60 protein-coding genes, 1 tRNA gene and 1 other RNA gene (1 of these 62 cut by a window edge) are annotated in these 55,357 nt (G+C 52.1%); 29 read left to right on the top strand and 33 right to left on the bottom strand.

Annotation, left to right across the window (positions count from 1 at the left end; all coding sequences use genetic code 11):
* The 10 genes from pdxJ to rpoE all read right to left on the bottom strand — a co-directional run.
* Positions 1-510, bottom strand: partial view of a pyridoxine 5'-phosphate synthase gene (gene pdxJ, locus R2X38_RS21095; protein ID WP_044622515.1) — the 5' portion only. The gene continues 222 nt to the left of window position 1, outside the view; the window shows 510 of its 732 coding nt (coding positions 1-510); it begins with the start codon at positions 508-510; the stop codon falls past the left edge of the window.
* Positions 507-1,217: a DNA repair protein RecO gene (gene recO, locus R2X38_RS21090; protein ID WP_317524323.1), complete on the bottom strand. Its 711-nt coding sequence runs from the start codon at positions 1,215-1,217 to the stop codon at positions 507-509. Before recO ends, pdxJ begins: the two co-directional genes overlap by 4 nt.
* Before the next feature lie 8 nt (positions 1,218-1,225).
* Complete coding sequence (gene era / locus R2X38_RS21085) at positions 1,226-2,131, bottom strand: GTPase Era (protein ID WP_317524321.1); 906 nt, start codon at positions 2,129-2,131, stop codon at positions 1,226-1,228.
* Positions 2,128-2,802: a ribonuclease III gene (gene rnc, locus R2X38_RS21080; RefSeq protein ID WP_107300919.1), complete on the bottom strand. Its 675-nt coding sequence runs from the start codon at positions 2,800-2,802 to the stop codon at positions 2,128-2,130. The genes era and rnc overlap by 4 nt, the downstream gene beginning before the upstream one ends.
* Before the next feature lie 10 nt (positions 2,803-2,812).
* A complete protein-coding gene (lepB, locus tag R2X38_RS21075; RefSeq protein WP_317524320.1) occupies positions 2,813-3,712 on the bottom strand; it encodes a signal peptidase I in 900 nt (299 codons plus the stop codon).
* 174 nt (positions 3,713-3,886) lie between these two features.
* On the bottom strand, positions 3,887-5,683 hold the full coding sequence (lepA, locus tag R2X38_RS21070; RefSeq protein WP_317524319.1) for a translation elongation factor 4: 1,797 nt from the start codon (positions 5,681-5,683) through the stop codon (positions 3,887-3,889).
* A gap of 79 nt (positions 5,684-5,762) precedes the next feature.
* Positions 5,763-6,260, bottom strand: a complete 498-nt coding sequence (locus R2X38_RS21065) for a SoxR reducing system RseC family protein (RefSeq protein ID WP_317524318.1) — start codon at positions 6,258-6,260, stop codon at positions 5,763-5,765.
* Positions 6,257-7,231, bottom strand: a complete 975-nt coding sequence (gene rseB / locus R2X38_RS21060; protein WP_317524317.1) for a sigma-E factor regulatory protein RseB — start codon at positions 7,229-7,231, stop codon at positions 6,257-6,259. Before rseB ends, R2X38_RS21065 begins: the two co-directional genes overlap by 4 nt.
* 14 nt (positions 7,232-7,245) lie before the next feature.
* Positions 7,246-7,905, bottom strand: a complete 660-nt coding sequence (locus tag R2X38_RS21055) for an RseA family anti-sigma factor (RefSeq protein WP_317524316.1) — start codon at positions 7,903-7,905, stop codon at positions 7,246-7,248.
* A 23-nt stretch (positions 7,906-7,928) separates the two neighbouring features.
* Positions 7,929-8,507: an RNA polymerase sigma factor RpoE gene (gene rpoE, locus R2X38_RS21050; RefSeq protein ID WP_281026416.1), complete on the bottom strand. Its 579-nt coding sequence runs from the start codon at positions 8,505-8,507 to the stop codon at positions 7,929-7,931.
* 401 nt (positions 8,508-8,908) lie between these two features.
* Between rpoE and nadB the strand changes: the two genes are divergently transcribed.
* Complete coding sequence (gene nadB / locus R2X38_RS21045) at positions 8,909-10,525, top strand: L-aspartate oxidase (RefSeq protein WP_317524315.1); 1,617 nt, start codon at positions 8,909-8,911, stop codon at positions 10,523-10,525.
* A gap of 96 nt (positions 10,526-10,621) precedes the next feature.
* Here the strand turns inward: nadB and R2X38_RS21040 are convergent, their stop codons facing one another.
* The 3 genes from R2X38_RS21040 to R2X38_RS21030 all read right to left on the bottom strand — a co-directional run bounded on the left by R2X38_RS21040 (position 10,622) and on the right by R2X38_RS21030 (position 13,296).
* On the bottom strand, positions 10,622-12,451 hold the full coding sequence (locus R2X38_RS21040) for a methyl-accepting chemotaxis protein (protein WP_317524314.1): 1,830 nt from the start codon (positions 12,449-12,451) through the stop codon (positions 10,622-10,624).
* Positions 12,452-12,638: 187 nt separating this feature from the next.
* Entirely contained in the window at positions 12,639-13,067 is a 429-nt protein-coding gene (locus R2X38_RS21035) for a protein YgfX (RefSeq protein ID WP_317524313.1), read from the bottom strand.
* Positions 13,036-13,296, bottom strand: a complete 261-nt coding sequence (locus tag R2X38_RS21030) for a succinate dehydrogenase assembly factor 2 (RefSeq protein ID WP_317524312.1) — start codon at positions 13,294-13,296, stop codon at positions 13,036-13,038. Before R2X38_RS21030 ends, R2X38_RS21035 begins: the two co-directional genes overlap by 32 nt.
* 303 nt (positions 13,297-13,599) lie before the next feature.
* Here R2X38_RS21030 and ygfZ point away from each other — a divergent pair, with 303 nt between their 5' ends.
* The 3 genes from ygfZ to R2X38_RS21015 are packed head-to-tail and all read left to right on the top strand — an operon-like array spanning position 13,600 to position 15,995.
* Positions 13,600-14,580 (top strand): tRNA-modifying protein YgfZ, encoded by a 981-nt coding sequence (gene ygfZ, locus R2X38_RS21025; RefSeq protein ID WP_317524311.1) that lies wholly within the window; start codon positions 13,600-13,602, stop codon positions 14,578-14,580.
* Between the two features lie 3 nt (positions 14,581-14,583).
* Positions 14,584-15,045 (top strand): YbaK/EbsC family protein, encoded by a 462-nt coding sequence (locus R2X38_RS21020; protein WP_317524310.1) that lies wholly within the window; start codon positions 14,584-14,586, stop codon positions 15,043-15,045.
* 11 nt (positions 15,046-15,056) lie between these two features.
* Complete coding sequence (locus R2X38_RS21015) at positions 15,057-15,995, top strand: LysR family transcriptional regulator (RefSeq protein ID WP_317524309.1); 939 nt, start codon at positions 15,057-15,059, stop codon at positions 15,993-15,995.
* 51 nt (positions 15,996-16,046) lie between these two features.
* Here R2X38_RS21015 and nqrM read toward each other — a convergent pair whose 3' ends face one another.
* Genes nqrM through R2X38_RS21000 form a run of 3 tightly spaced genes read right to left on the bottom strand, consistent with a single transcriptional unit; the run spans position 16,047 to position 17,022 of the window.
* Entirely contained in the window at positions 16,047-16,244 is a 198-nt protein-coding gene (nqrM, locus tag R2X38_RS21010; RefSeq protein ID WP_317524308.1) for a (Na+)-NQR maturation NqrM, read from the bottom strand.
* A complete protein-coding gene (locus R2X38_RS21005) occupies positions 16,241-16,717 on the bottom strand; it encodes a NifB/NifX family molybdenum-iron cluster-binding protein (RefSeq protein ID WP_317524307.1) in 477 nt (158 codons plus the stop codon). Before R2X38_RS21005 ends, nqrM begins: the two co-directional genes overlap by 4 nt.
* Positions 16,708-17,022 (bottom strand): DUF134 domain-containing protein, encoded by a 315-nt coding sequence (locus R2X38_RS21000; RefSeq protein WP_317524306.1) that lies wholly within the window; start codon positions 17,020-17,022, stop codon positions 16,708-16,710. The genes R2X38_RS21005 and R2X38_RS21000 overlap by 10 nt, the downstream gene beginning before the upstream one ends.
* Positions 17,023-17,483: 461 nt before the next feature.
* Between R2X38_RS21000 and R2X38_RS20995 the strand changes: the two genes are divergently transcribed.
* A complete protein-coding gene (locus tag R2X38_RS20995; protein WP_317524305.1) occupies positions 17,484-17,684 on the top strand; it encodes a DUF1107 domain-containing protein in 201 nt (66 codons plus the stop codon).
* 68 nt (positions 17,685-17,752) lie between these two features.
* On the opposite strand, the gene gcvH is transcribed toward R2X38_RS20995, so the two are convergent.
* The 4 genes from gcvH to R2X38_RS20975 all read right to left on the bottom strand — a co-directional run bounded on the left by gcvH (position 17,753) and on the right by R2X38_RS20975 (position 21,556).
* On the bottom strand, positions 17,753-18,139 hold the full coding sequence (gcvH, locus tag R2X38_RS20990; RefSeq protein ID WP_317524368.1) for a glycine cleavage system protein GcvH: 387 nt from the start codon (positions 18,137-18,139) through the stop codon (positions 17,753-17,755).
* 363 nt (positions 18,140-18,502) lie between these two features.
* Entirely contained in the window at positions 18,503-19,711 is a 1,209-nt protein-coding gene (locus R2X38_RS20985; protein WP_317524304.1) for an FAD-dependent 2-octaprenylphenol hydroxylase, read from the bottom strand.
* A gap of 2 nt (positions 19,712-19,713) precedes the next feature.
* Entirely contained in the window at positions 19,714-20,901 is a 1,188-nt protein-coding gene (gene ubiH / locus R2X38_RS20980; RefSeq protein ID WP_317524303.1) for a 2-octaprenyl-6-methoxyphenyl hydroxylase, read from the bottom strand.
* A gap of 28 nt (positions 20,902-20,929) precedes the next feature.
* Positions 20,930-21,556 carry a UPF0149 family protein gene (locus R2X38_RS20975; RefSeq protein WP_317524302.1) on the bottom strand — a complete coding sequence of 209 codons (627 nt, stop codon included), beginning with the start codon at positions 21,554-21,556 and terminating at the stop codon, positions 20,930-20,932.
* Positions 21,557-21,821: 265 nt separating this feature from the next.
* On the opposite strand from R2X38_RS20975, the gene zapA reads away from it, so the two are divergent.
* From zapA to serA, 5 genes are all read left to right on the top strand, one after another.
* On the top strand, positions 21,822-22,124 hold the full coding sequence (gene zapA, locus R2X38_RS20970) for a cell division protein ZapA (RefSeq protein WP_317524301.1): 303 nt from the start codon (positions 21,822-21,824) through the stop codon (positions 22,122-22,124).
* Positions 22,125-22,131: 7 nt separating this feature from the next.
* Positions 22,132-22,313, top strand: a non-coding RNA gene (gene ssrS / locus R2X38_RS20965) — 6S RNA.
* Between the two features lie 85 nt (positions 22,314-22,398).
* The gene (locus R2X38_RS20960; RefSeq protein ID WP_317524300.1) at positions 22,399-23,001 is read left to right on the top strand and encodes a 5-formyltetrahydrofolate cyclo-ligase; all 603 of its coding nucleotides are present in this window, start codon (positions 22,399-22,401) and stop codon (positions 22,999-23,001) included.
* 232 nt (positions 23,002-23,233) lie between these two features.
* The gene (rpiA, locus tag R2X38_RS20955) at positions 23,234-23,893 is read left to right on the top strand and encodes a ribose-5-phosphate isomerase RpiA (protein ID WP_317524299.1); all 660 of its coding nucleotides are present in this window, start codon (positions 23,234-23,236) and stop codon (positions 23,891-23,893) included.
* 275 nt (positions 23,894-24,168) lie between these two features.
* On the top strand, positions 24,169-25,398 hold the full coding sequence (serA, locus tag R2X38_RS20950) for a phosphoglycerate dehydrogenase (RefSeq protein ID WP_317524298.1): 1,230 nt from the start codon (positions 24,169-24,171) through the stop codon (positions 25,396-25,398).
* Between the two features lie 174 nt (positions 25,399-25,572).
* Here the strand turns inward: serA and R2X38_RS20945 are convergent, their stop codons facing one another.
* A complete protein-coding gene (locus R2X38_RS20945; RefSeq protein WP_317524297.1) occupies positions 25,573-26,271 on the bottom strand; it encodes an oxidative stress defense protein in 699 nt (232 codons plus the stop codon).
* Positions 26,272-26,375: 104 nt separating this feature from the next.
* Complete coding sequence (locus tag R2X38_RS20940) at positions 26,376-27,272, bottom strand: LysR family transcriptional regulator ArgP (protein WP_317524296.1); 897 nt, start codon at positions 27,270-27,272, stop codon at positions 26,376-26,378.
* Positions 27,273-27,448: 176 nt separating this feature from the next.
* Here R2X38_RS20940 and R2X38_RS20935 point away from each other — a divergent pair, with 176 nt between their 5' ends.
* Complete coding sequence (locus tag R2X38_RS20935) at positions 27,449-28,081, top strand: LysE/ArgO family amino acid transporter (protein ID WP_317524295.1); 633 nt, start codon at positions 27,449-27,451, stop codon at positions 28,079-28,081.
* A complete protein-coding gene (locus R2X38_RS20930; protein ID WP_317524293.1) occupies positions 28,071-28,577 on the top strand; it encodes a YbaK/EbsC family protein in 507 nt (168 codons plus the stop codon). Before R2X38_RS20935 ends, R2X38_RS20930 begins: the two co-directional genes overlap by 11 nt.
* Before the next feature lie 61 nt (positions 28,578-28,638).
* On the opposite strand, the gene mscS is transcribed toward R2X38_RS20930, so the two are convergent.
* From mscS to tkt, 5 genes are all read right to left on the bottom strand, one after another.
* Positions 28,639-29,562 (bottom strand): small-conductance mechanosensitive channel MscS, encoded by a 924-nt coding sequence (gene mscS, locus R2X38_RS20925; protein ID WP_317524292.1) that lies wholly within the window; start codon positions 29,560-29,562, stop codon positions 28,639-28,641.
* Positions 29,563-29,836: 274 nt separating this feature from the next.
* On the bottom strand, positions 29,837-30,913 hold the full coding sequence (fbaA, locus tag R2X38_RS20920; protein ID WP_317524291.1) for a class II fructose-bisphosphate aldolase: 1,077 nt from the start codon (positions 30,911-30,913) through the stop codon (positions 29,837-29,839).
* 150 nt (positions 30,914-31,063) lie between these two features.
* Entirely contained in the window at positions 31,064-32,227 is a 1,164-nt protein-coding gene (locus R2X38_RS20915) for a phosphoglycerate kinase (protein ID WP_317524290.1), read from the bottom strand.
* An 83-nt stretch (positions 32,228-32,310) separates the two neighbouring features.
* The gene (gene epd / locus R2X38_RS20910; RefSeq protein WP_317524289.1) at positions 32,311-33,354 is read right to left on the bottom strand and encodes an erythrose-4-phosphate dehydrogenase; all 1,044 of its coding nucleotides are present in this window, start codon (positions 33,352-33,354) and stop codon (positions 32,311-32,313) included.
* A 274-nt stretch (positions 33,355-33,628) separates the two neighbouring features.
* Positions 33,629-35,623 carry a transketolase gene (gene tkt, locus R2X38_RS20905; protein ID WP_317524288.1) on the bottom strand — a complete coding sequence of 665 codons (1,995 nt, stop codon included), beginning with the start codon at positions 35,621-35,623 and terminating at the stop codon, positions 33,629-33,631.
* A gap of 408 nt (positions 35,624-36,031) precedes the next feature.
* Here tkt and metK point away from each other — a divergent pair, with 408 nt between their 5' ends.
* Entirely contained in the window at positions 36,032-37,186 is a 1,155-nt protein-coding gene (gene metK, locus R2X38_RS20900; protein ID WP_107300889.1) for a methionine adenosyltransferase, read from the top strand.
* Between the two features lie 374 nt (positions 37,187-37,560).
* Entirely contained in the window at positions 37,561-38,055 is a 495-nt protein-coding gene (locus R2X38_RS20895; protein ID WP_317524287.1) for a SprT family zinc-dependent metalloprotease, read from the top strand.
* 6 nt (positions 38,056-38,061) lie between these two features.
* Here R2X38_RS20895 and R2X38_RS20890 read toward each other — a convergent pair whose 3' ends face one another.
* A complete protein-coding gene (locus tag R2X38_RS20890; RefSeq protein ID WP_317524286.1) occupies positions 38,062-39,366 on the bottom strand; it encodes a hypothetical protein in 1,305 nt (434 codons plus the stop codon).
* Positions 39,367-39,623: 257 nt separating this feature from the next.
* On the opposite strand from R2X38_RS20890, the gene rsmE reads away from it, so the two are divergent.
* From rsmE to ruvX, 4 genes are all read left to right on the top strand, one after another.
* Complete coding sequence (rsmE, locus tag R2X38_RS20885; protein ID WP_317524285.1) at positions 39,624-40,355, top strand: 16S rRNA (uracil(1498)-N(3))-methyltransferase; 732 nt, start codon at positions 39,624-39,626, stop codon at positions 40,353-40,355.
* A gap of 30 nt (positions 40,356-40,385) precedes the next feature.
* Positions 40,386-41,333, top strand: a complete 948-nt coding sequence (gshB, locus tag R2X38_RS20880) for a glutathione synthase (RefSeq protein WP_317524284.1) — start codon at positions 40,386-40,388, stop codon at positions 41,331-41,333.
* Positions 41,334-41,481: 148 nt separating this feature from the next.
* On the top strand, positions 41,482-42,045 hold the full coding sequence (locus R2X38_RS20875) for a YqgE/AlgH family protein (RefSeq protein ID WP_317524283.1): 564 nt from the start codon (positions 41,482-41,484) through the stop codon (positions 42,043-42,045).
* Complete coding sequence (gene ruvX, locus R2X38_RS20870) at positions 42,042-42,470, top strand: Holliday junction resolvase RuvX (protein ID WP_317524282.1); 429 nt, start codon at positions 42,042-42,044, stop codon at positions 42,468-42,470. The genes R2X38_RS20875 and ruvX overlap by 4 nt, the downstream gene beginning before the upstream one ends.
* A gap of 352 nt (positions 42,471-42,822) precedes the next feature.
* Here ruvX and R2X38_RS20865 read toward each other — a convergent pair whose 3' ends face one another.
* Complete coding sequence (locus R2X38_RS20865; protein WP_317524281.1) at positions 42,823-43,929, bottom strand: PilT/PilU family type 4a pilus ATPase; 1,107 nt, start codon at positions 43,927-43,929, stop codon at positions 42,823-42,825.
* Between the two features lie 15 nt (positions 43,930-43,944).
* Positions 43,945-44,982, bottom strand: a complete 1,038-nt coding sequence (locus tag R2X38_RS20860; RefSeq protein WP_317524280.1) for a type IV pilus twitching motility protein PilT — start codon at positions 44,980-44,982, stop codon at positions 43,945-43,947.
* A 23-nt stretch (positions 44,983-45,005) separates the two neighbouring features.
* On the opposite strand from R2X38_RS20860, the gene R2X38_RS20855 reads away from it, so the two are divergent.
* The 7 genes from R2X38_RS20855 to hemW all read left to right on the top strand — a co-directional run bounded on the left by R2X38_RS20855 (position 45,006) and on the right by hemW (position 49,949).
* Positions 45,006-45,716, top strand: coding sequence for a YggS family pyridoxal phosphate-dependent enzyme (locus R2X38_RS20855; RefSeq protein WP_317524279.1), 711 nt, complete (start codon positions 45,006-45,008; stop codon positions 45,714-45,716).
* Between the two features lie 90 nt (positions 45,717-45,806).
* Complete coding sequence (proC, locus tag R2X38_RS20850) at positions 45,807-46,625, top strand: pyrroline-5-carboxylate reductase (RefSeq protein ID WP_317524278.1); 819 nt, start codon at positions 45,807-45,809, stop codon at positions 46,623-46,625.
* A 9-nt stretch (positions 46,626-46,634) separates the two neighbouring features.
* Entirely contained in the window at positions 46,635-47,189 is a 555-nt protein-coding gene (locus tag R2X38_RS20845; RefSeq protein ID WP_317524277.1) for a YggT family protein, read from the top strand.
* Positions 47,186-47,479 carry a DUF167 family protein YggU gene (gene yggU / locus R2X38_RS20840; protein ID WP_317524276.1) on the top strand — a complete coding sequence of 98 codons (294 nt, stop codon included), beginning with the start codon at positions 47,186-47,188 and terminating at the stop codon, positions 47,477-47,479. The genes R2X38_RS20845 and yggU overlap by 4 nt, the downstream gene beginning before the upstream one ends.
* Before the next feature lie 159 nt (positions 47,480-47,638).
* Positions 47,639-48,076, top strand: coding sequence for a DUF4426 domain-containing protein (locus tag R2X38_RS20835; RefSeq protein ID WP_317524275.1), 438 nt, complete (start codon positions 47,639-47,641; stop codon positions 48,074-48,076).
* Positions 48,077-48,188: 112 nt separating this feature from the next.
* On the top strand, positions 48,189-48,782 hold the full coding sequence (locus tag R2X38_RS20830) for an XTP/dITP diphosphatase (protein WP_317524274.1): 594 nt from the start codon (positions 48,189-48,191) through the stop codon (positions 48,780-48,782).
* Between the two features lie 3 nt (positions 48,783-48,785).
* A complete protein-coding gene (gene hemW / locus R2X38_RS20825; RefSeq protein ID WP_317524273.1) occupies positions 48,786-49,949 on the top strand; it encodes a radical SAM family heme chaperone HemW in 1,164 nt (387 codons plus the stop codon).
* Between the two features lie 152 nt (positions 49,950-50,101).
* Here the strand turns inward: hemW and R2X38_RS20820 are convergent, their stop codons facing one another.
* From R2X38_RS20820 to trmB, 3 genes are all read right to left on the bottom strand, one after another.
* Entirely contained in the window at positions 50,102-50,503 is a 402-nt protein-coding gene (locus R2X38_RS20820; RefSeq protein WP_317524272.1) for a hypothetical protein, read from the bottom strand.
* A gap of 54 nt (positions 50,504-50,557) precedes the next feature.
* Complete coding sequence (gene glsB, locus R2X38_RS20815; protein ID WP_317524271.1) at positions 50,558-51,478, bottom strand: glutaminase B; 921 nt, start codon at positions 51,476-51,478, stop codon at positions 50,558-50,560.
* Between the two features lie 104 nt (positions 51,479-51,582).
* Entirely contained in the window at positions 51,583-52,320 is a 738-nt protein-coding gene (gene trmB / locus R2X38_RS20810) for a tRNA (guanosine(46)-N7)-methyltransferase TrmB (RefSeq protein WP_317524270.1), read from the bottom strand.
* A gap of 155 nt (positions 52,321-52,475) precedes the next feature.
* Here trmB and mutY point away from each other — a divergent pair, with 155 nt between their 5' ends.
* The 4 genes from mutY (at position 52,476) to R2X38_RS20790 (ending at position 55,355) form a co-directional block, all read left to right on the top strand.
* Positions 52,476-53,534 carry an A/G-specific adenine glycosylase gene (mutY, locus tag R2X38_RS20805; RefSeq protein ID WP_317524269.1) on the top strand — a complete coding sequence of 353 codons (1,059 nt, stop codon included), beginning with the start codon at positions 52,476-52,478 and terminating at the stop codon, positions 53,532-53,534.
* Positions 53,535-53,615: 81 nt separating this feature from the next.
* On the top strand, positions 53,616-53,888 hold the full coding sequence (locus tag R2X38_RS20800) for an oxidative damage protection protein (RefSeq protein WP_039459659.1): 273 nt from the start codon (positions 53,616-53,618) through the stop codon (positions 53,886-53,888).
* 127 nt (positions 53,889-54,015) lie between these two features.
* On the top strand, positions 54,016-55,161 hold the full coding sequence (gene mltC, locus R2X38_RS20795) for a membrane-bound lytic murein transglycosylase MltC (protein WP_317524268.1): 1,146 nt from the start codon (positions 54,016-54,018) through the stop codon (positions 55,159-55,161).
* A 121-nt stretch (positions 55,162-55,282) separates the two neighbouring features.
* A tRNA-Phe gene (locus R2X38_RS20790) sits at positions 55,283-55,355 on the top strand.
* Positions 55,356-55,357: the final 2 nt, after the last annotated feature.

Raw genomic sequence — 55,357 nt, 5'->3', positions numbered from 1 at the left:
GGCCTGCTGCTCTTCTTCCGTCTCGGCATCGGCGTAGTGACCGGTATGCAGTTCAATGTAAGGTGCACCACAGGCAACCGCGGCATCAATCTGGGCACGGTCGGCATCGATGAACAGGGAAACTTTAATTCCAGCTTCAGTCAGAGTGGCGGTTGCCGCTTTGATTTTCTCCAGCTGGCCTGCCACATCCAAGCCACCCTCGGTAGTCAGCTCTTCACGCTTCTCCGGAACCAGGCAAACAAACTCCGGCTTGGTGTCCAGTGCGATCTGAACCATCTCATCGGTTACCGCCATTTCCAGATTCATGCGGGTCTGGATAGTCTCGCGCAGAATGCGCACATCGCGATCGGTGATGTGGCGACGGTCTTCGCGCAGGTGGATGGTAATACCGTCGGCTCCGGCACGCTCAGCTACCTCGGCCGCGTGCACCGGATCAGGATAACGGGTACCACGGGCATTACGCAGAGTCGCAATATGGTCGATATTCACGCCGAGTAAGATGTTGTTCATTTTCCGGTACTCCTTCCTCTAGGGATAAACAATTCCCTGCTTTTTAATGGCTTGCCGCCCAGATAGGGCTTTAGGGCGATACGGGTGAAGCGCTTGGCTGCCCGGAGCTGATCTGGGCTCTCGAACCGCCTAGCGTCAATCGCCTTTAGTTGTTCACCGGTGAAGGTCAGCTGGCCGACCGTCAACGAGGCAATAAATCCCCGTTGTTCCCGATAGTTATAAGTCATGGTGTCATCCACCGGCAGGCCACTGCCCGCACAATGGAGGAAGTCCACACCATAGCCGAGATGATCCAGCAAAGCCAGTTCAAAACGGCGCAGTGCAGGCTCTGGATTCTCCGCCTGTGCCAGCTCGCGCAGCACATTCAGGTAATCCAGAAACAACACGGGGTAAGGGGTATCCGTTTCCAGCACTCGCGCCAACAACTCGTTGACATACATAGCCGAATACAAGATATAGCTACGCATCGGCAGGCCGATACTGATCGGCTCGGCATGGGTTAATACGGGCATGGTGCCCTTGCCGGACCATTTCATGAAGAGCGGGGTAAAAGGCTGAAGCGCCCCTTTGAGGTTGGAGCGCTTGCGTCGCGCCCCCTTCGAGAGAAGGGTAAGACGGCCCGAGTCCTCGCTGAAGACGTCGAGGATCAGGCTCGTCTCGCTATAAGGACGAGTATGAAGGACAAAACAACGCTGAAGCCCTTCCATTCGCACCCTTATAGATCGTCAATATAGCCCAGGCTTCGCAGGGCACGTTCGTCATCCGCCCAACCGGATTTCACTTTCACCCACAGCTCAAGGTAAACCTTGCGCTCGAACAGATCTTCCATGTCGATACGGGCTTCACGACCGATGGTCTTGATCTTGTCACCACCCTTGCCGATCACCATTTTCTTCTGGCCTTTACGCTCAACCAGGATCAGGCCATTAATATCAAAGCCATCGGTATCCGGGTTGTAGTCAAAGCGCTCGATTTCCACCGTGATCGAATATGGCAGCTCATCACCGGTAAAGCGCATCAGCTTTTCACGGATGATTTCAGACGCCATGAAGCGCTGAGAGCGGTCGGTCACATACTCTTCAGGGAAGTAGTATTCGCCTTCCGGCAGGTGCTCACGCACTATTTTCTCAACCGCATCAATGTTAGTGCCGTGCTTGGCCGAAACCGGCACCACGTCAACAAATTCCATCTTGCTCGATAGTTCCTGCAAGTGCGGGAACAGCTCGTGCTTGTCTTTGACGTTGTCGACCTTGTTGACCAACAACACGGTACGCAAGCCAGACTTGGCCAGCTTGTTCAGAACCATCTCATCGTCTTTGGTCCACATGGTACCGTCGACCAGGAACAATACCAGCTCAACATCGGTCAGCGAGCTGCTTGCCGCACGGTTCATCAATCGGTTGATGGTGCGCTTTTCTTCGATGTGAAGGCCCGGGGTATCGACGTAAACCGCCTGGTAACCGTCACGGGTATCGACACCCATAATACGGTGACGCGTGGTCTGGGGTTTACGCGAAGTGATAGAGAGCTTCTGGCCTACCAAACGGTTCAGGAGCGTCGATTTACCAACGTTCGGGCGACCGACGATGGCAATAAAACCACAATGTTGCTTATCTGTCATGATTCCAACTGCTTAAGTGCAATTTCTGCCGCTGCCTGCTCTGCCTTGCGCCGACTGCCGCCTTTACCGATAACAGGTTTCTCCAAACCTGCCACTTCACACTGCACCGTAAACTCTTGGTTGTGTGCCTCACCATGTACCTTAGTCACAGTATACACTGGCAATGGCTGGCGACGCCCCTGCAGGCATTCCTGCAGACGGGTTTTCGGATCTTTCTGGTTGATGCCCGGCTTGATCGTTTCAAGGCGAGACTGGTACCAACGCAGCACGATGCCACGGACATTTTCGATATCGCTATCAAGGTAGATAGCACCGATGATTGCCTCGACACAGTCGGCCAGGATCGAATCACGGCGGAAGCCACCGCTCTTAAGCTCACCAGGGCCTAGCAGCAAGTGATCACCCAGGTCGAACTCACGGCCCAACTCTGCCAATGTCTTACCACGAACCAAGGTGGCACGCATGCGGCTCATATCACCTTCATCCACTGCCGGGAAGCGGTGGTAAAGGTCGTCAGCGATCACGAAGCTGAGGATCGAGTCACCCAAGAACTCAAGGCGTTCGTTGTGTGTCCCGTTGGCACTGCGGTGTGTCAGTGCCAAAGTCAGCAAGTCTAGATTGTTAAATTGGTAACCCAGCTTACGCTGAAGTCTATTTGCAGGAGTGGTCATTTTTTCCCGATCAGTTTATGCCACCGATGCGACTGAATCGCACACCGGTAGGAATCCAAGATGGAAGTGCACTGTCAGCACCTCGTTCAAACTCAAAGCTGATCCAGATCCCGACCGCTTTGCCTACTAGGTTAGCTTCAGGTACGAAGCCCCAGTAACGGCTGTCTGCACTGTTGTCGCGGTTGTCACCCATTACGAAGTACTGGCCTTGCGGTACGACCCACTCGCTGACACCCGGACGTGGCTGATACGCCAATGTACGGTCACGCTTAAGTGGATGAACCAGGATTTGGTGCTCATGTTCGCCCAACTGCTCGTTGAACTGCACCAAACGGGTCATGCCCTGGCTAAATTCGCTATCGGTCATCTCTGTCAACGGTACTGGCTTACACTCGTTCGACCCTTTCGCCGCCACACAAATCTGCTTGTGGGCACTGTAACGAACGGTATCGCCCGGCAAGCCAACGACACGTTTGATGTAATCGATGTTTGGTTGAGGCGGGTATTTGAATACCACGATATCGCCTCGTTCTGGCTCACCGGTTTCTACCATCTGATGGCGGAAAACCGGGTCTTTCAGACCATAGGCAAACTTCTCAACCAGAATAAAATCGCCAACCAGCAAGGTCGGCATCATCGAACCGGATGGGATCTGGAACGGCTCATAAATAAATGAGCGAAATACCATAATGAGCGCGATCACCGGAAACATCGAACTGGCAGATTCTACCCAGCTCGGTTGCGGTGCCACGGCCTGTAGGGTTTTGGCATCCACCTGATCGCCGGCATTGGCTGCCGCCGCTTCAATTTTCAATTGACGTTTTGGCGCCCAGATAAACTTATCCAAAGCCCAAATGATCCCGGTGATCAATGTTGCCAACACCAGGATAAACGAAAAAGTATTTGCCATTATCTTCCCTACTTATATCAACTACCGAGCAAACCATTACGGCCTACGCCATTACAGCCCACTCGATATAACAATGCAGCAAGACGGGCTTGCTGCATTGCCTTTGTTATCAATGTCTTTGCTAATGGTAGCAAGGTGAACACAAAAGCGTCCAGTGATAACAATGAGTTATAGTTACTTATCTTTGCCTACATGCAAGATAGCAAGGAAAGCTTCCTGTGGCAGTTCGACGTTACCGATCTGCTTCATTCGCTTCTTACCTTCCTTCTGCTTCTGCAGGAGTTTCTTCTTACGGCTCACGTCACCGCCGTAACACTTGGCGATAACGTTCTTACGCAACTGCTTCACCGTCGAACGGGCGATGATGTGGTTACCGATAGCCGCCTGGATCGCGATATCAAACATCTGGCGAGGGATGAATTCCTTCATCTTCTCAACCAAGTCACGACCACGGTACTGGGCGTTATCCTTGTGGGTAATAATCGCCAGTGCATCAACGCGATCGCCGTTGAGCAGGATATCAACACGAACCATGTCAGATTCTTCGTAACGCTGGAAGTTGTAATCCAGTGACGCGTAGCCACGAGACGTCGACTTCAGACGATCGAAGAAATCCAGCACCACTTCCGACATCGGGATGTCGTAGGTCAGGGCAACCTGGTTGCCGTGGTAAACCATGTCAACCTGGACGCCCCGCTTCTCAACACACAGGGTGATTACGTTGCCCAGGTATTCACTCGGCACCAGGATATTACAGCGAGCGATAGGCTCACCGACAACTTCAATGTCGTTTACAGCCGGAAGCTTAGACGGGCTATCAACGTAGATCATTGTGCCGTCAGTCTTCTTCACCTCGTACACTACCGTCGGTGCGGTGGTGATAAGATCCAGGTCGTATTCGCGCTCTAGGCGCTCCTGGATGATTTCCATGTGCAGCATACCCAAGAAGCCACAACGGAAACCAAAGCCCAATGCTGCAGAGCTTTCTGGCTCGTAGAACAGAGAAGCATCGTTCAAGCTCAGCTTGCCCAGTGCATCACGGAAGTTCTCGTAATCATCAGACGATACTGGGAACAGACCGGCATAAACCTGTGGTTTTACTTTCTGGAAACCAGGCAATGGCGTCTCGCTACCGTGCTTAGCATGGGTCAGGGTATCACCCACCGGAGCACCAAGGATGTCCTTGATACCACAAACAACCCAGCCTACCTCACCGGTACGCAGGATGTCGGTATCAACCTGCTTCGGCGTAAAGATACCAATACGGTCAACACCCCAAACCTGGCCAGTACTCATTACCTTGATCTTGTCATTCTTCTTCAGCTCGCCATTTTTGATACGAACCAAAGACACAACACCTAGGTAATTATCGAACCAAGAGTCGATGATCAGTGCCTGTAGCGGCGCTTCAGGATCGCCTTCCGGCGCAGGGATCGCGGTAACGATGTTCTCAAGAACATCGTCCACACCCAGGCCAGTCTTCGCTGAACAGCGGGTCGCTTCCAGGGCATCGATACCAACGATTTCTTCAATCTCTTCTGCTACGCGCTCGGGATCGGCGGCAGGCAGGTCAATCTTGTTCAAGATTGGCACGACTTCCAGATCCATTTCGATGGCGGTGTAACAGTTAGCCAATGTCTGGGCTTCTACCCCTTGGCCGGCATCAACCACCAGCAGCGCACCTTCACAGGCCGCCAGAGAGCGAGATACTTCGTAAGAGAAGTCCACGTGTCCCGGGGTGTCGATAAAGTTAAGCTGATAGGTTTCACCATCTTTGGCTTTATAGTCGAGCGTCACGCTCTGAGCCTTGATGGTAATACCGCGTTCGCGTTCAAGATCCATGGAATCAAGAACCTGTGCAGCCATTTCACGATCGGAAAGGCCGCCACAGACTTGAATCAGACGGTCGGATAGGGTCGACTTACCATGGTCGATATGTGCAATAATCGAAAAGTTACGAATGTGCTTCATGAATTGGCGTGACTAACTCGTGATTAATAAATGAATGGGATCTACAGATCAAGTTGACGGATTCTACCGAATTTCGCCGCTAGTCGCTATCTTTCGATGCGCCATTTATCGCCAACTCAGCAGAAACCGGACTTCCCAGTACCCGAATAAGGTGGGGTTGGTAGGCTAAATCCCCTTCAACCCGCACTGCCAGGCGCCTCGCCAGCCACAGACCAAAGGCTGCGCAGCCAAGCGCGGTCAGGATCACTCCCAGCTCACCACCTCCTGCCAGCACCACAAACCACCATTGGCCCAACGCCGCACCTAGCACTAAGCATAGCAAAGGCAGCACATAAACCAGCACAGCGGAATGCAGCATACTGCGCTCGGACAAGCCGATTTCAACCACATCACTGACCTTGACCGGTTTATCGGTCGCTATTTTGAGTTGGTGCTGGCGTCCCGGCAGCGCCTTGCTGACAATGCCGGTGCCGCAACTATTGCGGGAAGCACAGCTGCCACAACTGGTTTGCTGCTGACAGCTGACGGTGATCTCGCCGGGTTTGACGGCAATCACTTCAGCGAGGGAACGCATCATGGGGTTTGTCTCCCCGCCGCCCCAAACACCACAGACTCCGCCACTCGGCGGGCTGTTGCCGGCGGAATATCGCCCACCACCGTCACTTCTTTATCGTTCATCAGATAGCTATGCAGGGTACGGCGGCCTTGGCGTACCAATTGCTCCCTGACCGTGAAGTTATCCGCCGAAGAGATGTAGATTGAGAAACTGAACAGGCCATCGCTGTACATTTTGCTCTCGACAGGGCGCTCGGTCATCATCAGGCGATGGCGGTTGCGGGAAATGGATTCAAAACCTTGCGGCAACCAGTTAACCTGCCAATCAAGATCGGCCTGAGGCTGAGGCGGCAACTGCACCACGGCCGGCAGCTCGACGCTCTTGAGGCTTTTCAGTACATCGGCCACTTTCGGATTGATGACATAGGAAACCGCCCGGTACTGTTCCAGCGGCTCGCCGTCGCGGTCGAGTAAGTCAGCACGCATCACCAATTTGCTACGGGTATCAATCCACAGCAGGTAGGAATAACGGGCACCATCTTTCGGGGCAATGCGCACCACATCACAGGCCACACCCGTTTCACGGGCACGCCCCATCGAAATGAAGTCGTAGTAGCCAGCCAGTTCATTAATATCGGTTTTCATGATCGGCGGCAAAGGGGCCACCATCTTGTTGCTGTCGATGGTGAACGGATCCAACCCCGGCTCGAAGTAACTGACTTCACCACCACGCTGGATCACCTCGCGTGGCGGGCCACTGAGGTAAACAAGATGAGCATAAGTCTCGCCATCTTCCAGAGCATGGCGATAACGCAGGGGTTCGATACTGTTTTTCTTGATTAAGATATACGACAGCTCATAGCTGAGCTTTCGGCTAGCCTCGTCCATTTGATGCAACAAAGCCTCGGCAGAAGAAACCGGTTCTTCAGCAGAGGCTTGGCACGGCATCGCGAGGCTGACCAGTGTCAATACACCGACCAGGAGTCTCTTCATTTATCCGCCATCGATTAATTCACTTCGAGCATAGTACGGTCGATAGAACCGTCTTCCGCATTGAGACGAAGCTGTAATTCATAATCCTGTAGCATGGCATTGATGCGGCGACGTTGTTCCATCACCTGCTCTTCACTCGGCCCTGCATGGCGATTCGAGCGAACAGAATCACGTGTCAAACTTACAGGTTCAGCAGTTCCCGCAAACGGAATAGTTTCTAAAACGGGTAGTTGTGCTTCCCCTGTCGACGTAGTCAATGACTCTTCACCGCCGTTGTATTGCTGGACACCAACAATCACTGCCAGAGAAACACTCGCGGCAACCGCGACCTGTCCGAATTGGGTTAACCAAGCCGGCATCTTACGTTTGGCTTGCTGAGGTGTCGGCTGAGATTCCTCAATCCGCGCCTCGCGCGCCGTAGCAATCGAAACCACAGAGGCAGGCTCTGCCTGTATCTGACCTGTATGAGCAGGTTCATCTTCCAGCGCCAGTGCTACCTTAGCCGCGATGTCCCATTCCTTGTTTTGCGGTGCTTCCCCGCGCATCACATCACCTATGAGGTTGAAGTTCTGCCAGGTCTGCTTACTGTCTTCATCGACAGCCAATGCATTAATAATGCTCTGATCCAGCTCTTCGCCATCAAGCAATGACGAGATTTTTTCTTTATCAGCCATCTTTTTCACCGTTTGGCCCAACACTATCGCTGTGTAAGAGGTCGAATACGTTTTTCAACCGCCTCTCGCGCACGAAATATTCGGGAGCGAACTGTACCGACGGGACACCCCATGACTTCTGCAATTTCCTCATAGCTTAAGCCTTCCAGCTCGCGTAAGGTGATCGCAGTTTTGAGATCATCCGGTAATCCTTCAATGGTACTGAAAACTACCCGCCTTAATTCATCAGACAACATTTGGTTCTCAGGGTTCGAAATTTCTTTCAGGGCATTGCCACTTTCGTAATATTCCGCCTCCTCCGCATCCACGTCAGATGCAGGCGGACGACGCCCCTGAGCCACTAAGTAATTCTTTGCTGTATTGACAGCAATACGATACAGCCATGTATAAAACGCACTCTCCCCCCGGAAGGTCGGCAAAGCCCGGTACGCCTTAATAAATGCTTCCTGAGCGACATCCGGCACATCACCAGAGTTGCTGACATATCTGGCAACCAAGTTGCACACTTTATTCTGGTATTTCACTACCAGTAAGTTAAATGCCTGCTTGTCACCACGCTGTACCCGCTCAATTAATACCTGATCAGTTTGCTGCTCGCTCATTCGAGCGTGTACTCCTATATCAATTTCACCCGCACTTTTATCAGTTGTTCCGGCTGGAAACCAAAAAACAAACTCTTCTTGCTGGTACACATTGTGCCGAACTCGCCTAGCGATGACGAGCATGCTCAATCAAAACAATATGATAAAAATGTATGAGCGTGAGCACTATTTAAGACCCAGGTGAACTGGCAAAGTTCCCGGGGAAAATATAATTTCTCAATAATAGTGCGCGATTTTTCCATTGTATTAAAGCAGTATGTCTGCTGCGTGCGCGCTTTAGTTACGCTGATTTGTGCATTATATCGCTTATGAAGAGTGATTTGTGAACCATCCGTCAAAAATGAACAAAATGAGTGGAATTTGGTAAGATAGTGGGATTACCACAGGGATATGAAATCATTATGAACGAAAACCGTGAACATCAATGCGATGTGCTTGTAGTTGGTAGTGGTGCAGCAGGACTGTCATTGGCCCTTCGACTGGCACCTATGGGCAAAGTGATCGTCCTGAGCAAGGGACCGCGTAGCGAAGGAGCAACCTTCTATGCCCAGGGCGGGATTGCCGCCGTCTTCGATGAGTCTGACAGTGTCGACTCCCACGTCGAGGATACCCAGATTGCTGGCGCCCACTTGTGTGACGAAGACGTGGTGCGCTTCATTGCCGAAAATGCCAAACACTGTGTCCAGTGGCTGATTGATGGCGGGGTCCCGTTTGACCGCGAGGAGAGCGACAGCGACGATGCGCCGCGCTACCATCTGACCCGCGAAGGCGGTCACAGCCACCGCCGTATTCTTCACGCAGCGGATGCCACTGGGATGGCAGTACAAAACTCACTGCAGGACAATGTTCACAACCACCCGAATATCGAGGTACTGGAACGCCATAACGCCCTTGATCTGATCACCGCCCACAAACTGGGCCATACCGATCAGCCGAACCGAATACTGGGCGCCTATGTCTGGAACCGTAACCTCGAAGCGGTAGAGACTGTTCGTGCCAAATTCGTGGTACTGGCAACCGGTGGAGCCTCTAAAGTCTATCAATATACTTCCAACCCGGATGTTTCTTCCGGTGATGGTATCGCCATGGCCTGGCGTGCCGGCTGCCGTGTCGCCAACCTGGAATTCAACCAATTCCACCCTACTTGCCTGTTCCACCCCGATGCCCGCAACTTCCTGCTGACCGAAGCACTACGCGGTGAGGGCGCCTACTTGCGCCGTCCGGACGGCTCACGGTTTATGAAAGACTTCGATGAGCGAGGCGAGCTGGCCCCGCGCGATGTGGTTGCCCGCGCCATCGACTTCGAGATGAAACGCCTCGGTGCCGATTGCATGTACCTCGATATCAGCCACAAAGAAGACGAGTTCGTCACCAAGCACTTCCCGACCATTTACGACAAATTGCTGACCTTCGGCATTGATATCACCAAAGAACCTATCCCTATTGTCCCGGCCGCCCACTACACCTGTGGCGGTGTTGTTGTCGACAAGCAGGGCCAGACCGATCTCGATGGCCTATATGCTATCGGCGAAGTGAGCTACACCGGCCTGCACGGCGCCAACCGGATGGCCTCCAACTCACTGCTGGAATGTGTGGTTTACGCATGGTCTGCCGCTGAGAGCATTGCCGAGAAAATGGAAACCGTCGAGCTGCCGCCTTCCCTACCTTGCTGGGATGAAAGCCAAGTCAGCTGCTCGGATGAAGAAGTGGTGATCCAGCACAACTGGCACGAGTTGCGCCTGTTTATGTGGGACTACATGGGCATTGTCCGAACCACCAAGCGCCTTGAGCGCGCAATGCGCCGGATCCAACTGCTCAAAGACGAAACCGACGAGTATTACAGCAACTTCAAAGTCTCGAACAACCTGCTGGAGCTGCGTAACCTACTCCAGGTTGCCGAGCTGATGGTCCGTTGTGCCCTGGAGCGCAAAGAAAGCCTCGGCCTGCACTATACCCTCGACTACCCGGAAGCATCGGGCAAAGCTAAGCCGACGGTGTTGACCCCAGAACAGCAATAACACCAGAGTCGCAATATAAAAAGTGACAACAAATAAGAACGAATAAAAAAGCGAGCGCACCTGCGCTCGCTTTTTGTTTAGTACATTGGTATTGGACTATACCCGGAAACCGGCAATGGCTTTTTCCAGCCCGCCCGCTTGCTGAGCCACGGCCTGGGCAGCTAGCACATTGTCATGCGCTACCTCGGAATTAACCGATGTCAGATCACTAATTGACGAAACATTCTGCCCGACCTCTTCCGACACCAAGCTCTGCTGCTCGACCGCAGCAGCTATCTGATGGCTGGTATCCATGATCTGCTGCATATCCGTCATGATATGGCTGATCTTTTGTTCTGCACTTTCAGCCTGTAGCGCACTCTGTCCGCCCAGCTCGCGGCAGTGGCCGATATGCTCAACCACCTGCCCGGTTTGCGCCTGCAAGGAGCCGATAATGGTCGTGATTTCCTCTGTCGACTGACGGGTCCGCAGCGCCAGAGTCCGAACTTCGTCAGCCACAACCGCAAACCCCCGCCCCTGCTCACCGGCACGGGCCGCCTCGATGGCGGCATTCAACGCCAGCAAGTTAGTCTGCTCAGCAATATCCTTGATCACATCCAGCACCGAACCGATATTTTCTGACAGGCTCGATAGATTAGAGACCTGCTCGCTGGTCCCAGCCAGATCTTCAGACAACTCGCCAATTTTATGCTTGGTATCCGCGACCTCTTGCAGCCCTTCCGTGGCACCTTGATAGCCACGCTCGGCATTGCCCGCTGCCGTTTCGGTATTGTTGGCTATTTCGCGGATAGTCGCCCCCATCTCGGTCACCGCCGCCGCAACGGATTCAGTTTCTCCCTGTTGCTGGCGCAGGGCTTGTTCCGATTCGTTGCTACGCTGTTGTAGCTGAAGCGAAGCACTACCCAGCTCAGATATCGCCAGTTGTACATCACCCACTAGCTGGCGAAGGCTACCTAACAGATAATTAAAATTTACGGCCATCTCGGCCAGTTCGTCATCGCCTTCTTGATCCGCAGTACGGGTCAGATCATGGCTAGCGGCTATCTCTGCCATTAGCTGGCTCATCCCAGCCAAGCGACGATTGATAGACTGACTGATCCACCAAGACAAACCCAGCAAGGCAATAATCACCAGCACAACCGCCGCCACCAGCATGGACGTCAACTGTTGCTGGGCATCAGCAACGGTTTTGCTAAGCTGCTGTTTGACAAGCTCGAACATTTCTTCAACCTGATGGGCTTGAGTACGGATATCTCCCCGCAATCCTTGGTTGTGACTCAATCCAATCTGGGCCAATTGCTGGCGGACTTGCTCAGTAGCCTGTTGATAGCGCTGATAATCCTCCCCTAGCAGCATCGACAGTTGGGTGTTATTAGCCTGTTTCATTGCAAGATAATCTGAGACACTGTCCAGGGTACCCTCAAGCACCATTATCTTACTCGCCATCACCAAAGCAAAAAGCGAGCTGACATCTTCCAGTTGCTCGTCGGCAACATTGACCACGTTGTCAGCCGCCGCAAAATATTGGCGCAACATGCCTTCATCCGGCGTCAGGCCAAGCTGCTGGTAGCCCGCCATCAAAGCCAGCATCCCCTGGCGGTAATTGGCCATCACACCGCCAAGCTGAGCCAGCTCAGGGATAGACAACGACAGGTTTTGCGCCTGTTCGGATAACTGGGTTTCTAACGCTTTAAAATGAGTGAAATTACCTTCAAAGGTATCCCGGTACTTCATATCCATTCGCATCAGGAAGTCTTTTTCATTGCGGCGCAAGTTCAGCAGCGCAACTTCCATTTCACTGACTGTGGTCATCGCTTGGTTGATACTGACAACCCGCTGGCCAGCCTTTAGCCCAATGGCTAGCACTGCGCCTAATGCCACGACTGAGATCAAGGTCAGCCCCAGCAATTTAAATTTGATTTTCATTACCCATCCTGTTGTCGCTCTACACTGCCTGACTGCAGCAACCCATATTAATCGGCAAAGCAGAAAATCACTTGAAACAAAAATTGGCGATTTCATAATCAAGCGATCAACTTCACAAAAAAAACCTTTGCTGTTCATGAAGATGGCTGATTTTGACTCGCAAAAAAAATTTCTTTCTATCTTCGAACTAATCGGATATTGCCCGATATTGATGGGAATAAAGTGCCAGGGAGCGATAGTCTGTATGGGTACAGGCATCGGGACTGATAGGTAACCAACGTCGGCCAGCCTCTCCTTCAAGCTGCCACAATAGGATTTGAGCCGTACGGATACGTACGGTACGCAAGGTCCAGATTTGGCCCTGCCAGCGGATGTGCCCCTGCTTTGAGATCTGCAGTCGTCCAGCCAGGCTACAAATACCGACTAGACGCTTTTCCCATTCATCGAGCAACCACCAGGCCATGGCGAAGAAGACAGGCAGAGGGAGTGTCTGGCGGAAAACACATAACAGTAATAGAAGAAGCGCACTGGCATACAACAATGCCAATGCGCCGATTAACCGATAGGAAGATGTCAGGGTGAGATCAGCGAAGTTTGCTGTTGTTGTGGGCGACAATCTTATCGACCATAGCGGCATGCGCCGGGTTTTCACTGCGGCCGTGCTGCATCATCCAAGTAAACAGATCAGGATCATCACACTTCAGGAGAGAGACAAAGTCCAGTTGCTCTTGTTCGGAGAGTGAATCGAAGCACTCCTCGAAAAACGGCATGATGATCACATCCAACTCCAGCATGCCTCGGCGGCACGCCCATTTTACTCGTGCTTTATCGTCTGCACTCAACATTTTACAACCTCATTACTGATCCCGGAGCAGCCCTCAGCAGGCATGAATCGACAACAATGGCTCCGGACGTTAACAATGCCCACCATACTAGCAGCCTGTCTGGCCAGCGACCATGAGGTAGCACAAACATTGCCCCAAGTTGAGAGCTAGGATCGATTTTCCCTTGCACCTGCCAGCTCCGGTCATTGCTGTCAGCAATATCTGACCCGCTTCCTTGGGTATTATGCTGACAAATTCCAGCGAGCGCTTTAACATAGACACTAATCGCACATCATCTTTCAACGTCTCTCAACTGGAAGTCCTATGAGCAACTGGTCTGAAAACCTCAATTTTGATCGTATCTCCCTCTCTTCGGGTGATGCCCTGCCTTCTCTCGCTCTCGTCGAGCTGTCTAACTGGGCATTGGTCACCCTGATTGGTGATGACAAAAAATCATACCTGCATGGCCAGGTAACCTGTGATGTGGTAGGCCTTGCCGCAGACCAAAGCACATTGGCCGGCCACTGCGATGCCAAAGGCAAACTTCGCACGGTATTTCGTCTGTTCCACCACAATGATGGCTACGGTTTCCTCCAGCGCCGCAGCATCATGGATACCCAGCTACCCGAGCTGAAAAAATACGCCATTTTCTCCAAGGTCGATATCGACGCCAGCAGTGATATTCTACTGGGCCTTGCCGGTAGCGAAGCCGATGCACAGATCGCGCAACTGTTCGGTGGCGAGGGTGATGTCCGTGCCGTCGAAGGCGGAACAGCTGTTAAAATCGACAACCAGCGTTGGTTGCTGGCACTAACTGCCGATGCTGCAAGTGGCATTGCCCACAAACTGGCAGGCTCTGCCGTACTGAGCGATGACACACTGTGGGATCTGTACGATATCCTTGCAGCGTTCCCGCGCGTTGACGCTGCAACCGAACTCGAGTTCATCCCGCAGGCAATGAACCTGCAGGCACTGGACGGTATCAGCTTCACCAAAGGTTGCTATACCGGCCAGGAGACCGTGGCCCGTGCCAAGTACCGTGGCATCAACAAGCGTGCAATGTACATTGTCAGCGGCCCAGCCGATCACTGCCCGCAAGCAGGTGACAGCCTGGAGCGCAGCGTCGGCGAGAACTGGCGCAAAGGTGGCACCATTGTGGCCGGCTATCAGTTTGCCAATGGCCAAGCCAGTGCGCTGGTTGTGCTGCCAAACGATCTGGACGAAGGCACCACTTTCCGCCTGGCCGAAACTGAAGGTGTATGGCACCAGCAAGCCTTGCCGTACTCGCTGGATGACAGCCAATAAGCTATGAATACCCCGGTTACTCATTACCTGGACAAAGAAGGCGTGGAATACCGCCTTCTTCCCCATAGCCAGCCGGCTAAAACCATTGAGGAAGCAGCCCGCGAGCGTGGCGTTGACCCACAGCAGATGGTCAAGTCCATTTTGCTGCGGGACATGGGCGGGTTCCATGTGCTGGCCTGTGTTCCCGGCCCAGCCCAGGTTGATCCGAAAAAAGTCCGTGCGATGTTCGGCTGCCGCCGGATGACCTGCGCCGATGCCAGCGACGTCGAGAAAGTTACGGGATTGGTAATAGGCACAGTTGCCCCTATCGGGCTCAAGCGTCCTCTCCCGGTGATTTTCGATCACCAGATCACCGCCCATACCCTGGTCAATATCAGCAGTGGCGATCGCATGGCGGGCGTCGAGCTGGCGACCGATGATCTGCTGGTGCTGTGTGATCCGATGTTTGCCGATATCTGCCGTTAAACTGGAGTTGCATGAACAACATCAATTGGCGAGGCATTGACCTCAACCTGCTGGTGGCTTTTTCGGCGCTGATGGAAACCCGCAGTGTCACCAAAGCCGCCGCTAAATTGTCTATTGGCCAGTCGGCGATGAGCCACAACCTATCACGGTTGCGTGCCTTGCTTGACGATCCTTTGTTCGAACGCCGCGGCCACCAGATGATCGCCACGGAAAAAGCCATTGAGCTGACTCCGGTGGTTGAGCATATTCTCCAGCTGATCACCAGCGAGATCCTGCAACCAGACAAATTCTCCGCAGATAATTATCAGGGCACCTTCCGCATTGGCTTGACCGATTATGCCGAGTTATTGTTTGCCCCGGCACTGTTCGATGCTATTGGCCAGGCAGCACCGCAAAGCCAGCTCAGCTTCTGCAATGTCGACCGCAATAGCTACCAGCAGGCTACCGAGAGCCAGAAGATCGATTTAATCATCGGGTCAATGACCAACCTGCCCCATGAGTTCGACAGCCAATACCTGTACACCGAAGATCACGTTTGTCTGTTTGATGCCAAAGCGACAGGCCTGTCCTCACCGATTGATCTGGCACGCTATATCCAAACGCCACAGGCATTGGTATCCCCAGATGGCAAGCTGCAGACCAACGTCGATAACCAGTTACAGCAGCAAGGCTTCCAACGTCACATTGCCGTGGGCTCCAGCAGCTTCCTGACCATCCGTCATCTGCTGAGCGGACGAAACCTGCTATGTGTGGTTTCGACCCTGATGGCCAAGCTTGATGTCTTCCACGACGACTTGAGCCAATGCCGTCCGCCGGTTGATATTCCTGACTTTGATATCAGCATGCTATGGCTGCGCCGCAACACCAACCACCCACGTCTTGAGTGGCTACGCCAGTGTGTGGGCAATGCGGTTACCCAGCGAGTCGAAGAGCTTCGCAAAGCCAATTAGCATCCACAAAAAAGCGCAGAATCATCTGCGCTTTTTTCATTCCACAATCGCTCACTTTTTCGATTCTGGCTCACTGATTTGGTAGAGCTTGTGTTCGTCACACGGCTCCTTGCAGCCGCACTCCTTGTCGACACCGACATTGGCCAGCCCGCCACAGCTTCCCTGGATCGCTTTCTTGCGAAATACCCAGCCAATGGCCATCGCACCAATCACCAGCAGAAAAATCAACACCGTGAACAAATAGGTCATAGTTTGAAGCCTCCAATCTTGGCCAGTCCCTGCAAGTTGGCATTAGCGCTGACCGTCATACCAATTTTAGCGGGTTTCACGGTTTTCTTGCTGCCGCAGCCACAACCGCATGCGCCTTTCTCTCGCTTGCAAGGTCGGCCCTGCTCGGCAGACAACAATGGCTCGCGGGTAACCTTGCCCATAAGGACATCTTGAAGAGGTGCTCTATTTGGCACCCGAAATACCTCAAAGCCGGCGCCCAACAAACGGGCTAGCGAACGCTGGCCGACATTGCCTAGCAATAGTGTCTTCACATTGTGGGCGGCTAATTGAGACTGGAGCTGCTTTTTATGTTTGCAACCGACGGCCTTTCGCCCTTGGTTGATGAGCTCGGCAACCAGCTTCCCTTGCCCATCGTAGACAACAAAGCCGGCTGCTTTGCCGAAATGCCCGGCGACTTCATGATTAGGTGTGACAGCAATAGCTACTGACATGATGGCTCCTTTTCTTTACCTGGCTGGATCTGAGTCTCCAGCTCTAACGCCATCCCCTTAACTAGAGCTGTTGCCACTTTGTGCCTTGCCGCTGACACGATATTTCCCAGAGTCTGGCGCGAAACGCCAAGCTCTTGAGCTGCGTCTTGCTGACTGAGCCCATTGAGATCGACCAGTCGCAATGCTTCTAGCTCATCGGCCGCCAACGGCAAGGCATCAAGCTCTGACATTGGCACCCCATTGGGTTTGAAACAACTGTAAGCTGGTCGGCATCTGATCCGACGTTGGATTTTCGGTCTGGGCATGGCTTGCTAATTAGTTGATGGCTAAAAACGTTATTATTGGCATATGCCAATAATAATCTTTGATCCAAAGCAGCTTTCTTGCTGATCAGTCCAGTTATCACAATCAGCATTTTCCTCTATGTAGCACGACACCATACATTTTAACGCTTTCTTTTTTAGGCTGTTTTTTCACCACCCAAGCCGGTGTTTTTTACTCCATTTACCCAGTAATAATTCTAAGTATCTAAAAGTATTTAATTTAATGAATAAGATGCAGAAAAGCCTGAATAATATTCACTCCCGACAACTTAATTCGCAAAATAAAAAAAAAGAACAAAAAACCAATTGTTTCGCCATGAAAAAAAGAATAAACAAACCTTTGGTTATTTAACATCCTTATTATGCTGAAGACATCACAAAAGCATCATGCGTATTGTTTTATAATTCATGCCGTCAAAAACAAAAGGAAAGGTTGGCTAACTATGCGGATGTTCAAACGCTACGTGCCCAAGATGATCGCAAAGCACGTAAGTCGTTTATTCAGTGGAAGGATCTACATTGACGGTCGAGGTGGCTATGAGTTCAATAACGGCCAGTTGCTAGTACCAGTGAAGGCGCAGCAACGCCATTACCAAACGGTAAGTGAAATCAATCAGGAAATTCGCCGCCTCAAAGACCGCTAATCTCGCAAGCAAAAGAAAAGCCCATTACGGGCTTTTCTTTTATCCGGCAACCAGTAAAACGCTATTGGTTAATCATCATCTTCATCAACCAGATCCGAGTAGCCATCAGCATCGAGCAAATCCGCAAATTCACCCTCATCCTCGACCTTGAGCTGGAACAGCCAGCCATCACCGTAAGGATCGCTGTTGACCAACTCTGGCGAGCCCTCCAAGTCTTCATTGATAGCAATCACAAAACCTGATAGTGGTGCGTAGATATCCGAAGCCGCCTTGACCGATTCAGCCACAGCGCAGTCTTCGCCCGCCTCTGTCGCAGCGTCAATTTCCGGCAAATCGACAAACACCATATCACCCAGTAACGACTGGGCATGATCGGTAAGCCCAATGGTAAAGACCCCGTTACCTTCGGGACGGACCCATTCATGGGTATTGGTGTACCTCAACTCAGAGGGAATATCGCTCATAGTAAACTTCCTTATGAAAGCCTGCCTATCGCCACTCTCAATATGGGCCAGCAGTGTCAGTGATCGCACGGGAGAGCAAAAGCGAGTATCTCTGGTGGCTAACAAGCTGAAAACTAATGCCTGGACCGGTTACTGCCAGCTCTGTTTTTTCCTGATATTTAATGTAGGAGAAAATAGCAAAATTGGATAACAATTTTTTGTCATTTCCGTGAACCAAGCAAAGCCATCAATCTTAAATTATTGTTTTAAAGCAACTTAACAACCCTTTACCATAGTGACAAATGACACAAAAAAACCGCCTCAATAGACGGTTTTCATTCATTGCCCAACACTAAGGTTTGTCGGCCATTCGTATCAGTAACGAGCCAGTTCGGGCAGCTCTCCGCTTAGGCCCAACGCACGGCGCATAAACTCATCCTTCAGGCCCGGGGCCTTGGCGGCAAACAGCATGCCCAAGTCACGCACCAACTTCTTAGCCGGATGACTACCGTCAAACAAGTCCCTGAAGCCTTGCATCGCCGCAATCATTTTTGCCGCTTCCGCTTTACGCCAGCGCTCGTAGTGCCGCAGGTGGCTCTGGCGACCGATATCTTTCTCTGCCAGCCACAACTGCTTGAGCTCCTGGGCCAAACTCGCAGCATCCAACAAGCCTAGGTTGACTCCCTGTCCCGCCAACGGATGAATGGTGTGGGCTGCATCACCGACCAGTGCCACACGCTCGCGGACAAAATCGCGGGCATAACGCATTTTCAGCGGGAAAGCCTGGCGTTCGCCCTCGACCTTACACAAGCCCAAGCGGTTGTCGAATGCCGCAGTCAAACGTTTGTTGAACGCCTGCTCGGGCAGCTCACACATCCGACTGGCTGCTTCTGGCGGCAGTGACCAAACAATAGAGCACAGATCCGGCTCAGCCAAAGGCAAAAAGGCCAATGGGCCTTCCGGGCGGAAGATCTGACGGGCGGTATCTTGGTGCGCCTCAGTACAGCGAATATTGGCGACTAAGGCACTATGACCGTAATCCCAGTGGGTCAGGGGGATGTCCAACTGCTGACGAACCCAAGAATTAGCACCATCAGCCCCCACCACCAGTTTGGCGGTCAGGTTTTTGCCCGACTCCAAGCTCAGCCAGGCCTCGCTCTCGCCAAAGGCAATACTCTGACAACGCTCCGGTGCCAGCAGAGTGACATTAGGCAACTGTTTAACACAGTCCATCAATGATAGCTGGATCACCCGGTTTTCAACGATATGGCCCAGATCCGGTTGCGCCAACCGCGCCGCATCAAAAGCAATATTTGCAAAGCTATCCTGCTCCCAGACCTGCATCTTGCTATACGGGGCCATCCGCCGGGCAGCTATTCCTTCCCAGGCGCCAACACGACGCAGGATACGCTCACTGGCGCGGCTCAGCGCCGATACGCGGACATCGGGAAGCGGTGCCAACTCAGGTTCTGGTAATTTACCTTCAATTACCGCTACCCGCAGTTCGGTATCCGCCAAGGCAGCCGCTAGAGTCAGACCGACCATTCCGCCGCCGATAATAGCGACATCAACACTTTGCATCATGATTATCTATCTACCTGTCCCATCGCCCGCCGAACCAGCGGGGCTTTCAATACATCTACACAATCCATCGCCATCAGGCCAAGGTTTCGGCCAGCAACGAAAGACATGCTGTCGTTGGCAAACACACCGACCAATCCCGCAGTCATCCCTACGGTAGCCTCGCGATCGGGCTCTCTGCGTTGGCGATAACAGCTCAAGGCTCGGGTATGTCCGGCATCCTTTGAGACAGCCCATTCTCGGCAAACCTCTTCGGCCAGGCTCATCACATCACGCAAGCCGAGGTTAAAACCTTGGCCGGCGATCGGATGTAGGGTCTGTGCCGCGTTACCAACCACTGCGATCCGGTGCGAGGTCAAACGTTGTGACTGACGCAACAGCAGCGGATATGCATGACGCACACCGGTTTGGCTCAAGCGCCCCAAACGCCAGCCGAATGCCTGCTGTAACTGGGCAAGGAATTCTTCATCACTCCAGCCCATCACTTCAGCCTGAGCATCCGGACGGATACACCAAACCAGAGAGCTGCGCCCTTCCGACATTGGCAGCAAGGCCACCGGGCCATGCGGGGTAAAGCGCTCGAACGCCCTGCCCTGATGGGCATCGTCAGTGCTGACATTGGCAATCACCGCCACCTGTTCGAAATCGTGCTCACTACGGCCCAGCCCCAGCATCTCACAGACTGATGACAGGGCACCGTCAGCCGCTACGACCAAGCGGCTCTGCAGCGGCTCACCGCTGTCCAATACCAAATCAACACAGTGTTGGTGGCGCTCGATCTCGGCGATCCTCGCAGGACAAAGCAGATCAACCTGATCCAACTCGGCCAATTTCTGGTGGAAGATCCGCCCGGCATCGGCCAGCTCAACCACATACCCCAGCGCATCTACCGCCTGTTCGCGGGCATCGAGGTGAACCATACCGGCATGACCACGATCGGAAACATGGATCTGCGAGATAGCTGTCGCTACAGCCGACAGTGCCTGCCAACAGCCAATACTGTCTAGCAGTTGCGCCGAGCCCAGTGACAGGGCAATACTGCGCGCATCATAGCCGGGGTGGAGATCCAGTTTCGGTTCCACCGCTTCCACAACGGCAATCTTGAGCTTGCCGCCACCGAGTTTATCCAATGCAATTGCCAAGGTTGCGCCGGCCATTGCACCGCCGGCTATCACGACATCGTACTGCTTCACATCCGTCCCTTAACTGTCAATCCTGTGCTTAGTGGAGGGTAGGTTTGTCTGCGGCTTCGTCTTCAACATCACCGCGCTGGCTCAGGCCAACCAGACACGTCAGCACGCACTCCGGTACATAGGCCACCACGTTGTCGAACAGCATTGCCTGCTCCTGCATATCTTCATCTTCGTCGATACCCAGCTGGGCAATCTCTTCCAGCGCTGCGACCGCTTCGGTCACATCGTCAGACAACTGCTTCTTGTCCATCCCCATCAGGCCAAGACCCGAAATAAAATTGGTCACCCACTCGCTTAGAGCTTCGCCACGCAGCATCAGCTCACTGCTTTCAGCAGGCAGCAGCAACTCTACAGAGAACTCCATGTCGGCCAGCTCAGCCGCCGTTGATGTGAACAGGGTCTGGGTCAAACCGCCCAGCTCAGCCGAGGCCGCATCAAATACCGAGCGAACTATCATTTTTGCGCCATCGGTCAACGTATCGCCCTGGTTGGCATAGTCGCTAACCGGAGCCAGCCACTGCTCTCCGTCAACAGCCATACCACCGCAAATCATCCCGCAGAGAAGGCCATGCAGCTCCGACGGGGTCACGGCCAAACCTTGCTCTTTCAGCATTGGCTCCAGGGTTTCGTAGGCTGGAAGTTTTACGTCGCTCATGGGCTGTTCACCTTATTGTCGTGGGTGTAAATCGTCTTTGTGGTATGCTACCACTTATACAAAAGATCAGTCACTCGCCATTTATATAGTCTGAGGCTGATGTTTGCCTCAATCTGGTTAATATCTGATTAATTAGACAGATTTAGGTCTAAAGCATGACGGGCCCGCTTGCATGTTGATAGGGCTTTTTCTATATTGGCCTCCTAGCGCATATCGCAGCAGAATGCCAAACTGGACGATCTGGCACGGAGCAGATTAAACATTTATGAGTAACCAGGCAGTAGAAATTCAGGTATATGGCCGCACCTTCAAGGTGAATTGCCCAGCAGGCCAGGAAGATGCCCTGCGCGCAGCAGCCGCCGATTTTGACCAACGCTTGAAAGATCTTTCAGAGCGCACCAAAATCACCAACGCCGAACAGCTGCTGATGTTTACCGGTTTGAATATTTGTAACGAGTTGCATAGCGAGCGCAATGAACAACAGCGCAATGCTGAAAAACTATCCAATAGAATCAATGAGATGGAAGATTTATTGGAGAAAGCATTGCAATATCAGCCAAAGCGTTGATAATGAATTGACCCTGGGGTGTGCGTCAGCGGATTAACGTCCCCGAGCCGATAAGCAAAAACCCAGGATCAGCTTTGATTAGCTATTGAGCATGCTCGGCATGTACCGAGAAGCCTGCGGTTAATGTTGCTGATCCACCTTGAACATCTGGTTCAAGGGCCACAATTCGCAACGGCACCTTGGGGCATACCTTTTCAGATTAAGCCAGAAGCACAACCCGTGCTAAAGAGCCATCGACCTTTTTTCCACAGAACCTTTTGTCACTGGACGACCTATGAGATCTGCGGTTCCTGCATCAGCCACCCGGCAACACCTTCGCCAGCAAACCCGAGAACGCAGACGCCAGCTAACGCCTGTCCAGCAAGCCACCGCTGCACGTGACTTGCTCGAGCATTGCAAGCAGGCCACCAGCATTATCAATGCCCAGCACATTGCCCTTTACCTTGCCAATGACAGCGAGCTGGATACGATGCCGGTGATCGAATGGTTATGGCAGCAAGGTAAAGATGTCTACTTGCCGGTCCTCCACCCTTTTAGCAAAGGTCACCTGCTTTTTCTCCACTACACACCCACAACTCGCATGACCACCAACCGCTATGGGATCCAGGAGCCCGCGTTGGATATCCGGCTGGTCAAGCCGATCCCCGAACTGGATGTTATCTGCACCCCCTTGGTGGCGTTTGACAATACCGGCCAGCGGCTCGGTATGGGCGGCGGCTATTACGATCGTACCCTAAGCCTGTGGCACCGTGAGCAGCGTGGTCCGCGTCCGGTAGGTTTGGCCCATGATTGCCAGCAGGTCGACAACCTGCCCTTCGAAGCCTGGGATGTACCGCTGCCGGAAATCATAACCCCGTCATACCATTTCCGCTGGTAAGTACCTGCTAACGGCACAACCTTGCCAATACGGCGGTTGAATATCCACCATGCAACGCAAACGTTTGGTTTTTCTGTGCCACACTGCAGCACTTAACCCTATGTTATTAATAGAATTGTCTTTTTCTTCTCACTAAGGTTGCAGTTATCAGGCCAGATAGGGACTGACGCCAGACAGCGATTTGGCTATAATCAGCGCTCCGCGCAACGTTTGTCATCACTAGGAGATAAGCATGACACAAGATGAAATGAAAAAAGCTGCTGGCTGGGCTGCTCTAGAATATGTTAAGAAAGGCAGCATTGTCGGTGTCGGTACTGGCTCGACGGTTAATCACTTCATCGATGCTTTGGCTACCCGCAAAGAAGAAATCAAAGGTGCAGTATCAAGCTCAGTAGCTTCTACCGAACGCCTTGAGCAAATCGGCATTCCTGTTTTTGATGCCAACGAAGTCTCTAGCCTTGATGTTTACGTTGATGGCGCTGACGAAATCAACGGCGAATACGACATGATCAAAGGTGGCGGCGCAGCCCTAACCCGCGAGAAAATCGTTGCTGCGATTGCCAAGCAGTTCATCTGTATCGTGGATGACACCAAGCAAGTCGATGTATTGGGTAAATTCCCGCTGCCAGTTGAAGTGATCCCAATGGCTCGCTCTTACATCGGCCGTGAGCTGGTTAAGCTAGGTGGCGATCCGGAATACCGCGAAGGTTGCGTGACTGACAACGGCAACGTGATCCTGGATGTCCACAACATGGCAATCACCGATGCAAAAGCGATGGAAGACAAGATCAACGCCCTACCAGGTGTCGTGACAGTAGGCCTGTTTGCCCACCGTGGTGCTGACGTACTGCTTGTTGGCAGCCCTGATGGCGTGAAAAAATTCGAAAAGTAATCGCCTAGCCCCTTTTTTGCCTTGGATCACCAGGAAAAAGGCGCTTTATGCGTTACCCACTTTCAAAACGGCATAATATATGCCGTTTTTTATTATCAATCCTGTAATATTCTTACCCATTCTGGTCATTTTTTGGTAACTTAACTGGCAGAGCATGTAAGCAAACGAATGTGGTGCTCATGGACAGCCCGTACACAGGAAATCTATTCCTTCCTTTTCCTGCCTCTGCCTGGCTCCATGAGCCCCTCTGCCCCCAGCGTTAAGGATGAGTATCAATGGCTAAAGTTTCACTGGAAAAAGACAAAATTAAGATCCTGCTGTTAGAAGGCGTTCACCCTTCTGCAATTGAGGTACTACAGCAGGCTGGCTACAGCAACATCGAATACCACAAAGGCTCCCTATCCGGTGACGAGCTGCTTTCCGCCATTGAAGACGCCCATTTTGTTGGCATTCGCTCCCGTACCCAACTGACCGAAGAAGTCTTCAGCGCCGCCCAGAAGCTGATTGCGGTCGGTTGTTTCTGTATCGGTACCAACCAGGTTGATTTAGATGCCGCTGCCAAGCGCGGTATCCCGGTGTTCAACGCGCCGTTCTCCAACACCCGAAGTGTGGCTGAGCTAGTACTGGGGGAAATCCTATTGCTATTGCGCGGGATCCCTGAGAAGAATGCCAAAGCCCACCGCGGCGAGTGGTTCAAGTCAGCCGATCAGTCCTTCGAAGCCCGTGGCAAGCGCCTGGGTATTATCGGTTATGGTCATATCGGTACCCAGCTTGGTATTCTGGCTGAAAACCTCGGTATGAAGGTGTACTTCTACGATATCGAAAACAAGCTGTCACTGGGTAATGCCACCCAGGTACCATCGCTGACCGAGCTACTCAACAAATGTGACGTGATCAGCCTGCACGTACCGGAAACGCCAGAAACCCAAGACATGATGGGTGCCGAGGAATTTGCCCGCATGAAGCCGGGCTCTATCTTCATCAACGCCGCCCGCGGTACCGTGGTGGATATCGACTCTCTGTGCAGCGCATTGGAAAGCAACCATATTGCCGGTGCCGCTATCGACGTGTTCCCGGTTGAGCCGAAAACCAACAACGACCCGTTCGATAGCCCATTAACAAAATACGATAACGTGCTACTGACTCCGCACATCGGTGGCTCGACCCAGGAGGCCCAGGCCAATATCGGTGTGGAAGTCGCAGGCAAGATGGCCAAATACTCTGACAACGGCTCGACCCTGTCTGCCGTTGGCTTCCCTGAGGTATCGCTGCCTGAGCACAAGGACTGTTCGCGCCTGCTGCACATCCACGAAAACCGCCCGGGGATCCTCAACCAGATCACCACCATCTTTGCCTCGGAAGGGATCAACATCGCCGCCCAGTACCTGCAAACCGGTCCTGAAATCGGCTACGTGGTTATCGATGTCGAGACCGAGCGCTCGGAGCATGCCCTTACCAAGCTAAAAGCGATCGACGGTACAATCCGCGCCCGTATCCTGCACTAAACAAAAAAGACAGCCTAAACGACAAAGGAGAGCAGGTGCTCTCCTTTTTAATTCTGGCTATTGGCTATTGGCTATTGGCTATTGGCTATTGGCTATTACACATTAAACTTAGCTCCCATTAGCTCAAGTATTAGCTCTATCCTATCGCCCCTTGCCAACTGCCTCGCGCCTAACCTACTCCTCCAACTTAAACACCACCTCGACCCGGTCGCGGATAGTGATCTGGGTGTCCTGGTAGCTCACCGCACTCTCCGGCGCAGCGTCCATCGCCATACGCATCATCATCGGACGTGGCTGGCTGGCCTGATAAGAGATCTGCCATACACCATCCAATGACTCGCCAAACCCTTTGGCCAATGATTCCGCTTTAGCAATAGCATCTTTGATTGCAGCCTGGCGTGCTTGCTCTAAGTACTCGTCTTCGTTGCTGACCTTGAGCTCGATGTTGTTGATTCGGTTGATACCATCGCCCAGCGCGCTATCTAGGTAGGTGTTGAGGTTATCCAGTTCATTGACCGTCACCGTCACATGGCGGCTGGCACGATAGCCCTTGAGCTCCGGCTCTTTGTCTTTCGGATAATGGTACTGAGGCTGGAGGCTGATATTCGCGCTTTGGATCTGGTTACGCTCGATGCCTTCGTCAAGCAAACGTGCAACGAACGCTTCCACCGCTTTATCCACCGCTTGCTTGGCTTCTTTGGCTGTCGGACGGATTTCTTCTACTGCCACGGCAAATACTGCCATATCCGGTTGGGCCGTCACTTCACCGTTACCGGTTGTCTGCAAATGCGGAACACTGACCGAGGCCGCAGCGATACCACTGGTGCCCATTAAACCCAACCCTAACATCACTGCGATAAGTTGTTTTTTCATCTGTCTTATTCCTGTTATCCGAGTCTGTTTTTTCATGCTTTGTCCATATGACAACAGGCCAAGACAAATAATTCCCTTAAATGAGAAATTTTTTGTACATTGTTTTATTGAGGCAGTACCTTCCCTGCATATTGGGTCAGTTGTTCAGACAGGTCTGACAATACCCCGCTCTCCAGTGCCCAGTGATGCCAGTACATTCGGCGGGTTAGAAAAATATCGGGGGTCAGATTGACCAGCGTGCCCGAATCGAGTTCCTGCTGAATTTGGATCCGTGGGATCAAACAATAGGCAATCCCTTCGACAGCCATCCGGACAAATGCCTCAGATGAGCGTACCGTATGCTTCATCACGCTGCCGAACGGCAAATTGAAATGCTGATGGATAAAGCGCTCATGCATATCATCATGATGATCAAACGCCACCCCGGGTGCAGCCAGCAAGGTGTCGCGGTTTACCCCCTCAGCAAAATACTTATCAGCAAAAGATGGGCTGGCAACACAAAGGAAGTCTACCCTGCCTAGGTAATCAGCGACACAGCCGGGCATCGGGGTGGACTCCATGCTGATCGCCCCGACCACTTCGCCACTTCGAAGCTTATCCAAGGTACGGGCTTCGTCTTCAATCATTAAGTTGAGCTCTATCCGCCGCGAGCGCAGCAATGGACTGAGTGCCGGCAGCAACCAGGTTGCCAAGCTGTCGGCATTAGTGGCAATCGACACGGATAAGGGCTGGCTGCTGTCATCCGGTGTCAGCTCAGGTAACAACTCCTGTTCGAGTAACCTTACCCTGCGATACAGCCCCAGCATTTTTTGCCCGGCAGCGGTAGGGCGTGGCGGTTGTTCCCTCACCAGCATCGGCTGGGCCATTAATTTTTCCAGCTGTTTTATCCGCTGTGATACCGCCGACTGGGTAATACACAGGTACTCTGCCGCCCGCTCAAATCCACGCTGCGATATCACCGCATCGAGCGCTTCAATCCACCGATAATCCAGTCCCCGCATCCTTTTTTCCCCGTTTTATGGCGACAAAACCGCATCATTAGAAACTCTAATATTACATAAATTTTATTAGTTGTACTTAACATTAATGGCAGGAGTATGCTTGCGTCATCACATTCAAACAAGCCTCCCAGAGACGGGAGTTGCTGTAAAAATCAAACGATAAGGTAAGCAGTAAAATGAGCATTTGGGCGTTATTACAAGGATTTGGACTCGGGGCATCGATGATTATTCCAATCGGGGCACAGAACGCCTTTGTACTCAACCAGGGGATCAAGCGTAACCATCATCTCACGACCGCAACGGTCTGCAGTATCCTCGATACCCTGTTTATCAGTCTTGGGATCTTCGGTGGTGGTGCGTTGCTATCAAGCAATGAAACCCTGCTGACCAGCGTAACAATCGGAGGGATCCTGTTCCTGACCTTTTATGGCTGCTTGTCACTGAGCAGCGCCCTGCGCAAGCCATCCGAGCAAGAGAAAAACAAACAGGTACTGGCCCGTGGTCGTCGTGCTGTGATCCTTGGCGCGTTGGCGGTGACGGTATTGAACCCGCATATGTACCTCGATACGGTGGTGATCCTCGGCTCTATCGGTGGACAGTTTGAAGGAAACGACCGTGTCGCTTTTGCCGTCGGGACTATTCTAGCCTCGTTTGTCTGGTTCTATACCCTGTCGATGGGCGCCGCGAAATTGGGCCCGACATTATCAAAACCCAAGGTAAAGCGCGGAATTGATCTGGCCGTTGCCGCTATGATGTTCTTCATCGCGATTCACCTGGCGCAAGGATTATGGAGTCAATATGCAGCCTGAGAAAATAGAACATATCTACCAGTCTAATCTGGCGCTATTCAGCCAAGCCAATGTCAGCTACCAGCAATGGCAGCACGAGCCGATCCTCGATTTCGAAGCAGATGAGCGGATTGGCAAGGAGCTCGGCTGGACAGCGGCCCCGACCAAAAGTCTGTTCATGAAGGTCAAAGGGGGCGGCCATTGCCTGCTGCTGACCCACCGTGACAGTCGACTCAACAGCAAATTGGTCAAGCAGGTACTGGGCAAGCGGGTATCAGTCTGTAGCCATGAAGAGATGATTGATGCCATTGGCTGCGCGCCGGGGGCAGTGTGCCCTTTCGGTCTACCTGCCGATATCACCCTGCTAGTTGACCCTATCGTATACAGCTACCAGGACTTGATGTTCACACCAGGCAAGCCCGATATGACCTTTGCATTTGCCGCCTCAGATCTTGATAAGTTGCTGACTGCCTTACCCAACCAGGTTTTGCCCTTACCTGCTGAATCAGAAGTATAAGGCCCGTTAGAGCAGGATAAAAAAATGGAGCCTTGCGGCTCCATTTTTATTGATACGAATTTTACTTCTCGAGAATCTTGTTGAGGTGGACATCCATTTGCGGGAACGGGATAGTAATGTTCTCGTTGTCCAGCTCTTCCTTGATGGCCTGCATCAAGTCGAAGTATACCGCCCAGTAGTCTACGGTATTCACCCACGGACGTACCGCGAAGTTCACAGATGAATCGGCCAATGCCAGTACACCTACTGTTGGCGCTGGATCCTTCAGGATACGGTCATCGGCTTCAATCACCCGATTCAAGACCGCTTTGGTATGCTTCAGATCGGCATCGTAAGACACGCCAATGACCAAGTCGATACGGCGGGTTTTATGGCGTGAATAGTTAGTGATAGGGCCGCCGATCACTGACGCGTTCGGTACCACGACCATTTTATTGTCTGGAGTTTTCAAAATGGTAGAGAACACCTGGATAGACTCGACCGAGCCAGACACACCGCCAATCTCGACAAAGTCACCGGACTTGAACGGACGGAAGGCAACAATCAACACGCCAGCTGCAAAGTTTGACAGCGAGCCCTGCAACGCCAGGCCAACAGCCAAACCGGCGGCACCGATAACCGCAACCACGGAGGCGGTCTGCACGCCGATGCGGCCAAGGGCGGCGATCAGTACGATAACAAACAGTAGATAGCGAACCAGTGAGTGCAAGAACTCGACGACCGCTTCATCCATGTCTTTGCGACGCAGCATTTTGGCTACGCCATTTGCGATGCTCTTGGTAATGATATTACCGATAAACAGGATGACCAATGCTGACAGGATATTCACCCCGTACTGGATCAACAACTCCTGGTTGTCCGCGACCCAGGTCCCTGCATTCAGCACACCTGTTGTTAGCTCATTATCCTTGATGGTATCTACCACCGTATCTGCAACACCGGTGACGGTATCCGTTACGGTATCTGTAACACTACTCTCACTCATACCTTTCTCATCCTGCAAATGTTATTTCCTTTCCCACAAAAAACTCCGCGGGAGGCACAAATAATCATAGGCCTGTTTATACAAATTACTTATGCAATCACCACTATAACAGTGATTTATTAATTTTGTTGAGCCTTGAAAGCTCTTTTTCGCGCCGGATAATACCCCTCGGCTCAAAAAACGCCAACAAAAACATGAGCAAGTTCACAAACAAATGACAGGCTAAAAAAACCCGCCGAAGCGGGTTTTTACAAAGCTTTAAGCTAAACGTAACTTATAGTACGTCGATAGCGTTAAGGTCTTTGAAAGCTTGCTCAAGACGGTTAACCATACCAACCTGACCAGCACGTAGCCATACGCGTGGATCGTAGTATTTCTTGTTAGGCGCGTCTTCACCAGTTGGGTTACCGATCTGGCCTTGTAGGAAGTCACGGTTTTCAGCTTCGTACGCACGTACGCCATCCCAAGTTGCCCACTGAGTATCAGTATCGATGTTCATTTTGATAACACCGTAGCCGATTGACTCTTCGATTTCTTCCTGAGAAGAACCAGAACCACCGTGGAATACGAAGTTCAGCGCGTTTGGTGCGATACCGAATTTCTCTGCACAGTATGCCTGAGAGTCACGTAGGATCGTTGGAGTTAGAACAACGTTACCTGGCTTGTATACACCGTGTACGTTACCGAAAGAAGCAGCGATAGTGAAACGTGGGCTGATAGCGTTTAGTTTCTCGTATGCGTAAGCTACGTCTTCTGGAGAAGTGTACAGCTCAGACTGATCCATATCAGTGTTGTCAACGCCGTCTTCTTCACCACCAGTACAACCTAGTTCGATCTCAAGCGTCATACCCATCTTAGCCATACGCTCTAGGTACTTAGCAGAGATTTCGATGTTCTCTTCTAGAGACTCTTCAGAAAGGTCGATCATGTGAGAAGAGAATAGAGGCTTACCAGTTTGCGCGAAGAACTCTTCACCCGCGTCTAGTAGACCGTCGATCCATGGAAGAAGCTTCTTAGCAGCGTGGTCAGTGTGAAGGATAACTGGCACACCGTAAGCTTCAGCTACAGCGTGTACGTATTTCGCACCAGCTACAGCACCCATGATCTGTGCTTCCTGACCTTCTAGTTTCAGACCTTTACCAGCGAAGAATGCAGCACCGCCGTTAGAGAACTGAACAACAACTGGTGCTTTAACTTTAGCAGCAGCTTCTAGTACAGAGTTTACAGAGTCAGTGTTAACAACGTTAACCGCTGGAAGAGCGAATTTGTTTTCTTTCGCTACTTCAAATACTTTCTGTACGTCGTCGCCAGAAATAACACCAGGTTTTACGAAATCGAAGATCTTAGACATAACAATAGTCCTATTTGCCTTGTTGTCTTATATAAATATAAATCTGTGCAATCGTTTGCGAAGCGCCCACATTCTACAAAAACACGGCCTTCTTCACAATCAGATAAAAGGCGGGAGTACTTTTGGACGGAACTCCCGCACTCAAATTACTTAAGCTTTAGCACGCTCTTCTAGCATTGCAACCGCTGGAAGTACTTTGCCTTCAACGAACTCAAGGAACGCACCGCCACCTGTAGAGATGTAAGAAACGTCAGCCTTGATACCGAACTTGTCGATAGCTGCTAGGGTGTCACCACCGCCAGCTACAGAGAAACCTGCAGATTCAGCGATTGCTTTAGAGATGCCAGCAGTACCCGCTTCGAAGTTCTTGAACTCGAATACGCCAACAGGACCGTTCCAAAGGATAGTTTTCGCGTTGCCGATAATTTCAGCAAGAGCAGCTGTTGACTCAGGACCAAGGTCGAAAATCATGTCGTCGTCAGCAACTTCAGTCACGCTCTTGATTTCAGCTTCAGCGTTCTCGTCGAATGCTTTTGCACAAGCAACGTCAGTAGCAACTGGAATTGCACACTCTTTCATTAGCTTTTGAGCAGTTTCAACAAGGTCAGCTTCGTACAGAGACTTACCAACATTGTGGCCAGCAGCTGCGATGAATGTGTTCGCAATACCACCACCAACAACTAGCTGGTCAGCAACTTTAGATAGCGACTCAAGTACTGTTAGCTTAGTAGAAACTTTTGAACCACCAACGATAGCAACTAGTGGACGCTCTGGGTTGTCCATTGCTTTGCCTAGCGCTTCTAGCTCAGCAGCAAGAAGAGGACCCGCACATGCTACTGGAGCGTAAGTACCAACACCGTGAGTAGATGCTTGTGCACGGTGAGCCGTACCGAATGCGTCCATAACGAATACGTCACATAGTGCTGCGTACTGCTTAGAAAGCGCTTCTTCGTTCTTCTTCTCGCCTTTGTTGAAGCGAACGTTTTCAAGGACAACTAGCTCGCCAGCGTTCAGCTCAAGACCGTCTAGGTAGTCTTTTGCTAGCTTAACTTCGCAGTCTAGTGCGTCGTTTAGGTAGTTAACAACAGGCTGTAGAGAGAACTCTTCCGCGTACTCGCCTTCAGTTGGACGACCAAGGTGAGAAGTAACCATTACTTTAGCGCCAGCTTCTAGGCACTGCTTGATAGTTGGTAGAGACGCAAGGATACGCGCATCAGAAGTTACTTTACCGTCTTTCACAGGAACGTTTAGGTCAGCACGGATGAATACGCGTTTACCCGCAAGTTCCAGATCAGTCATCTTGATTACAGACATGGTTTGTCCTCTCAACATTAATTAATTTAAAATCAAAGTTTTTGACGGCTCGGCGTCACTGCCAAGCCCAATAATTCTTACATCTATTGCTCGGCAGCCTGGTCGGCAGCCTGCATTGCCAAGGCAGTGTCTAGCATCCGGTTGGCAAACCCCCATTCGTTATCACACCAGACCAACAACTTAATCAGGTGCTGGTTACTGACACGGGTCTGGGTACCGTCGACAATCGCGCTATGGGGATCGTGATTGAAGTCTATCGAGACAAGTGGCACTTCTGTGTAATCCACTATGCCATCTAATGTACAACGAGACGCCTCGGCCAGTGATTGATTTACGTCATTAACTTTCACATTTGTTTTTACAGTGACACTTAAATCCATCGCGGTAACGTTAATTGTCGGCACGCGCACAGAGATGGCTTCGAATTTGTCAGAAAATTTCGGAAAGATACGACCAATCCCCAGATGAAGTTTAGTATCAACGGGAATAATCGACTGGCTGGCAGCTCGGGTACGGCGCAAATCGCTGTGGTAAGCATCGATGACCTGCTGGTCATTCATCGCCGAGTGGATAGTGGTAATGGTGCCGGATTCAATCCCGAAGGCTTCATCCAGTACCTTGATAACAGGGACAATACAGTTGGTGGTGCAAGAGCCGTTGGAGACAATGTGATGCTCAGCTTTGAGCGAGTCATGGTTCACACCATAGATAATGGTATTGTCGATATCATTTGCAGCAGGGTGGGAAAACAACACTTTCTTGGCGCCCGCTGTAATATGGGCTTCGCCATCGGCACGGCTGCCGAAGATGCCGGTACAGTCCAGGACAATATCGATGTCGAGGTCTTTCCAGGGCAATAGGTGAATGTCGCTTTGGTGGAGAATACGGATACTGTCCTTGCCGCCGTTTTCATGAGCAATAAACAAGTGCTCCTGATCATGGCTGACAGGCTTGAAAAAGCGTCCATGGCTGGTGTCATACTGCAGCAGGTGAGCCATTGCCTCCGGCTCAGCCAGTTCGTTGACCGCCACGACGTCGATGTGATGATCTTTACCGCTCTCGTACAGTGCGCGAAGCACACTGCGACCAATACGGCCAAATCCATTAATTGCGACTTTTAGTGTCATATCCGTGCTACAAAATTAATAAGCCGCGATAGTGTATAACAAGCCTTGCTGATAATCACCATAAATGTGAGCAGAGTCACCCAAGAGGACAAAAATCTTATATTTTATGATCTTAGCGTTAAAACCTTGTATTTGTGCTGGTCTTTACCAGCAATTTATAGCGTGACAAGGATCCCATTTCATATAAAAAAAGACCCCATGACGGGGTCTTTTTTTCATTCTTCGAAATAAATCGCCTTGCGCAACGAGCCTAACGATTTAATTCAAGCTTGGCTTATGCCAGCAATTCTTTGGCTGTGTTTACCACATTTTCAGTGGTGAAGCCGAACATCTTGAATAGCTCGCCAGCAGGTGCTGATTCGCCGAAGGTCGTCATACCGATGATACGGCCGTTGAAGCCAACGTACTTGTACCAGAAGTCAGCAATACCGGCTTCGATAGCAACGCGTGCAGTGACGTCTGATGGCAGAACCGCTTCACGGTAAGCCGCATCCTGTTTGTCGAATGCATCAGTTGATGGCATTGAAACAACGCGTACTTGCTTACCTTCTGAGGTTAGCTGTGCAGCCGCTTCTACCGCTAGCTCCACTTCAGAACCCGTTGCGATAAGGATAAGCTCAGGCTTGCCCTCACAATCTTTCAGGATGTAAGCACCCTTAGCGATGTCAGCAACCTGCGCTTCGCTGCGCGCCTGCTGGGCTAGGTTCTGGCGCGAGAAGATCAGAGACGTTGGGCCGTCTTTGCGCTCGATAGCCAGTTTCCATGCTACTGCAGACTCAACCTGATCACATGGGCGCCATGTGCTCATGTTCGGCGTCAGGCGTAGAGATGCCATCTGCTCAACCGGCTGGTGAGTCGGGCCATCTTCACCCAGACCGATAGAGTCATGAGTGTAAACCTGGATGTTCTGCACTTTCATCAGTGCCGCCATACGCATTGCGTTACGCGCGTATTCCATGAACATTAGGAAGGTTGCACCGTATGGTACAAAACCACCGTGTAGCGCGATGCCGTTCATGATCGCTGTCATGCCGAACTCACGTACACCGTAGTGGATGTAGTTGCCAGAGAAGTCGTTCGCTTCTAGCGACTTCGAACCAGACCACATAGTCAGGTTAGAAGGTGCCAGGTCAGCAGAGCCGCCCATGAACTCAGGAAGCATCTGGCCGAACGCTTCTAGTGCGTTCTGAGAGGCTTTACGTGATGCGATGTTTGCTGGGTTAGCTTGCAGATCAGCAATGATTGCGTTGGCTTTTTCTTCCCACTGCGCTGGTAGCTCACCGTTTACACGGCGCTTGTATTCAGCCGCTAGCTCAGGGTAAGCCGCTGCGTACGCTTCGAACTTCTCGTTCCAAGCCGCTTCTTTGGCTGCGCCTGCTTCTTTCGCATCCCACTGGGCAGCGATGTCTGCAGGGATTTCGAATGGACCGTGGTTCCAACCCAGGAACTCGCGTGCTGCAGCGATTTCGTCGTGGCCTAGTGGCGCACCGTGACAGTCGTGAGAACCCGCTTTGTTTGGCGAACCGAAACCGATAATCGTCTTGGTACAGATAAGCGTAGGACGCGGATCAGCTTTAGCCGCTTCGATAGCCGCGTTGATAGCGTCTGCATCGTGGCCGTCTACTGCTGGGATTACGTGCCAGCCGTAAGCTTCGAAACGCTTAGGCGTATCGTCAGAGAACCAACCTTCAACTTCACCGTCGATTGAGATGCCGTTGTCATCCCAGAACGCGATTAGCTTGCCTAGGCCTAGAGTACCGGCTAGAGAACACGCTTCGTGAGAAATACCTTCCATCAGACAGCCGTCGCCCATGAACACGTACGTGTAGTGGTCAACGATGTCGTGGCCGTCACGGTTGAACTGGGCAGCAAGCGCTTTTTCAGCCATTGCCATACCCACACCGTTAGTGATGCCCTGACCTAGTGGGCCAGTGGTGGTTTCAACACCCGGTGCGTAACCGTATTCTGGGTGACCCGGTGTTTTAGAGTGTAGCTGGCGGAAGTTTTTCAGATCGTCGATAGACAGATCGTAGCCAGTTAGGTGAAGCAGAGAGTAAATCAGCATTGAACCATGGCCGTTCGACAGAATGAAGCGGTCGCGGTCAGCCCACTCAGGGTTTTGTGGGTTGTGGTTCATGTGGCCACGCCACAGTACTTCAGCGATATCAGCCATACCCATAGGTGCACCAGGGTGGCCAGAGTTAGCTTGTTGAACACCGTCCATGCTCAGGGCACGGATTGCATTAGCAAGATCTTTACGAGAAGACATGTCTGCTCCAGAAATTCGTAGACGTTGAATATTCGGCCCCCCTCACCGTCATTGGTTCAGGCAAGCCGCAGTTCGGCGGGCGGGTATTGTCGCAAAGACTGGGCTATAACTGCAAACGATTTCCTGAGAAAAATAAGTTCTATATCAAGGTAATGATGGTATTAGCCCTTCAATAAGCAAGGCAACTAACTGTAATAAAAGCGTTACAGGGAAAACGTTTGCTTGTGGTTTTGCTTCAGTACCCCTACTTATTGCAAGTTGATTTTCGAGCAGCAAAGAGTATTATAGCCGTCTAGACGGAGGTAGCTCTATACATACAAACGTATATCCGTATGCAAGTATGTGACCATGGAACATGGTTCAAGAGCCCGAGAACATCAACTAACACATAAATTTATGGGAGCGCTCATGTCGAAGCACCTGTTTACTTCTGAGTCAGTATCAGAAGGTCATCCAGATAAAATTGCAGACCAGATTTCAGATGCAGTATTGGATGCGATCTTAGAGCAAGATCCGAAAGCACGTGTTGCGTGTGAGACTTACGTAAAAACCGGTATGGTAATGGTTGGTGGTGAAATCACGACCTCTGCTTGGGTTGATATCGAAGAGCTAACTCGCGAAACCGTTCGCGAAATCGGCTACACCCACTCAGACATGGGCTTCGACGCTAACTCTTGTGCGGTACTAAGCGCAATCGGCAAGCAGTCTCCAGACATCAACCAGGGTGTTGACCGTGAAGACCCACGCGAGCTGGGTGCTGGTGACCAGGGTATCATGTTCGGTTACGCGACCAACGAAACTGACGTACTGATGCCAGCGCCTGTAACTTACGCCCACCGCCTAGTAGAGCGCCAGGCAAAAGTCCGTAAGAACGGCGCCCTACCTTGGCTTCGCCCAGATGCGAAAAGCCAGGTGACGTTTGCCTACGATCAAGGCAAAATCGTTGGTATCGATGCAGTAGTACTATCTACCCAGCACTGCGACAGCATTGAGCTACCAGTACTGCAAGAAGCAGTCATGGAAGAGATCATCAAGCCAGTTCTACCTTCAGAGTGGCTGAACAAAGACACCAAGTACTTCATCAACCCAACCGGCCGTTTCGTTATCGGTGGCCCAATGGGTGACTGTGGTCTGACTGGTCGTAAGATCATCGTTGATACCTACGGCGGCGCAGCACGTCACGGTGGCGGTGCATTCTCTGGTAAAGATCCATCGAAAGTTGACCGTTCTGCAGCATACGCGGCACGCTACGTAGCGAAGAACATCATCGCAGCTGGCATGGCTGACCGTTGTGAAATCCAGCTTTCTTACGCTATCGGTGTTGCTGATCCAACATCTATCATGATCGAGACATTCGGTACCGAAAAAGTTTCTCACGACATTATCGTAGAAGCAGTACGCCAGCACTTCGACCTACGCCCGTACGGCCTGATCGAAATGCTTGACCTATTGAAGCCAATGTACAAGAAAACAGCGGCATACGGTCACTTCGGTCGTGAAGAGTTCCCATGGGAAAAAACAGACAAAGCCGACATCCTACGCGACTTCGCTAACATCAAGTAAGCGCCCGGGTTTGATTGAAAAAAGGAAGCTTCGGCTTCCTTTTTTGGTTTTTAAAGATGCGGTTCTGCGGTTCTGCGGTTCTGCGGTTCTGCGGTTCTGCGGTTCTGCGGTTCTGCAAGATGACTCCCCAAACTACATTTCACAGTCAAACTACGCGTCAAAGATAAATTAACACTGCCAATTTCCCTCACAGACCTAAGTACTTATCTTTTCCATCGCTCCGCTTTTCCCCATAGGGCCATAGAACCATAGGATCACAGTACCTAACTATCGCTTTCCCCAAAGCCCAGCGTCTCTCCCCCCGCCCCTCTAGCCTCTGGCCGCTCTTCCACCTATACTCCCCTGCTCCACCAGCCAGCCTCCTTGGAATGAACATGACCGCCCTGCAACACCAAGTAATCGACCGCGTTAAGCAATGTATTGCCCAGGCCAACCGACGCCTCAACAAGCGTTTGGCGATACCTGAAGTTCGCTTTACCCAACGCGGGAAGATTGCCGGTAGTGCCCGGTTGCAAGGCTGGGAGGTACGCTTTAACCCGGTGCTGCTTAATGAGAATCCGGACGCTTTCCTCAATGAGGTAGTACCGCATGAAGTGGCCCACCTGGTGGTATTCAAGTTGTTTGGCAAAGTTCGGCCGCATGGCCGGGAGTGGCAGGTCATCATGCAGGAGGTATTCGGGGTGGCACCACGTACCACCCACAGCTTCGATGTCAGCTCGGTACAGGGCCAGACATTTCTTTACCGCTGCCAGTGCAGCGAACACCAAATGACGGTCCGCCGCCACAACAAAGTCCAGCGCGGCCAAGCCCACTACCGCTGCCGCCAGTGTGGTCACACACTGGCCTTCCAGCAACAAGGAACGCTTTAAGCTTGGTTACTCGCGACTGAAATCATCGCGGAAAAAAAACCGGCTCTGCGCCTGTTGCACGCTTTTTATTATTGGCTTGCCCGACACAAAATACGACTGCGCCTCACACCAACCGGCACCAAAAGGCAGTGGATCCGTATTTTCATCGATATGGCTAAATTCGGTACCCAGATCCCGCAGCAAGATACGCTCGGCAACCTGCTTGGCCCTCGCCTTCACGAGGCTGTCGGCCAGTCGGTCACGCTGCCCCCAACCGATTTTGTAATCATCACAATTAGGATCGGAAACAGTTGGCTCCACAAGGAATGCAACATCAGAAGTCGCTTGATATTCCTTATGCATCATAAAAGCCTCGAACAGCATGGCGACATCTTCAGCCTGACTGGAATAGGCGTAAAAATCTGCCGCACCATCAAACTCGAACTCGTTCCCCATAGTCGCAGCATCAAACTGAAGTTGTTCTTGGGTTGGCTTCTCTCCACGAAAAGAGACTTGCGCCATTTGGTGCAGCATTGTCGAGCTTAGTGGTTGATCTCGGTTGAGCTCACTGTTGGCTGGGATCCGTCTCTGGATATTCCACCAAACTGTCTGGCTAGTATCCAAATCTGCCAGTGTATCCTGCGGCAGATAGTCATTGGCATGGGCCAGTTCGTGGGCCAGCAGGCGGTAAAGCCCCCTGGTGATCTGCTCGAGGTTTCGACTGGCGTTATAATCTACATCATAGGTGTTGCTGGTCAGTACATAATCGCCATAGGGGTCGAGATAACGGTTGGCGGTGATAAACTTCAACTGTGACTGGTAGGCATCGCGGTAGTCGTCCTGCTGGTAGATATCCCGCCACTGGCTGTCCGACAGCCAGAGATAACGCGGGTCGATATACAGGCTGGCCGTCCCCGAGTGATAAAACGATGGCCGCACCTCGTAACTCAGCACCACAGCATTGACCGAACGGAACAAGTTCAACAAGTCCTGCGGCATCTCGCGCAGTGCGGACACGAAGTTGTCGCCCATCCAAGCATGCGAAACCACCAGCCTGGCCGCAATGTCTTCGACCGTGACATTCTGGCTGGTGACATAACCCAGCGGAGCAATATCGCTGACCAGACATGATTGGTTCTTTTTGTACAGGGTAACGCAGTCAAGAGCCGCTGCTGCCGACGGGCTGTCGGATTGGTATGCCCGCAGCAGCTCCAGGGCGGGATCACCATCTATGTTGGCGCTTCTGTCCTGCGCCTTGCCACCGCCGCCTCCCCCGCAGCCGGACAGAATCACCAGGCTGGACAGCGCTATGGTTATTAACTGCTTTTTCATCTAACGTTCCTTGTCTAAAATAGCAACAACTTGCATATGATATATAATCAACGGCATCGCACAACCCTGCAAGCACAAAAACGCGAGACACCAGCTGTTCAGAAACAGCGGGGTTATTTCCCTGTTGCCCTTGCTTTTCTTCCTCGGCGCGTCCATCTCTGTATCCAAGAATCGGCATTCTATTACCAACAGCCTGCAATCAGCGGGAGAGTTGATATAATGCAGCCAGATGACAACCAACGGGTTACGAGATAGCCATGAGAATCCCACGAATTTACCACCCGGAGTTATTACCTAGCTCTGGAACCGTTATGCTCAGCGATGATGCCGCCAACCATGTCGGCCGCGTCATGCGTATGCAGGCTGGCCAGGAAGTCCTGCTCTTTGACGGCAGCAATGCCGAGTTCCCGGCCGTGATCACCAATGCCAGCAAGAAAAGTGTGGAAGTGGAAATCCAGGCCCGTAATGAAAACAGTGTCGAGTCGCCGCTGGATATTCATCTCGGTCAAGTGGTATCACGTGGTGAGAAGATGGAATTTACCATCCAGAAGTCGGTCGAGCTGGGCGTCAATACCATTACACCGCTGATTTCAGAACGCTGTGGCGTGAAGCTCAATGCCGATCGTTTCGAAAAGAAACTCCAACAATGGCAGAAAATCGCCATCAGCGCCTGTGAGCAATGTGGCCGCAATACCGTGCCGGAAATCCGCCCGATCATGAAACTGGAAGACTGGTGTGCCGAGCAATATGACGGCCTCAAGCTCAACTTGCACCCTCGAGCCCACTACTCAATCAACACCCTGCCAGCGCCTGTCAGTAAAGTACGTCTACTGATTGGCCCGGAAGGCGGTCTGTCTGCTGAAGAGATCAGCATGACCGAAGAATACAAATTTGACGAAATCCTGCTTGGCCCGCGCGTACTGCGAACCGAAACAGCCGCGATGACAGCAATCACAGCCCTGCAAGTCCGCTTCGGCGATCTAGGCTAACGCCCCAAGGGAAGAAATTAGGAGAAAGCAATGATCAAACTGGGTATCGTGATGGACCCTATCGAGTCTATCAACATCAAGAAAGATTCCAGCTTTGCCATGATGTTGGAAGCCCAGCGCCGTGGTTGGGAAATCCACTACATGGAAATGAACGATCTGTCACTGGAGCAAGGCAAAGCCATGGCCCGCACCCGTGTCGTCAGCCTAAAGGAAGATCCAACCGGCTGGTTCGAATTCCATAACGAGCAGGAAATTGCCCTATCTGATCTGGACGCGGTATTGATGCGTAAAGATCCCCCATTCGACACCGAATACATTTACGCCACCTACATCCTCGAGCGAGCCGAAGATGAAGGTGCGCTGATCGTCAACAAGCCAGAAAGCCTGCGAGACTGCAATGAAAAGCTGTTTACTGCTTGGTTCCCTGAGCTGACACCAACCACAGTCGTTACCCGCAGTGCCGACAAGATCAGATCGTTCCACCAAAAGCACGGCGATGTGATCCTCAAGCCGCTTGATGGCATGGGCGGTTCGTCGATCTTCCGCGTGATGAAAGGCGATCCGAACGTCTCGGTGATCATCGAAACCCTGACCAACCACGGCCAGAACTTCTGCATGGCCCAGACTTTCGTACCGGATATCAGCAACGGCGACAAGCGTATTCTGGTGGTCGATGGCGAACCGATGCCATACTGCCTGGCACGCATCCCGGCCAAAGGAGAAACCCGTGGCAACCTGGCAGCTGGCGGCCGAGGCGAAGCTCGCCCAATCAGCGAAACCGATCGCAAGATTGCCGAGACGGTTGCACCGGTTCTGAAAGAGAAAGGGCTGATCTTCGTCGGTCTTGATGTGATTGGTGACAAGCTGACTGAAATCAATGTCACCAGCCCAACTTGTATCCGCGAAATCGAAGCCGCTTTTGATATTTCTATCACCGGCAAGCTGATGGATGCTATCGAGCGTCGTATCAACGCATAATGCGCTAATTCAATGCGGCCTGATCATTTCACTCTCTAGGTGAAAATGGTTAGGCTGCGCGAATAGTTAAAAACCTCTCCCTTTAATACCAATTCTGTTAATTAGTCGGCATACTGTAAGTAAGTCGAACGGTTGTAGGTATCTTCCCATGAACTTGACCAACCACTTTCTGGTAGCCATGCCCAGCATGCAGGATCCTAATTTCAAAGGAAGTGTTGTCTACATTTGTGAGCATAACGACGAAGGGGCAATGGGCATCGTCATCAACCTGCCGATTGAAATTTCGGTAGGCAATATGCTCGACCAAATTGAAATTGAGCGTGAGTTACCCGTCAGGGATCACTCCTGCCTTGAGCAACCGGTATTCAATGGTGGCCCGGTATCTGCTGATCGCGGTTTTGTCCTGCACAACCGAGTCGGCCGTTTGAGCTCAAGCATCGATGTCACCGAAGAGGTCTCGATCACCACCTCTAAAGATATTCTCTCATTGCTCGGTACCAGTGAATCACCTGATAACTTCCTGGTTGCTCTCGGCTATGCCGGCTGGGATGCGGGACAACTGGAGCAGGAGCTGATTGAAAATGTTTGGCTGACAACAGAAGCCAGCACCGATGTGGTGTTCAATACCCCGATAAATGAACGCTGGAACAAGGCTATTGCCCAGCTGGGTATCAGTGCTACTCACCTTTCCACAGAACAAGGACACGCATGAGTCAATCTCGCAGCGTACTCGCTTTTGATTACGGTACGAAAAGTATTGGTGTCGCTATCGGCCAAGAGCTGACCGGCACCGCCAACCCACTTGCCGCCCTTAAGGCGCGAGACGGGATCCCCAACTGGGATGACATTGAAAAAATCCTCAAAGAATGGCAACCGGACTTGGTGGTTGTCGGCCTACCGCTGGATATGCAGGGGGGCGAACTTGACGCGATCACCCCTCGGGCCAAGAAGTTCGCCAACCGCCTCCATGGCCGATTTGGCTGCCCGGTAGAGTTGCATGACGAACGCCTGAGCACCGCCGAAGCCCGCTCAGATCTGTTTGATCGTGGCGGATACCGCAATCTCAGCAAAGGCAACATCGACTCGCAGTCTGCTGTCGTGATCCTAGAGAGCTGGTTCGAGCAGCAATACGGATAAAAAGCAGAGCCTGGGTTCTAGATCCTGGAACCTAGGTATTTTTTCCCTCATTCCATACTCCTCACTACCTCCCAGCTCCAGCGTACAGCTTTTCCCTTTCTTATCACCAAAAAGCTATCGCCTGCCAAGATCTATAATCATTGGCGCTATCCAGCCCACAAGGATCAAGGGATGATCATCTTGTACAGCTTTTGGGCTATTTGAACCCAAAAGCTCATTTACCTGTACACCAAGATCCAAGCGACTTTAATAGGCTTTAATTTCAAAACTTTATTAAAAGTGATCAACAAAAAAAGCATTAGGATCATAGGAACCCCAATGCTTTTGGTTTATCACTGGCTAATTGGTTGATTTAGCCCATATCGACAGTCACTCCGGACAGCGAGTTGTTGCTCAATTGACTTTTGCTACCGACCTTGATCATCAGGCGCAGATCATTAGCGGAATCGGCATGGTGCAAGGCATCCTGCTCGGTGATCTTACCCGTACTGTAAAGCTCATAGAGCGACTGATCGAAAGTCATCATGCCGGACTCATTCGACTTGGCCATGGTTTCTTTGATCTCATGCAGTTCGCCTCGGCGGATCAGATCAGCCACCCGAGGCGAGTTGATCAATAGTTCAAAGGCACCGTGACGACCGACACCATGGGCATCCGGGATCAGCTGCTGGGCCAAGATACATTTGAGGTTCAGTGACAAATCAAACAAGAACTGCTCGCGCCGCTCCTTGGGCACCAAATGCAGGATTCGCTCGAGGGCCTGGTTGGCATTGTTGGCATGCAGCGTTGCCATACAAAGGTGACCGGTTTCGGCAAAGTTCATCGCATATTCCATTGTCTCAGGAGTGCGGATCTCGCCTATCAAGATCATATCCGGTGCCTGGCGCAGGGAGTTTTTCAACGCGACTTCATAGCTTTCGGTGTCCAACCCTACTTCGCGCTGGGTCACGATGCACTTGTTGTGCTTATGGACAAATTCAATCGGATCTTCCACCGTCAGGATATGCCCGCTACGGTTGGCGTTACGGTAGCCGGTCATTGCTGCCATCGACGTCGATTTACCGGAGCCTGTCGCGCCAACCACCAATACCAGTCCCCGCTTGGCCAGCGCCATTTTCTGCATATCCATCGGCAGGTTGAGCGAAAAAATATCCGGGATTTCAGTTTCAATCCGGCGGATCACCATCCCCGGCAGTTCGCGCTGCCAAAAAGCGCTGACCCGGAAACGAAACTCCCCTCTTACCAAGGCAAAGTTGGCTTCCTTGGAGGCACGGTACTCCGCTTCCTGTTCGTTATCCATCGCCTCGGTAAACATTTGCTCGACGGCTGTAAGATCAAGCGTTTCGCCTAGCGGGTGAAGATTGCCATCAATACGCAGCAAGCAAGGTGAATCTACCGTGATATAGAGATCCGACGCCTTGCGGCTGACCATCTCATTGAGTGCATGTTGCAAAGTCATTGCTATCTATTCCCATTAAAACTGCGAAAAACCTGAGTCGACCACACGACGACCTTCCTCGGCATCGACCAACCCTTGGGCCACCAGCATCTTGACGCTCTGATCCATAGTCTGCATCCCCATCGCCGAACCGGTTTGGATCATCGAGAACATCTGGGCCACTTTGTCTTCGCGGATCAGGTTGCGGATAGCCGGCGTTGCCATCATCACCTCATGGGCAGCAATGCGGCCACCACTGGTACATTTGAGCAGGTTCTGCGAGACCACGGCGCGCAGCGACTCGGAAAGCATCGAGCGTACCATCGCCTTGTCGTTGCCCGGGAACACATCGATGATCCTATCGACTGTCTTGGCCGCCGAGCTAGTATGCAACGTGCCCAACACCAAATGACCAGTTTCGGCCGCAGTCAATGCTAAGCTGATCGTTTCGCGGTCACGCAACTCACCCACCACAATGACATCCGGATCTTCACGCAAGGATGAGCGCAGGGCATTATGGAAGCTATGGGTATCGCGGTGCACTTCACGCTGGTTGATCAGACAACGTTTGCCGGTATGGACAAACTCCACCGGATCCTCGATGGTGAGGATATGGCGGTTGAAGTTCTCGTTAATATAATCCACCAGCGCAGCAATAGTAGTGGACTTACCTGAACCGGTTGCCCCGGTGACCAGTACCAAACCACGCTGGCATTGTGCAATCTGATAGAACACTTCGGGCACACCCAACGACTCTAGCGTCGGGATATTCACCGGAATAGTCCTAAACACAGCCGCGCTACCACGTGCCTGCTTGAAAGCGTTGACACGAAAACGACCGACATCGGGCAACTCGAACGAGAAGTCGACTTCCAACCGCTCTTCGAACTCCCTCCGCTGGGCGTCATTCATTATATCGAAGACCAGACGGTGTACTTCACCATGCTCGAGAGCCGGCAAGCTCAGCTTGCGCACATCACCATCAACACGGATCATTGGTGGAACACCCGCTGAAAGGTGCAGATCAGAGGCGTTATGCTTTACACTAAAGTCCAGTAGTTCGGTGATATCCATAAATTTTCCCCACAGAATCAATTATGAATAGTATCAAGCAAAATATTGAACAGGTCATCACCCAGATTGGCCTGGCAGCAGAAAAATGCGGTAGAGATGCCGAAACAGTGCAACTGCTTGCGGTAAGCAAGACCAAGCCTATCGCCGCCATCGAGGAAGCGATTGCCGCTGGCCACACGGCTTTCGGTGAAAACTATGTCCAGGAAGGCGTCGAGAAGATCCAGTACTTTGCCACTCAGGACACACCGTCCCCGTTGAGCTGGCACTTTATCGGTCCAATTCAGTCCAACAAGACCCGTCCGATTGCCGAGCACTTCGACTGGGTTCACTCGGTGGACCGCGCCAAAATTGCCCGTCGACTGAGCGAACAGCGTCCATCAGAGATGGCACCGCTCAATGTCCTACTCCAGGTCAACACCAGTGGCGAGGATTCCAAATCAGGGCTGGCTTTCGACGAAGTTGCAGCGCTCGCGGACGAGGTCGCGGCAATGCCAAATTTGGTACTGCGCGGCCTGATGTCTATCCCGCAAAAAGCAGACGATTACACCAGTCAGCTCGCAGCCTTTTCCAGCCTTGCCGAGGCGATGGAAAAGCTCAAGGCCAAGCACCCGCAGCTCGATACCCTGTCAATGGGGATGAGTGGTGATCTCGAAGCCGCAGTTGCTGCTGGCAGCACGATAGTCAGGATCGGTACCGCAATTTTTGGTGCCCGCGATTATTCAGCTAAACAGTAAGCCAAGCGCTGGCTATAATAGCCACACAATTACAACGTCTAGGAAGGACGTCTACGTCCCTCCCGGCCTTGAATACACAGAGGATGTAACATGGAACAACGCTCGATTGCCTTCATTGGTGCCGGTAACATGGCCCGCTCTATCATCGCCGGCCTTGTCGCCAGCGGCTATGCGCCAGACAAAATCACCGCCACAGCACCAAGCTCAGCCCGTCGTGAGCCGCTGGCCCGTGATTACGGAATCCACACCACTGACAACAACCTGAGCGCGGCATCAGACGCTGATGTTATTGTTCTGGCAGTGAAGCCTCAGCTAATGGAAGAAGTCTGCCGCCCGCTACAGATCCTCGACTTTTCCGGCAAGCTGGTGATCTCCATTGCCGCGGGCATCGGTGCCGGGCGACTGAATGAAATGTTGGCCACCAACTTGAACCTGGTACGCGTGATGCCAAATACCCCGTCACTGATCGGCAAGGGCATGAGTGGCCTTTATGCATCTAGCGCCCTTAATCCTAACGACCGCCAATTTGCCGAAAACTTAATGCAGGCTGTCGGTGAAGTGTGTTGGGTCGAGCAAGAGTCTGGCATTAACAGTATTATTGCCGCTGCAGGTAGTGCCCCGGCCTATTTCTTCCTGTTTATGGAAGCTATGCAGCAAGAAGCTATCAAGCAAGGCTTCAGTGCCGAACAGGCCCGTACGCTGGTACAGCAATCTGCACTTGGCGCTGCGGAAATGGTGGTCGCCAACCCGGAAACCGACTTGGCAACACTCCGTGCGCAGGTCACCTCAAAGGGCGGCACGACCGCCGAGGCAATCCGTACTTTCAACGAGTGCCAACTTAGTGATACCGTAGCCAAAGCAATGCGTGCTGCCGTTTCCCGCGCTGAAGAAATGGAAAAATTATTTTAAGGTTAGTATATGAACTCAATTGGTTTTCTAGTCAGTACCCTATTTGATCTCTACATTATGGTCGTGCTGCTGCGCATCTGGCTTCAGTGGGCGCGTGCCGATTTCTACAATCCGTTTTCCCAGTTTATCGTCAAGGCGACCCAGCCGGTGGTTGGCCCGCTGCGCCGCGTCATCCCGTCCATCGGTTCACTGGATGTGGCAACACTGCTGTTCGCCTATGTCCTGAGCATGGGTAAATTCATCATTCTGCAGCTGGTACTGGGTGGTGGCTTCATGTTCACCCCGGAATACTTCTGGATTGGCGCCCTGTCGCTGATTAAAGCGGCCGGCGGCCTGCTGTTCTGGGTATTGCTACTGCGCGCGATCCTAAGCTGGGTCAGCCAAGGCCGCAGCCCGGTTGAATATGTCATGCATCAGCTAACCGAGCCAATGACAGCTCCGATCCGCCGCATTATCCCGGCAATGGGCGGCTTGGATCTAAGCGTACTGGTACTGTTCATCGGTCTACAATTTGCCAACTTCCTGATCGGTGACTTTGTCGGCCCTATCTGGTTCCAGCTATGAGCCAACAGGCCGCCTACCTTGACGGTGACGATCTGATCCTGCGGCTTTACATCCAGCCCAAGGCCAGCCGCGACCAAGTGGTTGGCCTGCATGGTGATGAAGTCAAAATTGCGATCACCGCCCCGCCGGTAGATGGCAAGGCCAATGCCCATTTGACCAAGTATCTGTCCAAACAGTTCAAGGTCGCCAAGGGGCAAATCGATATTGAAAAAGGAGAGCTGGGACGTCACAAGCAAGTGCGTATCACCGCTCCGAAAGCAATACCCGAGCCCATTCAGGCTCTGCTGTAAGCGAAAGCAACTTCCAGCCCGGCGTACTTCTAGACGCCGGGCTGTTTTTCATCAGAGTCTTTCATCAGGACTCATTGGCCACAACTATAATGGAACTAAGCAATACCCACTTACAGTGCAGGGTAATACTCTGCCTGGTGCGTATAGAAGGATAATAAAATGACTCGTCTTTTCAGCCTATTTGCCTTACTCATTTCCTGTCTCGGCATCAGCCTTTCTGCCAGTGCCGGACAATACAAAGATATAGAAAACCTCGAAGTTCACTACTCCAGCTTTCCGTCGACTTTCCTGACCCCGGAAGTAGCAAGCACCTACAAAATCCAGCGCAGCCGCTATTCTGCCGTTATCAATGTCACCGTGCTGGATAAAAGCCAGCCGGGCAAACCGGCTGTCACCGCGGTACTCAGCGGCCAGGCCAAGAACCTGCTGGGCACGGTGAAAAACCTCTCTTTCCGTGAAGTCAGGGAAGGCAGTGCCATCTATTACATTGCCGAAATCAAGCATGCCAACGAAGAACGCTTCAGCTTTTCCGTTGATGTCTCCCACAACGGCACCCGTGGCAATATCGAATTTAACCAGACTTTTTATGTCGACTGATCAAAGCATTTCACCGCATCCAGCGACAGCAATGACCGGGGAGCCTCGCGCTCCCCTTTTATTTTCCCGGCAGTGAGATAAGATAGCGCCCTCTTTATTGCGAGGAACTGTGATGAGCAAATTAGTACTGGCCACTGGTAACCAGGGCAAAGTAAAAGAAATGGCTAGCCTTCTGGCCGATTTTGGTTTCGATGTTGTCGCCCAGAGCGATTACAACGTCTCTTCGGTTGCCGAGACTGGCACCACCTTTATCGAAAATGCCATTATCAAAGCCCGTCACGCCGCCAAAGAAACCGGCCTGCCAGCAATTGCTGATGACTCAGGCCTTGAAGTGGATTACCTCAAGGGTGCTCCGGGGATCTACTCTGCCCGTTTTGCAGGCATTGATGCCTCTGATGAAGAAAACCTGCAGAAGCTACTCAAAGAAATGGAAGGCGTTGCGGACGAGCAGCGTACTGCGCGCTTCCACTGCGTACTGGTCATGATGCGCCACGAGAACGATCCAACCCCGCTTGTCTGCCACGGCAGTTGGGAAGGCAAGATCCTAACTGAAGCCCACGGTGAAAATGGCTTTGGTTACGACCCGGTTTTCTGGGTACCGGAGGATCAGTGCTCTTCTGCCGAGCTAGAGCCTGCACGCAAGAAACAACTGTCACACCGCGGCAAGGCCCTTGCCAAGCTGTTTGCTGCCCTGAAGGAAGCATAAACCATGCTAGTACCACCGCCACTGAGCCTGTATATCCATATCCCATGGTGTGTCCAGAAGTGCCCTTACTGTGACTTCAACTCCCATGCACTGAAAGCTGATATTCCCGAGCTCGACTACATTGATGCGCTTATCGAAGATCTCGATACCGACTTGGCAAAGTACGATTTGGCCAGCCAGGGCCGGGAGCTGCATTCCATCTTCATCGGTGGTGGTACCCCGAGCCTGATCTCCGCACCGGAGATCGGCCGTTTGCTCGAAGCCGTCAACCAGCGGATCCCGTTCAGCGACGATATCGAAATCACCATGGAAGCCAACCCGGGGACTGTCGAGGCCGGCCGCTTCAACGCCTACCGCGAAGTTGGCGTTAACCGTATCTCGATCGGCATCCAGAGCTTCCAGGACGAAAAACTCAAGCGCCTTGGCCGCATCCACGGCAGCCGCGAGGCTATCACCGCTGCCGGACTGGCCAAAGAAGCGGGGCTTGAAAGCTTCAACATCGACCTGATGCACGGCCTGCCGGATCAGAGCATCGACGATGCCCTGTCGGATCTCAAACAGGCAATTGCCCTAGATCCGCCGCACCTGTCTTGGTACCAGCTCACTATCGAACCAAACACCCTGTTCTATTCCAAGCCACCAGTGCTGCCTGATGACGACGATCTGTGGGAGATCTTCGAGCAAGGCCATAAAATGCTGGCCGAAGCGGGCTACGTCCAATACGAAATCTCCGGTTACAGCAAACCGGGTCGTCAGTGCCGCCATAACCTGAACTACTGGCGTTTCGGGGACTACCTTGGCATCGGTTGTGGTGCCCACGGCAAGCTGAGTTTTGCTGACGGTACCATTACCCGCACCGTCAAGGTCAAGCATCCGCGTGGCTACCTCAACCCGACCAAGCCATACCTGGATCAGGAAATTCAGGTAGAGGCCAGCGAGCGCCCGTTCGAGTTCTTCATGAACCGCTTCCGCCTGCTTGAAGCGTGTCCGAAACACGATTATGTCGAGCGTACCGGCCTGCCACTATCCAGCATTGAAGGACCAATCAGCTGGACGCTTGAGCAGAACTACCTCGAAGACAGAGGTGATGAGTGGCAGATCACCGAGCACGGCAAGTTGTTCCTCAACGACCTGCTAGCGGCCTTTGTCGACGAAGAGGATGAATAGGGCTATCTCGGATTACTTTTGCAAATAAAGCTGTGGTAATTTAATAGGATAAGATTTCAAAGCTTACCCGCCATGGACGGCGGGTTAGAGCGACAAGGATGTCTTCACTGCGTCTTTGAAATCTTGTCCTGTTGAATTGTATATAGCGCAACTCAATCGAGCGTCACGCTCTGCCAGCGCTTGAGGGCGGGGATTTGGGATTGGATTTCGCTTTCTTTGGCTTGGCGCATCGCCACCCGATCGCATAGCTCCTGATCGACAAGCTGTGAGTGGGATAAGGTGTAAGGTAAATCATCGAGCATAAGGCGGTGGTAATCAGCCAGCAGTGCCGACTGGTCATCACTCAGCTTCACTTTGTGGACACCGAAATAGAGCTGGCCACTGGGCTTGATCATGAAGCTCTCACCTTCAAATTCCAAATTCAGCGCCCCGTCCTGCATACTCAGGCTATTGTGCCACTCCATCTGGCACACTGGCGCTTCATTGGCCTGCACGCCCAGTGACAAGGCAAACCCAACAGCAGCTAACTTGAATCCACAAACTCGCAACAGCATAAGCCTCTCCCCATCATCGGGGCAGGCCAAGGTTAAAGCGCCTTGGTTACCCCGTTAAAAGATTGAACGGCCGATCCGCTCGGCCAGCAATTCAAGGGCGGCGGTGCCAGCCAGAGAGTTACCCGAAGGATCCAACTCTGGCGACCATACGGCGATGGTCATCTCACCCGGTACGATAGCGATGATCCCGCCACCGACCCCGGATTTGCCCGGCATACCAACCCGATATGCAAATTCTCCAGCACCGTCATACAACCCGCAGGTCGCCAGCAGTGCATTCATTTGCTTACACTGAGTTTGGGTGATAATTGTTTTTTTTGCGCCCAAAGGAAGCCCTTTATTTGCCAAGTAACTGAAAGTCTTAGCCAAATCAACACAACTCATTTTCAGTGCGCAATAGCTGAAGTAATTGGTCAAGACCGGCATCACTTCGTTGTCGAAGTTACCGAATGAGCGCATCAGGTACGCAATCGAGGCATTGCGGTCGCTGTGCTGCATCTCAGAAGAGGCAACAACCTTGTCGTAACAGATATGCGGATTCTGGGCGAGAGTGCGCACCAGCTCCAACATCCGATACTGCGGGGCCGACAGACGGCTGTGCAACAGATCGGAGACCACCAGGGCACCGGCATTGATAAACGGGTTGCGCGGAATACCGTTTTCCAACTCGAGCTGGATCATCGAGTTGAATGCATGACCCGACGGCTCCTTACCAACCCGCTGCCAGATCTCTTCCGGCTGGTACAAAGTCATCGCCAACGTCAGGCTCAGAGCCTTGGAAATCGACTGGATCGAGAAACCTTCCTCGCTATCGCCAGCCTGGATAATTTCACCATCGTTATAACACACAGCAATCCCCAGCTTGTTCGACGGAACCTCCGCCAATGCCGGGATATAATCAGCCACCTTTCCTTTGCCGATCAGCGGTCTGACTTCATCTAAAATATCGTTTAGCAACTGCTCTGTTGGTTTCATTACTTATCTCCAAGGATAAAAAAGCCAACACGAGGTTGGCTTTTTCGAACAACTGGTGCACCCATTGGTGCTTGGCAATACCTTGCCTCAATACGCCTGAAAACTTACTCAGTGCGCGCGTATTTCATGTCCCATACGCCGTGGCCCAAACGGTGGCCGCGAGCTTCGAATTTAGTCAATGGTCGATCTTCTGGACGAGGGATGTAAGGGCCATCAGTCGCCGTGTTGCGGTAACCCGGTGCTGCGTCCATCACTTCAACCATGTGCTCTGCATAGTTTTCCCAGTCTGTCGCCATGTGGAAGATACCACCGATTTTCAGCTTCTTGCGTAGCATCTCTGCAAATGCTGGCTGAACGATACGACGTTTGTGGTGGCGTGCTTTGTGCCATGGGTCCGGGAAGAACAGCTGAACACAGTCAAGGCTGCCGTCCGGGATCATGTGCTCGAACACTTCCACGCCATCGTGGCACATAACGCGGAGGTTAGTCAGACCCGCTTCTTCTGCACCCATCAAACAAGCGCCAACGCCCGGGCTGTGTACTTCGATACCGATGAAGTTTTTCTCTGGCGCGTTCTTTGCCATCTCAACCAGAGAGGCACCCATACCAAAGCCGATTTCCAGCGTTACTGGGTTTTCGTTGTTGAACACTTCTTTCCAGTCCAGCATCTGCTGAGCGAAGTCGATACCCATTGCCGGCCAGTTATTTTCCATGGCCGCTTCCTGGCCCTTGGTCAAACGACCTTCACGACGAACAAAGCTTCGTACCTTGCGTACCAGTTTGCCGTCTTCGGTAAATTCGTTCAGGGTAACCTCACCTGACTTCTTTGAAACTTCGCTCATGCTTACTATCCAAACAAAAAAGAAACGGAACGGCATTATCCAAAGTTACAGCGCAAGTGCAAGTCTATCGATTGCGACGCCCCTAACTTTGTGGTGCAATCAGGGCCAAAAATAAGACAGGCGAAGACGGCTGTCAGTAAAGTGAGCTTGAAACTGTGACCAATACCTTCTCTGATGCCATTTTAGCGTGGTATGACAAATTTGGCCGGAAAACCCTGCCATGGCAGCAACAAAAGACCCCCTACAAGGTCTGGCTGTCAGAAATCATGCTGCAGCAAACCCAAGTCGCCACGGTGATCCCCTACTTCGAGCGCTTTATCGAGCGCTTCCCAACAGTTGCCGATCTTGCTGCTGCCGACCAGGACGAGGTATTGCACCTCTGGACCGGCCTTGGCTACTACGCCCGTGCCCGCAACCTGCACAAGGCCGCCAAGCATATTGTCGACCACCATGGCGGCAAGTTCCCGACCGATATCGAACAGGTGATCGCCCTACCGGGTATCGGCCGCTCGACCGCTGGTGCCGTCCTGTCACTGTCGCTCCAGCAGCACCACCCAATTCTAGATGGCAACGTAAAGCGGACCTTGGCCCGCTGCTATGCGGTCGAAGGCTGGCCGGGTAAAAAACCGGTCGAAAACAAACTGTGGGACATTGCCGAGGCCAACACCCCGGCTGCAGGCGTAGAGCGCTACAACCAGGCAATGATGGACATGGGGGCGATGATCTGCACCCGCAGCAAGCCCAAATGCGAACTGTGCCCGGTCGCCGGGCAGTGCGAAGCCAAAGCCCAGGGTCGCCAAGCCGATTTCCCGGGCAAAAAGCCCAAGAAAACCCTGCCGGAGAAACAGGCTTGGTTTGCGATCTTCCAGTACGGTGAGTATGTCTGGCTGGAAAAACGCCCGCCGGCGGGGATCTGGGGCGGCCTATGGTGCTTCCCGCAGCAGGATCAGGCTGATCTTACCCCGGTGATTGTACAGCGGCTGGGCCAGCAGGAGCTCATCCGCGAGCAGGAGCAACTGATCGGCTTCCGCCATACCTTCAGCCACTACCACCTGGATATTGTCCCGGTAAAGCTGAGCCTGTCGCAGCAACCAGATTGCATCAGCGAAGCTGGCAACGGCCAATGGTACAATCTCAACCAGCCTGCAGAGATCGGTCTGGCTGCGCCTGTACAGCAGATCCTCGAGAGCTTGCGCTACGAGCTGAATAGATAGAAGCGTACAAGCGTGGTATAAATAGATATCCAAGAGACTTGGGGATACCCAAGCAAACCCTTATAACGAAGGAACTTCCTGATGAGCCGTACAGTATTTTGTGCCCGCCTTAAGAAAGACGCTGAAGGCCTTGATTTCCAACTATACCCGGGTGAACTGGGCAAGCGCATTTTCGACAACATCTCGAAAGAAGCGTGGGCAGAGTGGCAAGGCAAGCAGACTATGCTGATCAACGAGAAAAAACTGAACATGATGGATCCGGAGCACCGCAAACTGCTGGAGACTGAGATGGTGAAATTCTTGTTCGAAGGCCAGGACGTAATCATCGACGGTTACACGCCGCCGAGCGAATAATTCCGCTAATGCTTCCCCTTTGCTTGGTCGTTTATTTCAAGGGAAGCACCTTAGTCATTCATTCAGGCATCTTTTGTAACTGGTTAGAAAACTAGGCAAACGGTGCCTTTTTCATATTTTGGGAACTATGAAATTACACGCGCTGTTTTTATCCCTGCTCCTGTTGAGCGGCTGTAGTCGGGAGTTTATCGAACAACTCTACGATGTCGACTACACCACCACTAACCGTTTTGCCAACAACCTCGCCCCGCTGCCCGGCCAGTTCACCCAGGATACTGCTGCGCTCGACAGGTTGATGAATTCTTTTAACGGCCAGGTAAAACGCTATTGGGGGGATAACGACTCGCTGGTCGCCAGCAAACGCCAGTATGTAAAATACACCGATGGCTACCAGAGCCGAGCCCATGTTGATTTCGAACGTGGTGTCGTCATTGTCGAAACCGTGGCCAAAACCGAGCCGACCAAGCACCTCAAAGAAGCGATCACCACTACGCTGCTGACGCCGGATAATCCAGGTGGCGTTGACCTCTATTCAGACTCCGCTATTGAGCTGAGCGGCAAACCGTTCCTGTATGGCCAGGTACTCGATAACGAGGGCAAGCCTATCGAATGGTCGTGGCGTGCCAACCGCTTCGCCGACTACCTAATCGACGGCAAGTTGAAGAAGCGCTCCGAGCGTTTCCACCAGGTTTACTATGTTGAAATCCCTATGGTGGCCGACCACGCCAACAAACGTAGTTACAAGTACGCCAGTATTGTCCGCGACGCCTCACGCCGCTACGGGATTGCCGAGGATCTGATCTATGCCATTATCAAAACCGAGAGCAGCTTCAACCCTTATGCCGTCAGCCATGCCAATGCCTATGGTCTGATGCAGGTGGTGCCAAAGACCGCCGGGGCAGATGTGTTCAAACTGGTCAAAAACAAACCCGGCGTACCAACCCCTGAGTATCTGTTTGATCCTGCTAGGAATATTGATACCGGTACAGCTTACTTCTACATCTTGCGCACCCGCTACCTGAAGGATGTCCGTGATCCATTGTCACTGCACTACAGTATGATCTCTGCATACAACGGCGGAACAGGAGGAGTGCTCAATACCTTCCACAGCACCGATCGCAAACGGGCAATGAGCGATCTGAACAGTTTGCAGCCAAATCAGGTCTACTGGGCGCTAACCAACAAACACCGCAATGCCGAGGCACGACGTTACCTAGAGAAGGTGACTGCGTTCCAGAAAGAGTTTAACCAAGGAAAAAATCTCACGCAGTGACAAGGAAATAGTCACAACCAGCATTTCTGGGCAAAAAGCAGGCAACCGAGTGCAACATTGAAATTTTTCTCAAAAAAATGGTTGACGAAAAGAACGAAAAACCGTTTAATAGCGCTCCGTTGCCTCGATAGCTCAGTCGGTAGAGCAGAGGATTGAAAATCCTCGTGTCGGTGGTTCGATTCCGCCTCGAGGCACC

The organism is Photobacterium rosenbergii (assembly GCF_033022775.1).
Lineage (GTDB): Bacteria > Pseudomonadota > Gammaproteobacteria > Enterobacterales > Vibrionaceae > Photobacterium > Photobacterium rosenbergii_A.
Note: the sequence above shows the minus strand (reverse complement) of the source record. Positions and strands in the feature narration are given on the sequence as shown.

Excerpts from the sequence above, each read along its gene's own strand:
- recO (WP_317524323.1), bottom strand. The coding sequence starts at position 1,217 with ATGGAAGGGCTTCAGCGTTGTTTTGTCCTTCATACTCGTCCTTATAGC.
- era (WP_317524321.1), bottom strand. The coding sequence starts at position 2,131 with ATGACAGATAAGCAACATTGTGGTTTTATTGCCATCGTCGGTCGCCCG.
- rnc (WP_107300919.1), bottom strand. The coding sequence starts at position 2,802 with ATGACCACTCCTGCAAATAGACTTCAGCGTAAGCTGGGTTACCAATTT.
- lepB (WP_317524320.1), bottom strand. The coding sequence starts at position 3,712 with ATGGCAAATACTTTTTCGTTTATCCTGGTGTTGGCAACATTGATCACC.
- lepA (WP_317524319.1), bottom strand. The coding sequence starts at position 5,683 with ATGAAGCACATTCGTAACTTTTCGATTATTGCACATATCGACCATGGT.
- R2X38_RS21065 (WP_317524318.1), bottom strand. The coding sequence starts at position 6,260 with ATGATGCGTTCCCTCGCTGAAGTGATTGCCGTCAAACCCGGCGAGATC.
- rseB (WP_317524317.1), bottom strand. The coding sequence starts at position 7,231 with ATGAAGAGACTCCTGGTCGGTGTATTGACACTGGTCAGCCTCGCGATG.
- R2X38_RS21055 (WP_317524316.1), bottom strand. The coding sequence starts at position 7,905 with ATGGCTGATAAAGAAAAAATCTCGTCATTGCTTGATGGCGAAGAGCTG.
- rpoE (WP_281026416.1), bottom strand. The coding sequence starts at position 8,507 with ATGAGCGAGCAGCAAACTGATCAGGTATTAATTGAGCGGGTACAGCGT.
- nadB (WP_317524315.1), top strand. The coding sequence starts at position 8,909 with ATGAACGAAAACCGTGAACATCAATGCGATGTGCTTGTAGTTGGTAGT.
- R2X38_RS21040 (WP_317524314.1), bottom strand. The coding sequence starts at position 12,451 with ATGAAAATCAAATTTAAATTGCTGGGGCTGACCTTGATCTCAGTCGTG.
- R2X38_RS21030 (WP_317524312.1), bottom strand. The coding sequence starts at position 13,296 with ATGTTGAGTGCAGACGATAAAGCACGAGTAAAATGGGCGTGCCGCCGA.
- ygfZ (WP_317524311.1), top strand. The coding sequence starts at position 13,600 with ATGAGCAACTGGTCTGAAAACCTCAATTTTGATCGTATCTCCCTCTCT.
- R2X38_RS21020 (WP_317524310.1), top strand. The coding sequence starts at position 14,584 with ATGAATACCCCGGTTACTCATTACCTGGACAAAGAAGGCGTGGAATAC.
- R2X38_RS21015 (WP_317524309.1), top strand. The coding sequence starts at position 15,057 with ATGAACAACATCAATTGGCGAGGCATTGACCTCAACCTGCTGGTGGCT.
- nqrM (WP_317524308.1), bottom strand. The coding sequence starts at position 16,244 with ATGACCTATTTGTTCACGGTGTTGATTTTTCTGCTGGTGATTGGTGCG.
- R2X38_RS21005 (WP_317524307.1), bottom strand. The coding sequence starts at position 16,717 with ATGTCAGTAGCTATTGCTGTCACACCTAATCATGAAGTCGCCGGGCAT.
- R2X38_RS21000 (WP_317524306.1), bottom strand. The coding sequence starts at position 17,022 with ATGCCCAGACCGAAAATCCAACGTCGGATCAGATGCCGACCAGCTTAC.
- R2X38_RS20995 (WP_317524305.1), top strand. The coding sequence starts at position 17,484 with ATGCGGATGTTCAAACGCTACGTGCCCAAGATGATCGCAAAGCACGTA.
- R2X38_RS20985 (WP_317524304.1), bottom strand. The coding sequence starts at position 19,711 with ATGATGCAAAGTGTTGATGTCGCTATTATCGGCGGCGGAATGGTCGGT.
- R2X38_RS20975 (WP_317524302.1), bottom strand. The coding sequence starts at position 21,556 with ATGAGCGACGTAAAACTTCCAGCCTACGAAACCCTGGAGCCAATGCTG.
- zapA (WP_317524301.1), top strand. The coding sequence starts at position 21,822 with ATGAGTAACCAGGCAGTAGAAATTCAGGTATATGGCCGCACCTTCAAG.
- R2X38_RS20960 (WP_317524300.1), top strand. The coding sequence starts at position 22,399 with ATGAGATCTGCGGTTCCTGCATCAGCCACCCGGCAACACCTTCGCCAG.
- rpiA (WP_317524299.1), top strand. The coding sequence starts at position 23,234 with ATGACACAAGATGAAATGAAAAAAGCTGCTGGCTGGGCTGCTCTAGAA.
- serA (WP_317524298.1), top strand. The coding sequence starts at position 24,169 with ATGGCTAAAGTTTCACTGGAAAAAGACAAAATTAAGATCCTGCTGTTA.
- R2X38_RS20945 (WP_317524297.1), bottom strand. The coding sequence starts at position 26,271 with ATGAAAAAACAACTTATCGCAGTGATGTTAGGGTTGGGTTTAATGGGC.
- R2X38_RS20940 (WP_317524296.1), bottom strand. The coding sequence starts at position 27,272 with ATGCGGGGACTGGATTATCGGTGGATTGAAGCGCTCGATGCGGTGATA.
- R2X38_RS20935 (WP_317524295.1), top strand. The coding sequence starts at position 27,449 with ATGAGCATTTGGGCGTTATTACAAGGATTTGGACTCGGGGCATCGATG.
- R2X38_RS20930 (WP_317524293.1), top strand. The coding sequence starts at position 28,071 with ATGCAGCCTGAGAAAATAGAACATATCTACCAGTCTAATCTGGCGCTA.
- mscS (WP_317524292.1), bottom strand. The coding sequence starts at position 29,562 with ATGAGTGAGAGTAGTGTTACAGATACCGTAACGGATACCGTCACCGGT.
- fbaA (WP_317524291.1), bottom strand. The coding sequence starts at position 30,913 with ATGTCTAAGATCTTCGATTTCGTAAAACCTGGTGTTATTTCTGGCGAC.
- R2X38_RS20915 (WP_317524290.1), bottom strand. The coding sequence starts at position 32,227 with ATGTCTGTAATCAAGATGACTGATCTGGAACTTGCGGGTAAACGCGTA.
- epd (WP_317524289.1), bottom strand. The coding sequence starts at position 33,354 with ATGACACTAAAAGTCGCAATTAATGGATTTGGCCGTATTGGTCGCAGT.
- tkt (WP_317524288.1), bottom strand. The coding sequence starts at position 35,623 with ATGTCTTCTCGTAAAGATCTTGCTAATGCAATCCGTGCCCTGAGCATG.
- metK (WP_107300889.1), top strand. The coding sequence starts at position 36,032 with ATGTCGAAGCACCTGTTTACTTCTGAGTCAGTATCAGAAGGTCATCCA.
- R2X38_RS20895 (WP_317524287.1), top strand. The coding sequence starts at position 37,561 with ATGACCGCCCTGCAACACCAAGTAATCGACCGCGTTAAGCAATGTATT.
- R2X38_RS20890 (WP_317524286.1), bottom strand. The coding sequence starts at position 39,366 with ATGAAAAAGCAGTTAATAACCATAGCGCTGTCCAGCCTGGTGATTCTG.
- rsmE (WP_317524285.1), top strand. The coding sequence starts at position 39,624 with ATGAGAATCCCACGAATTTACCACCCGGAGTTATTACCTAGCTCTGGA.
- gshB (WP_317524284.1), top strand. The coding sequence starts at position 40,386 with ATGATCAAACTGGGTATCGTGATGGACCCTATCGAGTCTATCAACATC.
- R2X38_RS20875 (WP_317524283.1), top strand. The coding sequence starts at position 41,482 with ATGAACTTGACCAACCACTTTCTGGTAGCCATGCCCAGCATGCAGGAT.
- ruvX (WP_317524282.1), top strand. The coding sequence starts at position 42,042 with ATGAGTCAATCTCGCAGCGTACTCGCTTTTGATTACGGTACGAAAAGT.
- R2X38_RS20865 (WP_317524281.1), bottom strand. The coding sequence starts at position 43,929 with ATGACTTTGCAACATGCACTCAATGAGATGGTCAGCCGCAAGGCGTCG.
- R2X38_RS20860 (WP_317524280.1), bottom strand. The coding sequence starts at position 44,982 with ATGGATATCACCGAACTACTGGACTTTAGTGTAAAGCATAACGCCTCT.
- R2X38_RS20855 (WP_317524279.1), top strand. The coding sequence starts at position 45,006 with ATGAATAGTATCAAGCAAAATATTGAACAGGTCATCACCCAGATTGGC.
- proC (WP_317524278.1), top strand. The coding sequence starts at position 45,807 with ATGGAACAACGCTCGATTGCCTTCATTGGTGCCGGTAACATGGCCCGC.
- R2X38_RS20845 (WP_317524277.1), top strand. The coding sequence starts at position 46,635 with ATGAACTCAATTGGTTTTCTAGTCAGTACCCTATTTGATCTCTACATT.
- yggU (WP_317524276.1), top strand. The coding sequence starts at position 47,186 with ATGAGCCAACAGGCCGCCTACCTTGACGGTGACGATCTGATCCTGCGG.
- R2X38_RS20835 (WP_317524275.1), top strand. The coding sequence starts at position 47,639 with ATGACTCGTCTTTTCAGCCTATTTGCCTTACTCATTTCCTGTCTCGGC.
- R2X38_RS20830 (WP_317524274.1), top strand. The coding sequence starts at position 48,189 with ATGAGCAAATTAGTACTGGCCACTGGTAACCAGGGCAAAGTAAAAGAA.
- hemW (WP_317524273.1), top strand. The coding sequence starts at position 48,786 with ATGCTAGTACCACCGCCACTGAGCCTGTATATCCATATCCCATGGTGT.
- R2X38_RS20820 (WP_317524272.1), bottom strand. The coding sequence starts at position 50,503 with ATGCTGTTGCGAGTTTGTGGATTCAAGTTAGCTGCTGTTGGGTTTGCC.
- glsB (WP_317524271.1), bottom strand. The coding sequence starts at position 51,478 with ATGAAACCAACAGAGCAGTTGCTAAACGATATTTTAGATGAAGTCAGA.
- trmB (WP_317524270.1), bottom strand. The coding sequence starts at position 52,320 with ATGAGCGAAGTTTCAAAGAAGTCAGGTGAGGTTACCCTGAACGAATTT.
- R2X38_RS20800 (WP_039459659.1), top strand. The coding sequence starts at position 53,616 with ATGAGCCGTACAGTATTTTGTGCCCGCCTTAAGAAAGACGCTGAAGGC.
- mltC (WP_317524268.1), top strand. The coding sequence starts at position 54,016 with ATGAAATTACACGCGCTGTTTTTATCCCTGCTCCTGTTGAGCGGCTGT.